Here is a 56,357-nt window from a genome sequence, read left to right as displayed (position 1 = left end):
TTCTTATCGCATCTTCACACTGCTGAAGAAATTGTTCTACAGATTGACGGGTAGCCATCATATACCCTCCTTATAAATCTCAGTGGAGAAGCTTTAAGCTTCCCTATTAGTGTGTTTCACGGGCACATTTCTATCACAGACTTAAGGCGGGAAATCATGGCAGCCCAATCCCCCCCAACCGGCTGACTGGCAAAAATTTATAAAACAATTGCTCTGGTAAACATTGCTGTTGATTTTGAGCTCATATATCCGGATAATCACAGCTGAAAGGCTTGTGAAACAAAGTTTCACAAGCATGGCCCATAATCAACAAAGTATATACCCTATGCCCCAGCAATTTAATTTATGGTAAAATCCATAATATAAAAGCGGATGCTCCGCGTTTATCAAAGGAGGTGTCTGACATGAATCAGGCCAATCCTTTTTCATTTGCCTCAGACAATAAAAGATACCACACGTGGAATTACCATCTCCGCCAGGTTTTTGGCCATAAAGTCTTCAAAGTGGCTCTTGATGGAGGTTTTGACTGCCCGAACCGGGACGGTACACGTGCCTTTGGCGGCTGTACTTTCTGCAGTGCTGCCGGCTCAGGAGACTTTGCCGGCAACCGGGCTGATGATCTGGAAAACCAATTTAATGAAATCAAGCAGAAGATGCATCATAAATGGAAAGATGGCAAGTATATGGCTTACTTCCAGGCCTTCACCAACACACATGCACCTGTCGAAGTATTGAGGGAGCGCTACGAAAAGGTGCTTGCCCAGGAAGATGTTGTCGGCCTGTCGATAGCGACACGCCCGGACTGCCTTCCAGATGATGTTATCGAATATCTGGCTGAACTGAACGAAAGAACTTATCTATGGGTAGAGCTTGGCCTGCAGACAGTGCATGAGGGTACTGCCCGGCTGATCAACAGGGCGCATGATTATCAGTGCTATACTGACGGTGTCAGCAAACTCCGCAGGCATGGCATCCGCGTCTGTTCGCATATCATCAATGGCCTTCCGCTTGAAACGCCGGACATGATGATGGAGACGGCCCGTGAGGTGTACAAGCTTGATGTTCAGGGAATAAAGATTCACCTTCTTCACCTCCTGAAAGGAACACCGATGGTCAAGCAGTATGAGAAAGGGATGCTTGAATTTCTCTCCCAGGAAGACTATGTCCGCCTCGTCTGCGATCAGCTTGAAATCCTTCCTCCAGAAATGATTATCCACCGGATAACGGGGGACGGACCGATCAATCTTATGATTGGCCCTATGTGGAGCGTCAATAAATGGGATGTCCTCAATTCCATTGATGCAGAGATGAAGCGCCGCGGCAGCTGGCAGGGAAAATATTATACACAGCCTTCTGAAACCGGTGCTTTACAGTAAGTCATGTCCGCATCAGCTGCACCGGAAACGATCGGTGCAGCCTGTTTTGTCTTAATAGCTTATACCTATAATACATACAGTTATGCAATTGGAGGTTTGTCATGAAACTTGAGAGAATTCTTCCCTATGCCCGGACCATCCTTGAGAAAGCGGTAAGTCCCGGGGATATTGTTGTAGACGCCACTCTTGGCAATGGCCATGATGCCCTTTACCTGGCCAATCTGGTCGGGCCGAATGGGCGGGTATATGGGTTTGACATCCAGGAACAGGCTATACATAATAGCAGAATCCGCTTATCCGGACATGGCATGGAAGAGCGCGCAACCCTTTTCCACAGCGGCCACGAACAGCTCCTGGAATGCATACCGCCTGTCCATCATAAGAAGATTGCTGCGGCAATCTTCAATCTGGGCTATCTGCCGGGAAGCGACAAAACTGTGGTTACCCGGCCGCGCACAACCATTTCTGCAATTGAACAGCTCCTGGAAGTCATGCCAGCAGAAGCTGTCATCGTCCTGGTGATCTACCATGGACATTTTGAAGGGGCGGTTGAAAGGGACTATCTCCTGCGATATGTTAAAACCATTGAGCAGGAGCGCGCCCATGTCCTGCAATACCAATTCATCAACCAGGCCAATAAACCGCCTTTTATTATTGCCATTGAAAAAAGATGAAAGCCTGCCGCTGTGCAGGCTTCTTTGTTATATCACTGCAATGTACGGGCGGGGAAACACTGTGGGGCAGCAAGACGGGGCCAGTTTTATCATTCTCCTTATCCAATGAAACAGCGCTGCCTAAAGACAGCGCTGTACAATGCCAATTTTAAAAAAGCAGCCTGGCCAATCCTGCAGGCACCCATTTCTGTACGGTCCGATAGGCCCTTCCATTTACATAAAAGAAATAGCTGACTGGACCGCCTGTTCTTATGATATGGCGGGCCAGGCGGCGCACATGCTTTTGCCTGCGCACTTTTTCATCGGAGAGGTAAATGCCGAGCAGCCCCCTGTTGATAAGCCGGTGGAAGCTCTTGTGCGGCAGTCCTTCAATATGCTTATCCGCTTCGGCAATAAAGTGCTGCAATCGTGCAAAAAGCTGCTGTTCATCCTGATAATAGAAGCAGAAATTCAAATCTCCTCCCTCCAGGTCTTCCTCCTGGTCGATCAGGTAATCGAGGAGGATATGAAGTCCCTGGATATAAGGAAAATAGCCGTGGCGGATCTTTGCTGCATCCTCATCGGCAAATTCATCAGACAGGGCGAAGGACACAAGACTGAAAATGCCGAGTGTAGAGCCGGAACAGGCTGAAAACTCATACCATTCCATTTCAGGTACAAGTCCCCTGTATTCTGCATGCCAATTTTGCAGCCTCGGGACACGTTCTTCGAGACAGACATGTTTATGGATCTGCAGATCGGAGTAATAGCGGCAAAGCTCCTTCAAATAAGAGCGGATGCTTTCATAATGCCTGCAGCCCCTCAGCATCCCCCGGCAGGCGCCGGCCAATTCTGCGAGATACCCGCCATCCTCTTTCTCCTGCCGCTCCCGGTAGTAATCACCTGATCCCGGCTCAAGGGAAAGGGCATCATCCATTGCCTCATGAAGGGCGGAGAAATCAGCAGGGTCCTGGGAAGTGCTTCGGTCACAAAGATTATCCAGATAATCGCTGACCGTCTGATAGGCGACAATGAACCGGACTGCCTCCTTGTACCGGTCCTTGGCCAAAAGGGCCATGATGGCCCCTCCCTCGCAGTGGAAGGCTTTATGGCCGATGCTTGCCAGCGCCTGCTTTCTAAGCTCCGGATCAGGGATATTCTCTGCTCTTTCCCTCCAGTACGCCAGCTCGCGGTGGACTTCAGGGATTATTTTTTTATATACCTTTGTCATTAAAGGAATCGGCATGGAAGGTACAGTCATTTCAACACCTCTTATACAAGGTAGCCGAGCGTTTTCAGCTGGCTGTCGACAAAGTCCTTGGCATATTCGAAAATTTCTTCCCGTTCCGGTTCATTGAAGATTTCATGATAGCATTTAGGCCATTCCTTGAACCTTTTTTCAGACAAGGGCGCCTGATTGAACCAGTTTTTGACCGTCGCTTTATTGACAATCTTGTCCTCCCCTCCCTGCATGACAAGCATGGGGATATCCTGTGTCTTTTCCTGATTCTCAAAAGCGAGCTTTATGGCATGGACCAGCTCCCTGTACCATCTGACAGACACCTTTGTCACATAAAGGCTGTCATTCAGGTCTGCCTCCTGCACATCCTTGTTTCTTGTAGCCATTTCAATCGACAGCCCGGAATTGAGCCTGAGGCCCGGCGCCACTTTATTAAGCCCGTAAGATAAAAGATTCAGCACACCGGATGGCTTTTGGATCAGCCCGAGGCATGGCGAGGACAAGATGATCCCCGCCAGCTTCATCCGTTCCTCCTGAAGCAGCCTGATTGAGGCAAGGCCCCCCATGCTGTGCCCGAGCAGAAATACCGGCAGTTCAAACTGATAGGCAGCCTGGATCCAGTCCTTAATTTCAAATATGTATTCATCAAAGGAGTCGATATGGCCTCTTCTTGATCTGGTTGTCATGCCCTGGCCGGGAAGATCGCCCATAATTACATGAAAACCGGATAAGCGCCACATTTCGATAAGCCAGCCGTAGCGGCGATGATGCTCCATGGCCCCATGGACCATAACAATAACCGCTTTAGCTTCACCTTCAGCTTCCCATTTCCACATAGTCTTCCTCCTGTTAGTACAAATTTTCTACTAGCATTATCCTATAACCTGAAGCTATTTGCCAAATGGCAGCTTCGCCTGTAAAAAACAATCTTCTGAAAAAAATGGCGGCCTGCTCTGACAAAAGATGATAAAATCTAACTATTACAACTAGGGAGTGTATAAAATGATATACCCATATAAAGGGAAAATGCCCCGCATTTCGCCGACAGCGTACATTGCTGATTATGCGACCATCACCGGGGATGTTGAAATAGGAGACGAATCCAGCATCTGGTTCAATACGGTCATCCGCGGCGATGTAGCCCCGACAATCATCGGCAAAAAAGTAAATGTGCAGGACAATTCCGTCCTTCACCAAAGCCCTGGCAACCCGCTTATCATTGAAGATGAAGCGACCATCGGCCACCAGGTCATCCTTCACAGCTGCACCATCCGCAAAAAAGCGCTGGTCGGCATGGGTTCCATCATCCTCGACAACGCCGAAATCGGGGATGGCGCCTTTATCGGGGCCGGCAGCCTTGTAGCTCAGGGCAAGAAGATCCCGCCCAATACGCTGGCATTCGGAAGGCCAGCCAAGGTAATCAGGGAACTGACAGAAGAGGATATTAAGGATATGGAGCGGATCAGCCGCGAGTATGCCGAAAAGGGCCAGTATTATAAGTCGCTCAAAGATTAGAAGGCGGCTGCAGAACGGACAGGCTAGTTACTTTATAGTTACCCTATTGGAAAAAACTTATGCTTATCAGCAAAACGCGGCTGAATGGGCTGGAACAAGATAACACAGGGTGGTGCAAATGAATTATCTCTTTATTGTTATTCTATTGCTGCTGATCTTTTTTCTTTCTCTTCTTTTTAAAGCGAAGAAAGGGAAACGGCTCTTCAGCCCTCTTATTCTATTTATCTTCATTGCTGTTCTCCTTGCAGGGGCCATGGCCATTGACCATAATCAGCCAGGTTCACCAGGGGGCATTGCGGACCGGATTAAGTCATGGATCAGGTCTCCTTTGACCTCAGCAAGTTCCTTTTTGGACAAGACGCTTGACCGGCCTATCATAAAAATCAAGGATGAGGTGCTGCTTGATGCCCCTGCCCAGCATCAGCTCCCGGAGCTTCCGCGGGGCTGCGAGGTCACAAGTCTCGGCATGCTGCTGCAGCATGCCGGGGTTCAGGCAGATAAAATGGCGCTTGCAAAGGAAATAAAAAAAGAACCGACTCCCTACAAAAAGGAGAATGGCAAAGTATATTACGGCCATCCGAACGACGGCTTCATCGGGGACATGTACTCCCTTGATGCACCCGGTCTCGGTGTGTACCACAAGCCTATCAAGGATCTGGCCGAAAAGTACCTTCCTGGCGATATAATCGATTTGACGGGTTCTGACTTTACAGAGCTGAAAACACATCTATCAGATGGACAGCCTGTCTGGGTGATTACGAATACGGCCTATCAGAAACTGTCTCCCGACTATTTCCAGACATGGGAGACGCCAAGCGGGCCGGTTGAGATCACTTATAAAGAACATTCAGTCCTGATCACCGGATATGATTCCGAATATGTATATTTCAACGATCCGCTCACAGGAGAGAAAAATAAAAAAGCACCCATTGATGGCTTTGAAGAAGCCTGGGTGCAGATGGGAAGACAGGCAATCACCTATCTATCCCGCTAGCCTTTCATTGGCTGAAAGGATGGTTCGCTGATCAGTTCCTTTTCAAATGAATACTTCTTTTCGACATACACATCATGCCAGAGCATAAACATGAGCACAGTCCAGATTTTCCGGCTGTTGTCTGCTTTATCCTGGCAGTGGTCTTCAAGAAGCTTCAGAACATAATCTTTGTTGAGCAAATGATCCGTGCTGCTTTCGCGGATTATTTTTTTTGCCCACCCGTTCATCTCGTCCTTCAGCCAGTGTCGGATCGGGACAGGGAAGCCAAGCTTCTTCCGGGTAAGGACATGGTCAGGCACAACGCCTTCCGCTGCTTTTCTCAGGATATATTTGGTCGTTCCATTGGCCGTCTTCAGGCTTGTAGGGATCCTTGATGCCACATTGAATACCTCTTTATCAAGGAATGGCACGCGAAGCTCAAGGGAATGGGCCATGGTCATTTTATCAGCCTTCAGTAAAATATCGCCGCGCATCCAGGTATGGATGTCGATATACTGCATGCGGTCCACCGGATCATAGCCGCGGCTCTCAGCATATAAAGGCCTCGTGATATCTTTATAATCGATTCCGTTCTGGTAGACGCCAAGGAGGCTGCGCTTTTCTTCTTCAGTGAACATTTTGGCATTTCCGATATATCTTTCTTCCATCGGCGTCACGCCGCGTTCAATGAAGCTTTTGCCTTTCATGCCCTCCGGCATCATCTTGGCAATCAGCCTCAGGAAGGCTTTCCCGACCTGCGGTATTTTATTGAACATTTCAAGCGACTGAGGCTCGCGGTAAATATTATATCCGCCGAACAGCTCATCCGCACCTTCTCCTGAAAGGACGACCGTTACATGCTTCCTTGCTTCACGGGCAACGAAGTATAAAGGCACACATGCCGGATCTGCGAGCGGATCGTCCATATGCCACATGATCCTGGGCAATTCATCCATATACTCCTGCGGTGTGATAACATAGCTGATGTTTTCAACACCAAGCTTATCCGCTGTTTCTTTGGCTACATCAATTTCGCTGAACCCGTTCCGCTCAAAACCGACAGAAAAAGTCTTGATATTCGGATGGTACTGTTTTGCAATGGATGCAATGATGGAAGAATCAATGCCTCCGGATAGGAAAGAACCGACCGGTACATCGCTTCGCATATGCATTTTAACTGAATCGAACAGGACGTCTTTGATTTCTTTCACAAATTCTGGCTCAGACTTTTGGACAGGCTGGAAAGATGCTTTCCAATAGCGTTTGATGTCCATCGGAGAACCGATTTTTTTTGTGAAATAATGGCCTGGTTCAAGCTTATGGATGCCCGCGGACATTGTTTCCGGCTCCGGGACAAACTGGTAGGTCAAATAATGCTGGAGGGACTCATAGTTCAGGACGTCGTTTTCCAGCGCCATCAGGATACTTTTCTTTTCAGAAGCAAAGAATGTTTTCCCGTCATTCTCGAGGTAGAAGAAAGGCTTGATCCCGAAATGGTCCCTTGCCCCGTACAAGGACTGCTCCTGCTTATCCCAGATGACAAATGAGAACATCCCGCGGAGCTTTTCGACCGCTTTTTCCTTCAGGTGGCTGTAAAGCGCAATAATTACTTCTGTATCTGAATTCGTCTCAAATGTAAGGCCTTCTTTTAAGAGTTCTTCCCGAAGCTCCACATAGTTGTAGACTTCGCCATTGAAAATGATCCAGTATCTTTCATTTTCATAGGTCAGCGGCTGATGGCCGCATTCGATGTCAATGATGCTCAGGCGGCGGAAGCCGAACTGAATATGCTCATCATTATAATAGCCTGCATCATCAGGCCCCCTGTGGGTAATAATATTATTCATATTTTCAAACTGCTGCTTTTGCGCATCGTTCAGGACTTGCGCATTTTCATGGACACAGCCGATAAAACCGCACATTATGTAGTTCACCTTCTTCAATTTAGTCAAAATCCCATTCCGTCTGAAAAAACAGCGGAAGGCATTCATGCCGGTGCAGCGCCTGCCCGGCCAGCCATAATCTGCAATATCACACATTGTTTCCCCAAAAACATACTCTCTAATACTACCACTAAACCTGAAAAAATGGCACTATCAACATGAAAAACGGGCAGGGGAAAAATTAGGCATTTACATGAATTATTCACAGATCAGCAGGCCGTTAAACACTCCTATCCTCTTAGACGAAATATAAAAGCGGGAGTTGCATATTTCAGCACTCCCGCTTTTTCTGTACATATGAGGATTACTCTCCAGCCTGCTGGCGCAGTGCATCTGCTTTGTCAGTGCGCTCCCAAGGAAGATCAACATCTGTACGGCCAAAATGTCCGTAAGCTGCAGTCTGCTTGTAGATAGGGCGGCGCAGGTTCAGCATATTGATGATGCCTGCCGGGCGAAGATCAAAGTTATCGCGGACAAGATCGACAAGCGTATCTTCGCTTACAGTTCCTGTTCCGAATGTATCCACTGAAATGGAAACCGGCTGCGCTACACCGATGGCATAGGCAAGCTGCACTTCAACCTTATCAGCAAGGCCTGCAGCGACGATATTCTTCGCTACATAGCGGGCTGCATAAGCTGCTGAACGGTCAACCTTTGTAGGATCCTTGCCGGAGAATGCGCCTCCGCCGTGGCGCGCATATCCGCCGTAGGTATCAACAATGATTTTGCGGCCAGTCAAACCTGCATCCCCTTGAGGTCCGCCAATAACAAAACGGCCAGTAGGGTTGATGAAGTATTTTGTATTTTCATCGATCAGTTCTTTTGGAACGACCGGATTGATGACATGTTCTTTCAGGTTGCGCTGGATTTGCTCCAGGCTGATTTCAGGATGATGCTGTGTGGAGATGACAATAGTATCGATTCGTACCGGTTTGTCGTTCTCATCATACTCAACAGTCACCTGTGTCTTGCCATCCGGACGCAGATACGGAAGAATCTCTTCTTTGCGCACTTCTGTCAGGCGGCGTGATAATTTGTGTGCCAGGGAAATCGGAAGAGGCATAAGCTCTTTCGTTTCATTGCAGGCAAAGCCGAACATAAGGCCCTGGTCCCCTGCGCCGATCGCTTCGATTTCTTCATCTGACATTTGGCCTTCACGCGCTTCAAGCGCCTGGTCGACACCCATTGCAATGTCAGCTGACTGCTCATCAATGGAAGTCAGTACGGCACATGTTTCGGAATCAAAGCCGTATTTAGCACGGGTATAGCCGATTTCCTTGATTGTTTCGCGGACAAGCTTTGGAATATCAACATATGTAGATGTTGTAATTTCACCTGCAACAAGGACTAACCCTGTTGTAACAGATGTTTCAGCAGCAACGCGGGCATTTGCGTCTTTTGCTAAGATAGCGTCTAAAATAGCATCAGAAATCTGGTCACAGATTTTATCCGGATGACCTTCAGTAACTGATTCAGAAGTAAACAAACGGCGTTTATTTGACATCTGATTTCCTCCTTATTTATAAGAATAGAGTGAGGTTCTTATCCGGCGCTACACCTTATTCTTCCCCTCGGATTGATACGGTACTCATTCCCTAAGTAGTATTGAATAAACATGGAGTTTTTATCCCGCTCTCGCGTATGCATTGCTTCACAATCTGCATAACCGGCTGGTTCCATTCCCCGGGACCTCCCGTCTCAGGCAAGTGCTGTACAGGCAGGTGCCCGCTGATGCAGATAACCGGTCAAAGGCATTATATATAAGCCAGGCTCAATAAGATTGTATGATTTTATCCTGTTAAATGCATAGCCATTGTAAATCAGCTTTATGCAAAAACTACCATAATATGCAATTAAAAGACTTCCCTCAAAATGCAAAATAAAAAACCTTCCCAAAGTGAAAAGGTTGAAAGCAAAATGATTCGCGCCTTTCACTCTTATCGTTCAAGGAATCTTCCTTGCATCAGGTTAGCACCTTTGCTAAAAACAGACCATTGCTGGCTGGTAATTTGAACCGTTATGCTCTTTTCAGCATATATCCGTTTTCAAAAGCTTCATTAGCAGGTTGCTGGGTTTCATCGGGCCTGTCCCTCCACCAGCTCGGGATAAGAGAGTATCCGTTCAAGGTAAAATCATAACGTAATGATGTAGTGGCGTCAATCATTTTCTCCGCTATAAAGAGAAGAAATTCACCCTGGATCAGCTTTATATCTGATATGGGAATTAATTACAGGGAACAGCTGCCATCCTTGCATTTCTTCCTAAGCAATTTATGTCTGTTCCGTGCAATCAGCCGGTATACCGGAACCCCGGCTGCAGAAGCAAAAGGAAGGTGCATAAAGAGCCCGGGAACGAAGGTAAGGGGAAACAGCAGCAGCAGCTTTCTTACCGCATAAAAACCCTTCAGGACCTTTTTTTCAGGAGTAATAATATGAAGCTCTTTCCTCAGCTCCCTGCTGAACTGTGGTTCACCATACTCCTGTTCATATTTCTGGAGTGAAACCCAGTCTACCCTGTGAAGCAGGTCAAGCTTTTGGAAAGATTTCTTTGTCATTTGGCAAAGCTGGCAAGTATTGTCGTAAAGGGCCATCGTTTTCACATTACCATCTCCCGCCTGTAATATCGTGCATTTTATTAAATTTTACCATACCTTTCAATCATTTTAGAAGCAGTGTAAACTTATATCTATATAATATATGTTTCATTAGATAAAGTGCCCCATCTGCTTAGCTGCAGAGGTTTTCCCCTCCTTTGGCAAGCCCCCCTAATTTATGTTGTGCAAATAATATGCCGCAAAGTTCGGAAAGAATTTCTATCTTCTTGAACAATTTGTGACACCTTTCACATTCTATTGAATTACCCTTTAAAATTGCTTATGATGATAACAGATTGTGAACTATGTAACATATACACTATTATTATGTTATTAAACTTTCAGCCATTGAGAAAGGGGCTTATCCATGAAAAAGAAATATTCTTTGCTATTAGGAATATTTACAATCATTACTATTCTATCAGGCTGTGAGCCGCTGATGGTTCTGGATCCTAAGGGGCCTCAGGCCGCCATTCAGGCAAAAGACATCATCCTGTCAACGGCAATCATGTCTGTCATCGTTCTTGTGGTTTTTGCCATGCTTGCTTACATGCTCTATAAATACCGCTCTTCGAAGCAAAGCAAGGATTATGAACCGCCGCATATTAAAGGAAACCTTCTCGTCGAAGCGGTCTGTGTCGGAATTCCTGTCCTGATCGTTATCTTCCTTTCGGTCGTATCCACACAAAGTAACTATAAAGTGGAATCAGCACCGACAGGATACGGCGACAAAGAGCCTTTAGTCGTCTATGCATCATCTTCTAACTGGAAATGGCATTTCAGCTACCCGGAAGAAGATATCGAAACAGTCAACTATCTATATGTCCCGACTGACCGCCCGCTTGAGTTTAAGCTGTATTCATACGGACCGATTACAAGCTTCTGGATCCCGCAGCTTGGCGGACAAAAGTATGCCATGGCTGACATGGTCAATACGCTGCATCTGGCCGCAGATGAACCTGGCGACTATATGGGGCGCAATGCCAACTTCAACGGAAAAGGCTTTGCTGAAAATACTTTCAATGTAACAGCCATGCCGCAGGAAGAATTTGACCAATGGGTTGATGACGTCAAAGAGACGGCTGAGCCTCTTACAGAAGAAAAATTCGATGAACTGCTTGAACCAGGGCATCTTGGACAGTCCACTTATACCGGGACACATCTTGATTTCATGCCTGCTCCTGAAGGCGAGCATGGCGGCCATAACCATGGTTCCAGCTCTGACAGTGATGACGCTGACTCAGATCATGAACATCATGAGAATATGGATATGGAAGAGGACGGATCTGGCGACAATGGCCACTCAGAACATGAAGGCCATTAATATGAACAGACCCGCTACCCTAGAAAGGAGTTTTAAATCCTATGGAATTCTTTGAACGTTTTGCCATTCCGCATCCAAGCCCTGTTATCTATGCGTCAATGGTTGCTATAGGTTTAACGGTTATTGCCATCATTGCAGGCTTGACCTATTTCAAAAAATGGGGCTATCTGTGGAGAGAATGGCTGACAACTGTCGACCATAAACGGATTGGGATCATGTATCTGATTTCCGCCCTGCTCATGCTTTTCCGAGGCGGCGCAGATGCCATCATGATGCGCGCCCAGCTGGCTGTGCCGGACAATACACTTCTTGACGCACAGCACTATAATGAAATCTTTACAACACACGGAACAGTAATGATCCTGTTCATGGCAATGCCATTCATCATGGCATTCATGAACTTTGTCGTGCCGCTTCAGATCGGAGCACGGGACGTTGCTTTCCCTAAGCTTAATGCACTCAGCTTCTGGCTCTTCTTTATGGGTGCCATGCTGCTGAACATCTCATTCGTTATCGGCGGTTCGCCTGATGCCGGCTGGACTTCATACTTCCCGCTTGCAGGCACTGAGTTCAGTGAATCAGTCGGAACGAACTATTATATGTTCTCACTGCAGATCGCAGGTTTGGGTACATTGATGACAGGTATCAATATGGTAACTACCATCCTCAGGATGCGTGCGCCTGGCATGACGCTCATGAAAATGCCAATGTTCACATGGTCTTCTCTTGTTGCCAGCATTATTATCGTATTTGCTTTCCCTGTACTGACTGTTGCTCTTGCAATGGGATCTCTTGACAGATTATTTGCCACTAACTTCTTTACAACCAGCAATGGCGGTATGGATATGCTGTGGGCAAACTTCTTCTGGGTATGGGGACACCCTGAGGTATACATTCTGATACTTCCTGCTTTCGGTATATACAGTGAGATCATCTCAACGTTTGCACGCAGGAATCTTTATGGCTATAAATCAATGGTAGGATCCATGGTGATCATTTCACTCTTGTCCTTCCTTGTCTGGACCCACCACTTCTTTACAATGGGCCAGGGAGCTTTGACAAACAGTATTTTCTCTATTACAACCATGGCGATTGCTGTGCCGACCGGAGTTAAGATCTTCAACTGGCTCCTTACGCTCTGGAAAGGGAAAATCACGATTACGACGCCAATGCTGTATTCCCTTCTTTTCATCCCGATTTTCACAATCGGCGGGGTAACAGGCGTTATGCTTGGAATGTCAGCGGCGGATTACCAGTATCATAATACAATGTTCCTGGTTGCCCACTTCCACATGGTTATCATCCCGGGTGTTGTATTCGCGATGCTAGCTGGATTCCATTTCTACTGGCCAAAAATGTTCGGCTATATCCTGAACGAAAAGATCGGGAAGCTGACTGCATGGATCATTTCCATGAGTACGCTCCTTGCTTTCATGCCGATGTTCTTCTCAGGCTTGGACGGACAGGCACGCCGTGCTTACACTTATTCTGAAGCTACAGGATACGGCATCTGGAATATGCTTTCCTTTATAGGAGCTGCAGGCCTTGCTGTCGGATTCGCCTTGATTGTTTACAATGTGTACTACAGCACACGCTATGCTTCAAGAGATATCGGTTCAGATCCATGGGATGCACGTTCTCTTGAGTGGGCGACAAACACACCGGTGCCGGTATATAACTTTGCCGTGTTGCCTGAGGTGAAGACTTCTGAAGGTCTCTGGGATGCGAAAAAGCACGGGCATAACCTGTTCCCTGGCAAATATGAAGAAATTCATATGCCGAACAACAGCGGTTTGCCGTTTATCTTAAGCTGCATCTTCTTTGTATGGGGCTTCTCCTTCATCTTCGCTATGTGGATTCCAGTCATCATTGCAACGATCGGCATCTTTGCCTGCATGGCAGTATGGTCGTTCCAAAAAGATTATGGCTACCATATACCGGTTAAGGAAATCGAAAAAACTGAAAATGAAACTAATATGCGGGGTGCTAACTAATGAAAATAGATCACTCGCTGCCGCTTGAATTCAGTACTGAAGAGAATAAAACGAAGATATTAGGATTCTGGATTTTCCTTGGTGCGGAAATCATGCTTTTTGCAACACTCTTTGCCGGATATTTTACCTTGGTGGACAGGACCGGAAACGGTCCGTCTGCCGGTGAAATCTTTGAGATCTCACCAGTATTGATTGAGACATTTGTTCTATTAACTAGCAGCTTTACGATCGGGCTGGCCATTCACGCCATGAGGCTCGGCAATAAAAAAGCAATGCTTGCATTCTTCGGGATCACTATTGCTCTTGGGGCAGGATTCTTAGGAGTAGAAATTTTTGAATTCACCACTTATGTGCACGAGGGTGCAGGACTTCAGACAAGCGCCTTTACAGCGATCCTGCTTACAACGCTGGGGACTCACGGACTCCACGTCACATTCGGCATTTTCTGGGGACTGTCAATCATGCTGCAGGTGAAAAAACGCGGATTGAATCCTCACACTGCCAATAAGTCATTCATCTTTTCACTGTATTGGCATTTCCTTGATGTTGTGTGGATCTTCATCTTCAGCTTCATTTACCTGAAAGGACTGATGTAAACATGAGCGAATTATTTCCTCGCAAACAAGTGATGGGCTTTGTATTCTCACTAATCCTGACAGCAGTGGCCCTCATGGTTTACTTCTTTGACATGTCCTATGCGGTCGGGCTGACGATTCTTGTCATTACGGCATTCATCCAGGCTGCACTGCAGCTGGTCGTATTCATGCACGCAGGCGAATCGGAGGATAAAGGAACGATTTTTACCAATATTTATTATTCGATCTTTATTGCCCTGGTGACTGTGTTTGGTACATTGCTCACTATGATTTGGGGTTATATGTAAAACTAAAAGCGGAAGCGCCTTGCTCAGCCCCGACAAGCTTAAGACGCATAAGAATAAAAGGCGTTCTTTGCCTTTAATTCTTATGTGGCTTAAGACCTCGAGGGGCTAGGCGCTGGAGCTGGATAAAAAGTAATAGGAGTGCCTTTTGTGGCGCTCCTATTTTTTTTGGCTTATAAATGAGGGCTGTTGATTTGCGTTCCAGGCACTTCGCTTTCCGCGGGGCGAAGTTGAGCCTCCCCGCGCTGCGCGCTGTGGGGTCTCAACATTTTCGCTGCAATCCCGCAGGACGTTGCATCCTGTTCCTCGATGTTTCATCGCACGAGAAAAATGCGCATGCATTTTATGAGGAGTCTTCGTGCCTTCCACTCCAATCAACAGGACTAATTAACTTTTTTGCAAGTTTTGTTCCGGCATTTTATTAATCATCACTGTACCTAAGAGAGATAAGAAAACATTAAACTAATTACTACACAATAATCTGAAGTCACATCCAGAAATCAAAAAGATACTAAAAAGCTATTTCAGTACCTTTTTTTCTGCAAATAAAAGGAGCGTCATCCGACGCTCCTATTTTTTATGTTGTACTGTCAGTCTGCAGCCTTCTGTTTTTTCAAGCATTTCTTCTGTTGCTTTAAAGAAGATGCCCATGAGGAAAATGAAAACTGCTCCGATGACCATCCCGATTCCGACAGGAGTCAGTAAGCTGGAACCGTTTGCAAAAAATCCAGCCAGAAAAGTGAGAATTCCTGCTGCCAGGATGGCTCCGCCGATATTTTTGGTGAAGATAATGATCTTTTGATTGCTGTTCATGCTTATCGCTCCCCTTTTTTCCTTATTATCCCTCTCCGTTCACCATTTTGTCAATATCTTTTCACATAATATCCCTTGACTTTATTATTTTTTACCCTTAAGAATGGGAAAGCATGCAGTTTTTCTTTGAAAATAGGTGAAATGTTACAATTTCTTGTTAACACAAGGAAAAAAGTTAAATAGTATAGATTAATAATTTAAATGTGTTATACTATTTTTGAGATGTAATCACTTTCAAAAACAAATTGGCAAAGGAAGGTATTCATCAGATGAATTCTGTAAGCATCCCAAACGAACTCAGCACCCTATTGCAAGGCCAGAATATTCAAATGCAATTGTCTGTACCCCAGCTTGTGGAAAAAGTACTGAATAAACAGGAAGGCATCCTGACGGCAACGGGTGCAGTCTGCGCCACAACCGGAAAGTATACCGGCCGGTCGCCAAAGGATAAATATATTGTTGAAGAAGCATCTGTGAAGGATAAAATCGACTGGGGCCCAGTGAACCAGCCTATTTCCGAAGAGATTTTCTCAAGCCTTTATTCTAAAGTAATCGATCATTTAAAAGATAAAGAAGAAGTTTATGTGTTTAAAGGTTTTGCAGGAGCGGACACAAAGCACAGGCTCCCTATTCAAGTAATCAATGAATATGCATGGCACAATCTTTTTGCCCATCAGCTTTTCATACGCCCTTCTGAGGAGGAGCTGCTCGACCATGAAGCTGCCTTCACAGTCATTTCAGCCCCTGATTTTAAAGCAGATCCGGCTATTGACGGGACACAGTCCGAAACGTTCATCATTGTCTCCTTCGAGCGCAGGACTATATTGATTGGCGGTACAGAATATGCCGGGGAAATCAAGAAGTCGATATTCTCTATCATGAATTATGTCCTTCCGGAAAATGGCATCCTGTCTATGCACTGTTCCGCGAATGTCGGCACAGAAGGAGATGTGGCCCTTTTCTTCGGTCTGTCCGGAACAGGAAAAACAACACTCTCTGCTGATCCAAACCGCCGCCTGATTGGAGATGATGAGCACGGCTGGTCATCAACAGGGGTTTTCAATGTCGAGGGAGGATGCTATGCAAAATGCATCGGCCTGACACGCGAGAAGGAGCCGCAGATTTTTGACGCCATCCGCTTCGGCTCTGTCCTGGAAAATGTCATCGTCAACCAGGAGTCACGCCTTCCGGATTATGACGATAATACATTGACTGAAAATACACGTGCGGCATATCCGCTCCAGGCTGTCGACAATATTGTCGATCCAAGCGTAGCCGGCCATCCGAACACGATCATATTCCTGACGGCGGATGCCTTTGGGGTGCTCCCTCCAATCTCCAAGCTTTCAAAGGAGCAGGCTATGTATCATTTCTTAAGCGGCTATACGTCAAAGCTTGCCGGAACCGAGCGCGGCATTACTTCCCCGCAGGCAACGTTCTCAACATGCTTCGGGTCACCGTTCCTGCCTTTGCCAGCAATGAGGTATGCCCAAATGCTCGGAGAGAAAATCAGCGAGCATAATGCAAATGTCTTCCTTGTCAATACAGGCTGGACAGGCGGGGAGTACGGAACAGGCAGCCGCATGAAGCTTGCCTACACACGCGCAATGGTTCAATCTGCCTTGATCGGCGAACTGAATTATGCTGAAACGGCAAAGGATGAAATCTTTGGCCTTGAAATTCCGCTTCACGTGCCTGGTGTTCCTGATGATGTCCTTCAGCCAGTGAAAACATGGGCAGACCCGGAAGCATATGCCGAAAAAGCAAAAGAGCTTGCCGCTCAATTCCGGGCCAATTTCAAGAAATTCACAGACGTACCGGCTGAGATCGAGGAAAAAGGCGGTCCTTCTGAGGCCTGACTACCATTTAAAGCTGAGATGCTTTTAACACTGAATAGATAGAAGCAAAAAGCCGTGCCCGGACATCCAGGCACGGCTTTCTATTTTATCCATATTTCTTCTGATGCTTCTTTTTTAGTTCCAGGTATTCCTGATCCTCTCTGATCAGGTTCCATTTTTCCTTAAAAATCCGGGCCGACTCCGCTTTCTCCTGATTAAGGGTCCTTTCCTTTACCTCCCCATCTTCATCATACTTGCGTCCGCCTTTATAATTCGCATACCGCCTTGCACGAGTATAGCCCATCTGAATGAATTTACGGCTCATATCCATGCCGGGAAAATCTCCTTGTTTCTTATACTCCAAATACAGCTCATAAATCTTTTCCGATGACTCCTTTGCAATCTCCGGCGTCCGGAACCGCCAGTGGGGAAGAATTTCACTTTTATACGGCTCGACCAGCAGCACCCCCTGCTCCCCTCTCCCAACCCTGTATTTCTCCGGATTTTTTCGGAAATCAATTTGCTCAAAGTCCAGTGTATAGTCAAATGCCACTGTTATCATCTCCCTGCTTATCCATTCCTTTTCAGGCAGGCTTCAAAACAACATGCAGCATTTTGCTCTCTTTTAGATTCTGTAATTGGATAGAAAGCTTAGAAATTCCCGCTGCTTTGAGTGGCCGTAACGCATGATTGCATAGGTAGCTGCTTCCGGCAGTTGTATATTCCTGCATTCTACCTCCAGAAGCCGTCCTTCCAGAAGCTCCCGCCTGACAGTCGACTCAGGCAGGAAAGATACGCCAAGGCCTTCGGCTATAAAGCGCTTGGTTATATGCGTCTGCGACACCCGCATCATTTTCACACGGGGACAACGGATCTTTACCGCCCTGCAAAGCTCGTCCCAATAGCCTGGGTGGTTATGTGTCAGAAGATACGCAGACAAGAGAACCTCTTCCTCATCCAGGGGCGGGGCACTTTCCGAATCTTTCCCATCATGTCCGGCGACCAGCATCACCCGGTCATTGTATAGAAGCTCTGATATCATTTGCGGACCAGCAGCCGGAAGACATGACAGGCCGATATCCACTTCCCCCTTGCTGACAGATCCTTCTATATCTGAAGAATCAGCGATCACGACTGAGATTTCGACCTCAGGATGCTTTTTTATATAACTTTTCAATACATATGGGAGGATGGTATCAGCAATCAGCGGGGAAATGGCAATTTTCAGCGATGAAGTGAACCCCTGTGAATAGGACTGCAAATCTTCAAGGCTTTCCTGGTGGACAGCCAGCAGCTTCCGGCAGTGTTCCAGATATCTTCTGCCTTCTTCGGTCAGTTCCACCTTTCTGCCTCCCCGTTCAAAAAGAGATGTCCCAGTCTCTTTTTCCAGCTGCCTTATATGAACTGTGACAGTAGGCTGCGAGATATAAAGCAGATCTGCCGCTCTCCGGAAGCTTCCAGTCTCTGCCGCTGCAATAAATGTTGTCACCCAGCTTAAGTCCATAACTCATCCTTTCTGATTAATTTCCTTAATCAATTTAATTAAAAATAATTAATTTTCTTAATAATTAATATCTTATACAATGAAAGCAGATAAGGAAAGGAGAATGATAATGATTGTAAAAGGATTAAAAGGAATCATTGCTGCCGAAACCTCCATTGGCCATGTGGATGGATTGAAGGGAAAGCTGATTTACCGGGGCTATGAAATCGGGGAGCTGACCAGGAAGTGCTCTTTTGAAGAAGCAGCTTTCCTGCTTTGGCATGGCCGCCTGCCTGCCCGCGGGGAACTGGACGACTTGAAGACAGAACTCCTCTCGTTCAGGGCGCTTCCTCCGCATGTAGCCAGTATCATAACAGCCATGCCCGTGTCTTTTGGCATGATGGATGTTTTAAGAACCGCTGTATCCTCTCTTGGAGGAACCCTGGAAAAGCCTGCGGTCAGGCAGGCTGTCCAGCTGACCTCACTCATTCCAGTGATGATCGCCTTCAGGAGCCGGCTGCTGGAAGGAAAGAAGCCAGTAGATCCTGACCCATCTTTGGGCCATGCCGCGAATTATCTTTATATGCTGAAGGGAAAAGAACCCGAAAAGGCTCATTCAGAGGCTTTGGAAACGTATCTGCTTCTTACGATGGAGCATGGAATGAATGCCTCGACTTTTTCAGCAAGAGTGACTGCATCCACGGAATCAGACCTTATTTCAGCCATTACTTCAGCAATCGGCACAATGAAAGGCCCGCTTCACGGAGGGGCTCCATCAGGGGTGATAGAGCTGCTGGATGAAATAATGGAGCGGGGAGATGCAGAAGCTGTCATCAGGGAGAAATTGGAGCGGGGAGAAAAGCTGATGGGGTTTGGCCATCGCATCTATAAAACGCTGGATCCGCGGGCAGCGGCATTAAAGGAGAAGCTTCAGCATTTTGCCGGCCATGATACATGGCTTGATATGGCGATGGAGACGGAAAAAACAGCATTGAGGCTGCTGGGTGAATATAAGCCTGGCCGATCATTATACACGAATGTGGAATATTACGCAGCAGCCATCATGAAAGCCCTCCAGATGGACCCTTCCCTCTTTACCCCCACATTCACTGCTGCACGGATAGCAGGCTGGACAGCCCACGTCATCGAACAGTCTGACAACAATGCGATTTTTCGTCCAGAGTCGCTGTATATCGGCCCGCATCACTAATAATGATGTGTTCTCTTCCTTGTTTACAAAAAATTAACAGGCCCCCTTCACAGGGACCTGCTTTTTTAGTTAGTTGAATTCAATGCTACCAGCTGATAGGTGATGCGTGTTTTTCCATCTTCCATTTCAAGCTTCCTGATCAGGGCGGTTCCGCTTAGATCAGCTTCTTTTGTTTTGCGGACCTCTACGGGGATGTCCAGCGGATAGATCCTGTAGCCTTCTTTTTCAAGTGTAAAATAATTGTCTTCAAGCCTGGTTTCCCTGCCTTTTGTCACAATCATCGTATTTAATTCCAAAGGCATGCCCATCGGATATCTCTCCTTCATTCTCTAATCTACTCTTATAGTACCGTATTCAGCCTGTTTTTTCATCCATGCTGTTAAATCGTAAACCACCCTGCGGTTGACTGCCGGCGGGAAGTAATGGGTATATTCGTTGAAATACCAGCTCTCGACCGGCTTCCCTAATGCCTTCAGCCGCTTTTCAAGCCTGAAGGCGTGCTCGACAGAAACATTATGGTCCTTAGCTCCATGAATGATCAGCACAGGTGGCCCCATATCCTCAAGCTGGTAAAGGGGGGTCCTGCTTTCATACCGTTCAGGATATTTAACCGGTGTTCCCCCGATGACCCGCTTCATCATTCTCCGCAAGTCATTCCTCTCCACATACGTCAATGCCATATCGCTGACTCCGCCCCATGTAACGACAGATGCCGCTTCAGGAAAATGGATGCCTGCAAGGAGCGCCATGACCCCTCCCCTGGAAAAGCCAAAAATATGGACTTTATCTACACTGGGATGCTTTTGAAGCAGGCGGAACCCTGAAAATGCATCTTCCCTGTCTTCACCTGCAAAGTCTTCATTCCCTTCTCCTCCCTGGTTTCCCCGGTAAAATGGCGCGAATACAATGAAGCCTTCTGAAGCAAATTGGACAATCCGCCCTGGCCTGACTTTTCCCACATTTTTGATCCCGCCACGCAGATAGAGAAATCCGTCATATATCTCCCCATTCTTCGGCTCTGCCAGCAGGCCTTTTACCTTCAGTCCACCGGCTGTATAAGTGATAAGGCTCAATTCAATGGCAGGGTTTGGGGAAGGATAGCGCTGCCTGTCTATAATCATATCTTCCATATTCTCATCTCCTTAACCCCTTCAGAATAATAGGCACAAAGCCTTCCTTCATTTTTCCGTTACTGGGCATTCACACATTTTTTGCCCAAATCATACGATAGCTTAGATAAGAACACACACCTTTACACACAGGAGGCAATAGCATGAAAAGAGCTTTAAAAATAAGTCTTTCTTTGCTGGCTGTATTTGTATTGCTGGTGCCGCTGGCGGCATGCGGCAAAGATGAAGTCCAGACCGTCCGGATTGCAGAAGTTACTCGTTCCATCTTCTATGCTCCCCAATATGTTGCCATTGAAAAGGGATTTTTTAAAGAAGAAGGCCTTGATGTCAAACTGACAACCACCCCTGGCGGAGATAAAACGATGACAGCCCTTCTTTCGGATGGAGCTGATGTGGCGCTTGTCGGATCTGAAACCTCCATCTATGTATACGGCCAGGGCACAAATGATCCTGTCATCAATTTTGCGCAGCTGACACAGACAGATGGAACCTTCCTCGTATCCCGAGAAAAGATCGACGACTTTTCCTGGGATCAGCTGAAGGGTAAAACCTTCCTTGGCCAGCGCAAAGGCGGAATGCCGCAGATGGTAGGGGAGTTTGTATTGAAGAAGCATGGAATTGATCCTCAGGAAGATTTAAACCTGATCCAAAATGTGGATTATGCCAATATTGCTCCAGCCTTTGCTTCAGGCACCGGTGAATTCGTGCAGCTTTTCGAACCGACTGCCAGCGTGTTTGAAAAAGAAGGCAAAGGACATATTGTTGCCTCCTTTGGCACAGAATCCGGTCATGTACCTTATACCACTTTTATGGCAAAAGAAAGCTATATGAAAGAAAACAGTGGAACGGTTGAGAAATTTGCCCGCGCAATCTATAAAGCCCAGCAGTGGGTTGACTCTCATGAACCGAAAGAAACAGCTGAAACAATCCAAAAATATTTCGAGGATACTGACCTTGATATCATTGAAATGGTAGTGGACCGCTACAGAAGCCAAGGCTCATTTGCAGCTGATCCAATATTGGATGAAGAGGAATGGAAAAACCTCCAGGATATTATGGATGAGGCCGGCGAGCTTCCAAAACGGATTGATCATAAAACATTAGTAAATACAGAGATTGCCGAAAACGTGATGAAGTAGGCAAGGCTCTGAGCTTAAAGAAACGGAGGGTGAAAAATGGACTTTCTCGAGATTGAACAGATCAATCATACTTATTTCACTAAAAATACTGCAAATACGGCCCTCTCTGATATTACCTTAAGCATCAGGGAAGGGGAGTTTGTCTCCTTCCTTGGCCCAAGCGGCTGCGGAAAGACTACGCTTTTGTCCATTATCGCCGGCCTTATAGAGCCCTCAGAGGGCAAGGTTTCCCTTGAGGGGCGTCCAGTCAATATTTCTGAACGGAAGATCGGTTATATGCTTCAGCAGGACTATCTATTCCCCTGGAAAACAATCGGGGAGAACATCTTGATCGGCTTAAAGCTTGCTGGAGAAGACACCGGCAGCAAAAGGGATTATGCCTTCAGCCTGCTTGCTGAGATGGGGCTCTCCGGCGTGGAAAAACAGTTTCCCAAAGAGCTTTCGGGAGGCATGCGCCAGCGGGTGGCCCTGGTGCGCACCCTTGCCGCTGAACCAAAGCTGCTGATGCTCGACGAGCCCTTTTCCGCCCTTGATTATCAGACTAAACTGAAGCTTGAAGACCTTGTTTCAGGCACGCTGAAAGCATTCGGAAAAACGGCCATCCTTGTGACGCATGATATCGGCGAGGCCATCGCCATGAGCGATAGGATATTCATGTTTTCCCCTCGCCCCGGAAGGCTGCACAAAACCTTCCACATCCCGGATGAGCTGCGGAATCTGAACCCTTTTCAGGCCAGAAGCCATTCATTATATTCTGCATTGTTCCAGTCTGTATGGAAGGAGATGGAGTCCCTTGAGTCAGAATAACAGGATTGATGCCCTGCATCTTAGTTACAAGAAGGGGCTGAGACGGGAGAAAAGGTGGGTCCGATTCTTCCAGCTTGTCATATTCGCTGTGTTTTTTGCCGGCTGGGAGATATTCAGCAGGAACGAATGGATCAATCCGCTGATTTTCAGCTCGCCCGCAAAAGTATGGGACCTGCTCCTGTCTAAGCTGAGCGATGGCTCGCTCCTGGCCAACCTGGGAATCACCCTTTCGGAAACTGTGTTCGGCTTTGTCCTGGGGACCTTTCTTGGTACATTGCTGGCAGCTATTCTCTGGTGGTCTCCTATCATTCAGAAAATACTGGATCCGTATCTTGTCATACTGAATGCCATGCCCAAGGTTGCTCTCGGGCCAATACTGATTGTTGCCCTCGGCCCGAGCTTTACATCCATCGTCGCCATGGGCGCCATCATATCAGTCATCATTACAACCATTGTCGTTTATACATCCTTTAAGGAAGTGGATCCCAACTATCTGAAGGTGCTGCAGACCTTCGGCGCCACCAGGGCCCAATGCTTTAAGGAAGCCATCCTTCCAGCCTCATTCCCTGTCATCATCTCAACATTGAAGGTCAATGTCGGCCTGTCCTGGGTCGGAGTGATTGTCGGAGAATTCCTGGTATCTTCAAAGGGTCTTGGCTATATGATCATTTACGGTTTCCAGGTGTTCAACTTTACTCTTGTCATGCTGTCTCTCCTGGTCATCGCTGTCTTTGCCACTATTATGTACCAGCTTGTGGATCTGCTGGAGAAAAAACTGATTAAAAGCTGAATGTTGCCAGCCTGGGCGTTTCAATTTTCCCCTGCCTTTTAATGGGGCTGTTGATTTGCGTTCCAGGCACTTCGCTTTCTGCGGGGTCTCAGCATTGCCGCTATCTCCCGCAGGACATTGAATAACCATCCTGGAATCTGCTCGCACGAGAAAAATGCGCATGCATTTTATGAGGAGTCTGCGTACCTTGCACTCCATTTTACAGGTTTATAAAATTTATTGGGCAAAGCTGCAGTCCGTCTATATTTTTCATTAAAACCTATGTATAAAAAAGGTTTGGGAATTCCCTCTGATCCTCTTTTTGATGCACTTGCCCCGGAATGGCTGTTGCTATTAGAGCTTTTCCTGCAGCATTTCAATGCTTCGTTTTACCACATCATCCTTCATGATGAAGCTGAAACGGCTGTCCATCCTTTCCTCTATTAAGTCCCCTTTAAAAAGAACCGGTCCATCTGTCTCCAAATAAGAATCCTTTTTCTCCAGCGCTGCTACATGCCCCCAGTAAATGGCCTTTACAAAGGACAGGCCATCCAGATTCACCTCATATTCTCCAATAAAATGCACGTCATCAAGCAGGGCTCCTGTCTCTTCCCAGACCTCTCTCCTTGCTGCCTCTTCGATCGTCTCTCCCGCTTCACATTTCCCCCCCGGGAACTCCCAGCCCCTTTCCCGGTGATCTGTAAGAAGCCAGCTATCTTCATAACGGCAGATGACAAGGACATGCTTTGCTTTTTCAAGGAAGGATCCCCTCCGGAAAGACAGCCTTACATCCCCCCCATTGTAATCTTTGAAAACTTCCATTCAAGTCCACTCCTGTTTTCTTTTTTCTCTATTATAGAAGAAGCTTCCGGAATGAAACCACTTTTGCAGCGCACTCAGGAAAATTTTTCATATAAAAACAGCTTAACCTCTTCATAAACGGGGAAAGGACCTGTGAATCCGTTCGATTTTCCTATGAAACTCGCAGAGGATACATAAAAAGCCCGGTATAGGGCGTGTCATAGAGGGAGGGAGCTTAATCAAGATTATTATATTTAGGCTTAAAGGACCATTTTAGACCATATTCGAAACTTTTCGGCAAACAGCCCGTAAAAAAGATAACAAATACTAACAGAGGAGTGTATATTTTGAAAAAATTTTTATCATTAGCAGCAAGCCTTATCCTTCTATTCATGCTGGCTGCATGCAACCAGACGGCTGACCCTGTCAGTGAGGACAATTCCAAAGGAGAAAATGGCGCAGCTGCGGAAAATGGCGAAGCGGCAGAGAATGAATCTGACCTGACTCTTGAGGAAGTTTTGAATAAAACGACAGAAGCCTCAGAGAACCTAAATAGCTTTTCGGTCGATATGACAATGGATCAGATGATCAGCGCCGGCCAGGAAGAGGAAAACATGAATATCAGCTCTGATATTCAGATGGATGTCGTTACAGAGCCAATGGCCTTTTACCAAAAAACGGCCATGTCCCAGGACCAGTCCGGAGAAACTTATGAAACTGAAAGCTATTTTACTGAAGAAGGCATGTTCATCTATGACCCTGCCGGAGAAACGTGGATGAAGTTCCCGAAAGAAAGGTCAGATCAGCTGATCCAAATGTCCGGACAGCAGACAAATCCGGCTGAAGAATTAAAAAAGCTGCAGGAATTCACAGATGACTTCACATTTGAACAGGACGACAATAATTTTATTCTCAAACTGAAAGCATCAGGGGAAAAATTCACGGAACTCATGAAAGAAACCATGGCTGACACACTGCCGCCAGAGATGGCTGCCGATGAAGAAGTATTCAACAACATGAACATTGAAAACGTCGAGTACACCATCCTGGTCGATAAGGAAACTTTCTATCCTTCAGCACTGAATATGGATATGACTATGGAAATGGCAGTTGAAGGGCAGACAGTCTCACTCAATCAAAAAATCGAGGGCAAATACTCAGACTACAACGAGGTAAAAGAAATCACAATCCCTCAAGAAGTTTTGGACACAGCAGTTGAAATGGAGATGTAAAATAGCAAACATAACTGGGGGCGGGGAAAGATTTCCTTGCCTCTTTTTTGTATTTTATTGTGAAAAGTCATTTTACCTGCATGGGCGTCGTGCGCTGAAGTTTAACTAAAAAAATTCCTGCCTTTAATGGGGCTGTTGATTTGCGTTCCAGGCACTTCGCTTTCCGCGGGGCGACGCTGAGCCTCCTCGGAGCAAGCTCCTGTGGGGTCTCAGCATTGCCGCTGCAATCCCGCAGGAGTCTACGTGCCTTGCACTCCAATCAACAGGGCTTTGAAATAAATTGGGCATTTGTACACTCCAGGCCAGACAGCAAAACAAATCCATTGAAAGACCCGACTGTTAAAAATATGTTCGTAAAGCACGGTAGGTAAAAGACTTCTTATACCTTCCTCATTCGCCTAAAACTGAAACGGGGTATAAAAGCTTTTTCAGCTTCACTCTCCAAGAATCCCCATCTCATCAATATGCTTCCTGGCTTCTTCATCCCCAAGCTCATAAATCATTTTGTATGCCCCGGCCAGGCCTTCATCATAGGCATCATTCTCCCGGTCATAATGATACTGGACATATGGAACATGGGCACGGAAGAAATTCTGCCAGTCAGTTGAATGGTTCTGGTCAAAGTACTCCCTAAGCCGGGTGATTTCTTCGTCATTGGCCTCTATTTTAAAATTCCAGGGCGAACTATCCGAACTCTGGGAGATTTCTCCGCTGGCAACGCTTATATAATACACTTTCCTATTTTCCATCCTGGTCATCCCCTTTTTGTTTCCTTCTTATCTTTGTTTCCCTCAAGGAAGGCAATTTTATTCTCGGGGAATACTTTTCATAATGGAGGGTATTTACTAAATATAATATAGAAAGACTGGCGGGCAGGATTTTTCCTGGCCGCCGCGAATATACATTAGCAATCCATCACGAGGAGGTGTACCATATGAAAATTGTTGACGAGCTCTATGAATTGTACCGAGGAAAACTGACAGGGGATGAGGAAGACATTGATATGCTGGCATTCGCTTTTCTTGAGGAAATGAGCTATGATGACCTTCTTTCCCTCCTGAAGGAAATGGATAAACAGGAGCTATACAGCCTGATGGGCCTTTATTTAATCGAAAGCCTGAAGGGCAAATTTGCCAATGAGGACTACGGTCAGGAAAGGCATCCAATTTTCCCTCAGCGGAATATTCATTAAATTGATACATAAATGGAGAAAGGAAAAGCCGGTATCACTTATCCAGGCTGCTCCTTTCTCTCCTTTTTTTTGCATACAAAAAAAGCATCCGGCAGCTGCCGGATGCTTTTTATACTTATCCTAAGAATGCTTTGAACATCCAAATATGCTTTTTCAAGCCCTGCTTCACAGACAGCAGCATATCCGCTGTGCCTTCATCATTTGCCTCTTCAGCAATTTCAATGGCACTTTGCAATTCATCTTCCATTTTGATGAAATCATTGCAGATGCTCCTGACCATATCTTCTTCTTTTTCAGAGCCTGACGCTTCTTCAACAGAAGCCATTTCAAGGCATTCCCTCATCGTAGCAACAGGGCTGCCTTCCAAGGCCAGTACCCTTTCAGCAAGAACATCGATATGCTCATTTGCCTCGTTGTACAGCTCCTCGAATTTTTCATGAAGGGTAAAGAAGTGGCGCCCCTTTATGTACCAGTGGTAATTATGGAGCTTTACATATAATACCGTCCAATTGGCCACCTGTTTATTAACTGCTTGTACTAATTGATTTGACATACTATCAACCTCCCTTCTTTATAGTACCCACCCTCGTTTTTTTAAAAACATGCTGCTGCTTTTTTTCTGATAACCCACCAATCCAATGTTTCATGATAAAATACGAATATTGGAAAACCCGCGATTACCAGGTAATTTAAAGGGAAAAATACAGAAACATGCCATGAAGGCAGCTGTTCTTTCCGCCTGTTTAAAAAGGAGGGAAATCATGTATATCATTTTAATAATCAGCATCATTATTGTTTTAGTCGTACTGCTCCTGAGCGTGGTCACAACCTCCAAGGCATATACGTATAAACATACCGTCGATCCAATCGAAAACAATCCCCATCTGAAAAATCAAGAAGGGGATAATGCAGAAGAAGAGCAAACAGAGACAGAAAACAAGGCTTAAAACACCTATACTGCAATCATGATTCGCAACGGTGCTTAAGCGGCCGGAACTATCCTATTCATCCGGATAGGGAGCTGGCCGTTAGACTGCTGGATACAAGCGGTTTTGCCTTAGCAGGGAGAGTAATTTTCATGGATGTTTATTCAATTTTCATCAGTTTGATTTTTGTATTGAATGTGATTTTTGCCGTCATTGTTATTTTCCTGGAGCGGAGGGACGCAGGAGGGACCTGGGCGTGGCTGATGGTTTTATTTTTCATACCAATCCTTGGTTTCATCATGTATTTCCTGTTTGGCCAGAACCTTGCGAGAAGGAAGATGTTTCAATGGGAGGATCGGGAAAAGGTCGGAATAGATGAAATGATCAGACAGCAGATCCATTCGATTAAAAATCAATTGTTTTCCTTCCGCAATGAAACCATCAGGGAGAACTATGATCTGATTTATATGCATTTGATCAATAATGAAGCCGTCCTTACCCAGGATAACGAGGTTGAGATATTTACCGACGGAAGGAAGAAATTCGATTCTTTAATCGGCGATATAAAATCGGCAAAAGATCATATCCATCTGCAGTATTATATTTTTAAAAAGGACAACCTCGGCAAAGGGCTTGTGTCCCTTTTAACCGAAAAAGCAAAAGAAGGGGTAAAGGTCAGGGTCCTGTATGATGAATTGGGCTCCAGAGGCGTGACAAAACGTTTCTTCAGGGAGCTGCGTGCAGCCGGAGGGGAAGTGGAGGCTTTCTTCCCGTCAAGGCTCCCTTTTATCAATATCAGGGTCAATTACCGCAACCACCGGAAGCTTGCCATCATAGACGGCAAGCTAGGCTATGTGGGAGGCTTTAATGTCGGAGATGAATATCTGGGACTGGATCCCTCCTTCGGATATTGGAGGGATACCCACCTGAGGATTTCCGGAGAGGCAGTCCACGCCATCCAGACAAGATTCATTCTTGACTGGAACCAGGCGTCACACCGCCACGATATCCATTATCATACCCGCTATTTTCCGGAAAGCACCGGCAGCGGGAATATCGGGATTCAGATTGTCAACAGCGGGCCTGACTCAGAATGGGAACAGATTAAAAATGGCTATATCAAGATGATCAGCTCGGCAAAAGAGAGCATTATGATCCAGACGCCGTACTTCATCCCTGATGCGAGCCTGCTTGATGCACTTCGGATTGCTTCGCTTTCAGGGGTAAAAGTGAAAATCATGATTCCGAACAAGCCGGACCATATGTTTGTCTATTGGGCTACTTATTCATATATCGGAGAAATGCTGAAAACCGGTGCAGAGATCTATATTTATGATAATGGTTTCATTCACGCCAAAACCATTGTCGTCGATGAAAAGATTGCCTCCGTCGGTACAGCCAACATAGATGTAAGAAGCTTCCGGCTGAATTTTGAGGTCAATGCCTTCATATATGATAAAGAGGTATCCCGCCAGCTTGCCGGCAAGTTCCGTGATGACATCGAATTGTCCAGCCTGATGGATGCAGAGCGCTACAGCAAAAGAAGTTTTTACATTCGCCTTAAAGAATCCATATCGCGGCTGCTGTCGCCCATTTTATAAAAAGCTGAAAGAACAAAAGCGCAAGCGCCTTGATCACCCTTAAGGAACGCAGACTAAGAACGCCACGTCCTGTGGCAACGTCTGCATGACCCCCATCCTGGGGGCCTCAAGCCAAACCTCCCGGAAAGGCGTTCTTTGACTTTTTGGGAGGTTTGGCTTGTGACCTCGGCGCAGCTGCTGGACGTTGATCAAGAATTGATATTTATCCACAAGACTTACAATTTATAAATTCCTTAACAATCAAAAAAACCGGCATTATGCCGGTTTTTTGCGTACTGCGTTCTATTAAGCAAATACTTGCTTTAGATCTTCCTTGCTTTGATCGAGCCAGAAGCGCATCAGACGCTTTGCTCCTTCAAGGTCATGAAGCTTGGCCTGGCCGCACTGTTTTTCGTTTGCAGCTGGAATCTCCGTGATCTCAATAGCATCCTTTAAAGTGTCTTCAAGCAAATCAATGATTTCTTCCACTGTCGGCTCGCCGCTGACAACAAGATAGTAGCCAGTCTGGCATCCCATTGGGGAAATATCAATAATATCGAAATGGTCATATTTCTCTGCATGCGTACGGATATTAAAAGCAAGCAGATGTTCAAGCGTATGGATGGTGTCCGGCTTCATCGCCTGCTTGTTCGGCTGGCAGAATCGGATATCGAATTTATTGACAACTCCGTCGCTCCCCACTTTGTGGACACCGCAATGTCTTACATATGGAGCTTTAACGGCATTATGATCTAATTCAAAGCTTTCTACTGAAGGCATATAATCACTCCTTATAAGTCTTAATTCCATTATAACGCAAAAGCCGAGTATTTTCATCAAATTAATATAGAATGAAATTCCCAGTCAGTTACCAGCATAACTATGCATGCAGATGGACTCTTATGACTCAAAAACAGTATAATCAATAATTATGCCAGTACATATTGAAAGGATGAGGCAGAACATGCTCCAAAAGATGATGATCGGACTGATCCGGTTTTATCAGATTGCCATTTCACCCCTTAAGCCGCCGTCCTGCCGTTTTTACCCGACCTGCTCCCATTATGGCCTGGAGGCCGTCAAAAGATTTGGTCCCTTTAAAGGAGGCTGGCTTGCGGTCCGCAGAATAACAAAGTGCCACCCATTCCATCCTGGAGGCTTTGATCCGGTTCCTGAGAAAAAAGAGAAATGACTACTGCCCGTACCCGTCAACCACCAGGTCCAGCTTTCCTGTTTCCGGATTGATGACAAGGCCATGGACCGGCACATCCTTCGGCATCAGCGGATGCTTTTTGATCATATCGGCACTGTGGGCGACACTCTCGCTTACACTGCTGAAGCCCTTGAGGAACTCCTCCACATTGATCCCTGAATATGCCAGTGTTTCGAATGCCTGCTCGTCCACGCCTCTCTTCTTCATTTCATCAATCACAAGCTCCGGCTTGATGGCGCTCATTCCGCAGTCATGATGGCCGATGACGAAAACTTCATCCGCCTGCAGCTGATAAACAGCCACCAGGATGCTTCGCATGATGCTTCCAAACGGATGGGCTACAAGCGCACCTGCATTCTTGATGATCTTAACATCCCCATTTGCAACATTGATGGCTTTTGGCAAGAGCTCAAGCAGCCTTGTGTCCATACATGTCAGGATCACCATCCGTTTATCGGGAAATTTTGTTGTTGTAAACTCCTCGTAACGCTTATTTTCAACGAAATCCTTGTTATGGTCTAGAATTTGCTGTAACAGTTTCATAATACCCTCCTGTAAACTTTAGAATGATTCACTACCTTCTAGCATACATAATCCCGTTCCCTTAGACAAAATTTTTCCCTTGCTTTTCAGATAAAAATTTTGTAAGATTACTTAGTAAAATCGTAACGATTACGTATTATATAATCAATATTATAAACATATGATAATGTATCTTAACCAAATCGGAATAAATACGGTTTAATAAGAAAGGCGGTTATTATGAGAAAGTTAATCATGCTCCTCACTCTATTGATGCCCGTGAGCCTTTTTCTTGCAGGCTGCGGGGACGGCAATGCAGACCAGGCGGAGGAAAAAACCAAAGACCAGCTGAATGTGTATACAACGGTATATCCGCTCCAATATTTTGCGGAAAGAATCGGCGGCAGCTATGTGGACGCCCATACCATCTATCCTCCGGGAGCTGACGAGCACACATTCGAACCCTCGCAAAAGGATATGATGACACTTGCCGATTCAGATCTGTTCATTTACATCGGCCTTGGCCTTGAAGGATTTGTCAGCAAAGCCGAAGGCACCCTGGAGAATGAGAATGTAACATTGCTGGCTGCAGGAGAAAATATTGATATGACCGGTACAGAAAATGGGCACTCCCATGAGGAAGGAACAGAAGAGGAAGGCCTTGAAGAAGATGGACACAGCCATGAGGAAGACGGGCACAGCCATGAGGAAGATGGACACAATCATGGTGATGTCGATCCTCACGTCTGGCTTGACCCTCTTTATGCTGCCGATTTGGCTGAAGCCGTTAAAGACGCGCTGGCAGAGAAAATGCCGCAGCACCAAAAGGAATTCGAAGAGAATTACCAAAAGCTTGCCGCTGAACTGGATTCCCTCCACCATGAATTTGAGGAAACTATAGCTTCTGGAAAACATAAAGAAATCATAGTCTCTCATGCGGCATACGGATACTGGGAGAAAAGATACGGTCTTGAGCAAATCAGTGTATCAGGCCTCTCAACATCCAATGAACCAACACAGAAGGAATTGGAGAACATTATCAAAACATCCAAGGAACACGGCTTGAACTATATCTTTTTTGAACAGAATGTAAGCTCCAAACTGACGGAAATCGTCCAGGATGAAGTCGGCGCCAAGCCGCTGCAGCTTCATAACTTATCTGTACTGACAGATGAAAATATCGATAATGAAGAAACCTACTTTACCCTGATGGAAAACAACCTGAAAGGGATTGAGAAAGCCTTGAATAATTAAGGAGTACAGCAGCAGGATATATTCCTGCTGCTTTTTTCATGGCTGTGCTGAAATGCGTGTGAAACAGAGTTTCACACGCATGAGCCCAAAATCAACAAGGTACACTAACACAGCCTTTTTCATTTATTTTTCTCTCTTTTTTCAAGGAAATGTTTACATATTCCAGATTGAATCGCAGACACTATGTAAATGGAAGAATTGGCGAAAGGAAGATAAATATGAATGACTTGGTAATTGCGCGCTCGCTGTTTGGCACAACAATGGGTTTCCATATTATTTTTGCGACCATCGGCGTTGGGCTTCCGCTGATGATGCTGACAGCAGAGCTTATTTATCAGAAAACAAAGGACCATGACTATGTAATCATGGCAAAGCGCTGGACAAAAGCCTTTGCTGTCCTCCTGGGAGTCGGCATTCCAACAGGAACCATTGCGGGCGTTCAGCTTTCCCTGCTTTGGCCGGGCTTTATGGAAGTGATTGGACGGGTTATGGCCCTCCCGTTCCAGATTGAAATTTATGCTTTTTTCATCGAAGCGCTATTTATGTCCATTTATGTCTATGCCGCGGAACGGATCCCACCGTGGATGAGGATCTCGAGCCTTGTCCTCGTTGCACTCGGCGCATTCGGTTCTGCTGTCCTGATTACAAATGTCCACGCCTTTGAAGGGACACCTCAGGGCTTCAGGATTGAAAACGGAGAAATTGTGGATATTGATCCCTGGGCAGCCTTCTTCAATCCCAGCTTTCTTGTGACAGCCGGCCATGTGGCTGTTTCTGCCTATACAACAGGCGCCTTTGTAGTCGCGTCTGTGGCTGCTTTTAAGATGCTGCGCAATAAATTCGGTACGAGGGTATATGATTTTCATAAAAAGGCACTTATGCTGAGCCTGATTGTCGGCGGCATTTTCTCATTGCTGACTGCCTTGAACGGGCATGCATCCGCCCAGTATCTCCATGAGTACCAGCCGGAAAAACTCGCTGCCGCGGAGGGGCTTTTTGAGACCCAGTCGCACGCCCCGCTTGCAGTCGGCGGCTTTACCGACCGGGAGACACAGGAGGTAAAATGGGGCATTGAGATACCATGGGCCCTCAGCTTTCTGGCAGGAAACAGCTTTGACACAGTGGTCATCGGCCTGAACGATTTTCCGGAAGAATTGTGGCCGCCGCTTTTCGTCCATACACTCTTCAATGGAATGGTAGCCATAGGCAGCCTGCTGATTCTCCTCTCCTTTGTAGCGTTTGTCTGGAATAAATTCTTAAAAAAGGACCAGTTCCCAAAAATATTTATGTGGGCATTCGTGCTGTCAGGCCCTGCCGCTGTGCTGGGCATTGAATTCGGCTGGATATTCGCCTGCACAGGCAGGCAGCCCTGGACAATTTACCGCGTCCTGTCAACTGAAGATTCGGTAACGACGGCCGGAAACCTTGGGATCTTGTTTGTCCTTTTTGCTGCCGTTTATGTCATTCTCGGACTGACGGTTGTTCTGGTGCTTCTGTATTATTTTAAAAGAAATACGGTACTCGACGATATCAACCGGACAAAGGAAAAGGGAGTCCCGCTGTATGGCTCCAATACATAAGGGGTGAGAAAGCATGTCAGATGCTCTATTAGCCATCACAATCCTGTGGGGATTTGTATTCATCTATGCTGTCATGGCAACGATGGATTTCGGCGCCGGCTTTTGGTCGATGGTCTATATGAAGAGGACCAAAACGAAGGCGACTAATATCGCCAACCGCTATCTTTCTCCGACATGGGAAGTGACGAACACTTTCATTGTGGCACTTGTCGTTGCAATCTACAGCCTGTTTCCAGGAGCGGCCTACACATTGGGCACCGTGCTGCTCGTACCCGGCAGCATGATTCTTTTATTGCTTGCCATACGGAGCGCGTTCCTTGTGTTCTCAAACATTGCGAGCGACTATAAAAAGCCGCTCACCATCATATCCGGCATATCTGGTATTCTGATCCCCGGCCTTTTGATCAGTGTGCTGCCGATCACACACGGCGACTATATAGACTTTTCAGATGGCGGCCAGTCACTCGACCTGGCCAAACTTTTCACCAGCCAGAACGAGTATGCCTTTTTCGGCTTTGCCGTCAGCAGCACTCTGTTCCTTTCTTCTCTTCTCCTGGCCGATTACTCCAAGGCAGCAGATGAAATGGATGCTTACTATGTTTACCGCCGGGATGCCCTGATGATCGGGCCAGTATCGCTTCTGATGGGTGTAGTCATTATGCATACCCTCAGCCTTGAAGCTGCCTGGCTGTATAATAAAATGATCAATGATATGCCGATTCTGATGCTGTCGGTAGGATTATTCCTCCTGGGAATCGTGGCGCTGCTCCTGCCCTCTTTTACAAAAAAAGGGACTAAAGGCATCCCAAGACTTGCTGTCATCGCCGTAACACTGCAGTATTTGGCAGCCAGCTTTGTTTACGGGAAAGCACATCTCCCCTACATGGTCTACCCTGAGGTCACCATTGAATCAGGGTTTACAGACCCCAATTCATTCAGGGCCGTGTTTGCCACCTATATTGCGGGCTTTGCCATTCTTTTCCCGGGTTTTGTCTACTTCTGGAGCCTGTTCATGAAAGACAAACGCTACCTGAGGCAAAAGGGCAGCAAACAGCCTAATTAAGGCTTCCCTTTTTCTGTCACGTATTCCCACTCACCGGGCAGCGAAAGCTAATGCTGTATCAAATACTTTAAGGAGTGGATACAGATGGCACAGGATGTACTATGTGAAGTAAACAACTGCACCTACTGGAAAAAAGGGAATAACTGCGGCGCCGACCGGATTTATGTTGTCAGCCATCATGGCGAGCAGGCCGAGAACAGCCATGAAACGGACTGCAAAACCTTCAAGCCGCATGAATAGGAAAATTAACAAGCCAGGCCGGGAACTTTGTCCTGGCCTGGCTTGTTAAATGGTCCATTCTCCTGTAACCAGCGCAGACAATTTCAGCTTGCCTTCTGCATCATGCTGGAATACCAAATACAGACTCCTCCAATCCATCCCTCCATATTTATCTGTACCATTCTGATAAAACTCTACAGTTTTTGAATCAGGGAAGACTTCTTTAATATTGTTCTTCGTGCTGCCTCTCTGCTGCACATCATCCAATAAAATCTGATCCGGCTCTGTAAATCCTTTATACCGGTCAAAATAATCTTGCGGCACCGACTGGATGGGCTTGCCGCTTCCATCATGGTAACCCCACAAATATTCTTTTTCAATGCTGCTTAAATTCCCAATCTCTTCCTTGGACAAAACCACTGCATCGCTTTCAATAAATTCGTACGGTGAAATCAACAGACCCTTCTCTTTAGAGACATATTCTGAAATTGCGCCGTAGTTCTCATTTTCCAGCGCCTTCACAATGCTCTTTGCCATTTCTTCTGCTGATTCTACACCTGCCTCTTCATTTTCACCAAGCTCTTCAACTTGATTTTCCTCTCCTCCTTCTGGCTGGCTCTGTCCATTTTCATTCTCAGGGCTTGCTGTTTCTTCCACTGTATCAGCTTCTTCCTTTGTACCAGTAGCGCCATCCCCGGACTGGCCATCTGAACATCCGGCTAAAAGGGCAGCAAGAAGAACAGCAGCAGCTAGTTTATGAACCATAGACACTTCTCCTTTCTGTTATCTATATTATTCTCATTCACCATGCCGGATTAAGGTAAACGTGAGTTGTTTGAGGATGGTATGAGGAGTAGAAGAGGAATTGGGGGAAGTATTAAGTGAATGTTGCTTTATATTTAAAACAGACACTGCTGTCCAGCCAGTGTCTGTTTTTGACCTTTAACCGAGTGACACAGCTTCTTTCATCAATGTCACTTCCGCCAGCCTTCGCCTGTTTATTTCATAGCCGATTCCCGGTCCATCAGGAACACTTATATAGCCTTCATTCACAGTGACCCCGGGAGAAATGATATCTTCTTCCCAATAGCGCTCAGAGCCTGATATGTCCCCAGGTATCTCAAACCCCGGCAGTGAAGCGAGAGCGATATTATGGGCCCTTGAAATGCCGAATTCAATCATGCCGCCGCACCATACCTGTATTCCATTCTGCAGGCAATAATCATGGATCTTTTTTGACTCTGATAATCCGCCGACCCGGCCGGCTTTAATATTGATCACTTTACAGCTGCCAAGCTCTGCTGCCTTCCTTGCATCACTGAAAGAGACAATGCTTTCATCCAGGCAGATCGGGGTGCTGATGCTTTTTTGGAGAACACTATGATCCACAATATCATCATGGGCAAGAGGCTGTTCAATCATCAGCAGCCTGAATTCATCAAGGGCCTTCAGCCTGTCTGTTTCCTTAAGGGTATAAGCGGAATTGGCATCTGCCATCAGGTCAATATCCGGATATTCTTTCCGGATCGCAGATAACAGCGGCAGATCATTTTCCGGGCTAATTTTCACCTTGATGCGCCTGTAGCCCTGCTGAAGGAATCCTTCGATCTGCAGAAGACTTTCCTTCACGGTTTTCGCACCGACAGCAACACCGGATCCTATCCTGCCTCTCGTCCCTCCAAGCAATGAATGGAGCGGCTTTCCGGCCTGTTTGGCCTGCAGGTCCCATAGCGCAGCTTCCAGGCCTGCCTTTGCCATCTGGTTTCGCCTGACAGAGCTGAACAGGGAGCGAGCATCTTCCGCCTTCAGGCCGGGACTCTCCTTCAACAATGGCAGGAGAAAGTCCTTGATGACATGATAGCATGTCCTGACAGTCTCTTCCGTGTACCAAGGGGAAGAAAAAGCAACTGCTTCTCCAAATCCGCTCAATCCGTCCCTGTCGATCAGCTCGACAATAATGGCTTCTCTGCTCCTGACGGTGCCAAGATGGGTGGAAAAAGGCTTCTTCAGCTGCATGCTGATCACATGCAATATAGCCTTTTTAACATTCATGATCCTTCTCCGCCTTTCCCCAGCATGGCACGCAGCTCTCTTCGCAATATTTTTCGTGATGCATTTCTCGGAATTTCTTCAACGAAATAGCAGGTTTTCGGTACTTTATACTTTGCCAGCTTACCGAGGCAGAATTCCTCAATTTCTTCAGATGACAGTTTTGCACCGTCAATGATCTGGATGAATGCAGCCGGCACTTCTCCCCACTTCGGGTCCTTCAGCCCGATGACACCCGCATCAGCAATTGCAGGATGTGAAGTGAGCACCCCCTCGATTTCTGCCGGGTATATATTTTCCCCTCCGGAAATGATCAAGTCAGATCTCCTGTCAAGTACATAAAGAAAACCTTCCTCATCAAGCATGCCGATATCTCCTGTGTAAAACCAGCCGTCCCTCATCGCCTTGGCTGTCTCCGCTTCCCTGTTCAAATATCCAGGTGTAACATTAGGTCCTTTAACGGCAATTTCACCAGCCTGCCCTTTATCTGCTTCCCTGTCTCCATCCATGATTCTCAGCTGGGAAGGAAATAGCGGCTTTCCGGCCGAACCGAGCTTTGAGAAGCTGTATTCAGGAGCAAGTGTCACGATTTGGGAGGAAGTTTCAGTCATGCCATAGCTTTGATAGACTGGCATCCCCTTTGCTGCGCATTTTTCGAGCAGATTGCGGGAAGCGGGCCCTCCGCCAAGAAGCATGCAGCGAAAGTGAGATGGCAGTCCGTTATCTTCAATTGCAGTGGCAAGCCTTGAAAGCATTGTGCTGACGACAGACATGATTGTCACCTTTTTCTCCCGGATGTCCCTGATCGCCTGCTCCTCGCTAAAAGATCCGTGCAGAACGATAGGGATGCCATAGATCAGGCTTCTCATCAGGATGGAGTACCCGCTTATATGGAACAAAGGGACAGCACATAGCCAGCAGTCATCTTCCCTGACGCCAAGATTGAAGGCCGATCCCGATGCGCTCCACCAGTGGTTACCGTATGTCTGAAGAACTCCTTTCGGATGTCCTGTTGTACCTGAGGTGTACATGATGGTGCATACCTCATCCAGCGAAACTTCCTCCTCTGCCATAAAGGCAGCTGAAGGCTGTTCAGCGAGAGCCTCCTTCGTCACCATGCTGCAGCCATCCAGTGACAGCTCCCGGGTTTTATCTGTAAATGCTGCCTCTGTAATCAGAATCGAAGCATTGGAATCCGCCAGCTGCCAGCCGATCTCCCCAGCAGTCAGCCGGTTATTCAGGATAACCGCTGTGGCTCCCAATAGCTGAAGGGCAAGCAGGACGAAGACAGAATCAGAATGGTTTTTCAGGAGCACCCCGGCATAGGAGCCCCTGCCTGCCCCTGCACCAGCCAGCTTACCGGCCATTTGGGAGGATTCTTCGTATAATTGTTTGAAAGTATAGGCACTTCCTTCAAAATAGAGGGCGTGCCTGTCCGGTGTTAAATCGGCTCTTTTCTTTAAAAATTGAGGGAGAAATTCACCCATTGACTCCACCTTCCTTGCATATCAAGCGTTTTAAAATACCATAGAAAAACAGCCTGATGGTTTGCCATCAAGCTGTTTTTATTTTCATATAAAATCAAGGGAAACGCGGGAATTGTCCAAAGTCCGGCTTGCGCTTTTCTTTGAACGCATCGCGGCCTTCCTTGGCTTCATCTGTTGTATAGTAAAGAAGCGTAGCATCCCCTGCGAACTGCTGGATTCCAGCCAGTCCGTCAGTGTCGGCATTGAACGCTGCTTTCAGGAAGCGGATGGCAGTCGGACTCTTCTCAAGGATTTCCTCGCACCACTGAATTGTTTCCTCTTCCACTTTTTCAAGCGGCACAACTGTGTTGACGAGCCCCATATCAAGAGCTTCCTGTGCGCCGTATTGACGGCATAGGAACCAGATTTCGCGGGCTTTCTTATGGCCGACGATCCTTGCCAGATAGCCTGATCCGTAACCTGCGTCAAAGCTTCCCACTTTAGGGCCTGTCTGTCCGAAGACAGCATTATCGGCAGCGATAGTCAGGTCACATACGATATGAAGGACATGGCCTCCACCGATGGCATAGCCTTTTACCATGGCAATGACCGGCTTTGGAATGACACGGATGAGGCGCTGCAGATCCAGGACATTCAAGCGGGGAATTTCGTCTTCGCCGACATATCCGCCGTGTCCGCGAACCTTTTGGTCGCCGCCGGAACAGAATGCTTTCTCTCCTGCCCCAGTCAGGATGATAACACCTACGCTTGCATCATCGCGCGCATAAGCAAAAGCATCAATCAGCTCCATTACCGTTTTCGGGCGGAAGGCATTATGTACTTCTGGCCTGTTAATTGTAATTTTAGCAATTCCGTTGTAAGTTTCGTATAAAATATCTTCATAATTGCGTCCAGCAATCCATTCTACAGTCATAACGGAATCCTCCTTTTTTATAGTTTCTGCAAAAACTCACTTACTATTGTACCAAACTTTTCTGGTTCTTCCACATGTATTGCATGCCCGGCTCCAAATACAGTCTCCCATTGGCATACTGGAATCAGCTTGGATATCCTTTCAGCCAGGGTGCAGAATTTTGCATCCTCAGAGCCTGTGATCAGAAGGGTGTCCGCCTTTATATCCGTGAGCTTCCCCCACCATGAAGGCTGGGCCCCGGTCCCCATCCCCCTGAGGCTAAATTCAAGGCCTTCCGGGCTGTTTTGAAGCCGCTGTTCCCTAATCTGCTTCTGGACATCAGCCGGCAGCATTTTCTGCGTTTTGAACAGCGGGATGTTTTCCCAGTAATCAACGAATGCTTTAATTCCGTTCTCTTTTATGTATTCCCCAAGCCGCTCATCCTGATTACGCCTATTCATTCTTTCTTCAGCAGTCTCTAATCCGGGCGATGCACTTTCAAGGATCAGCTTTCTGACATTGCCCGGATATAGGGCGGCAAAAGACAAAGCCAGACGCCCGCCCATTGAATAGCCCAATAGATCGGCCTTGGGAATCTGCAGCGATTCCATCAGCTCATGGATCATCCGGGCAGCTGCAGTGACAGTGTAGCTTTCTTCTGAAGCAGGCACATCAGTGTCTCCGTGTCCGGCAATATCGATGGATATGGCCATGGATCCTGATTTCCAGCGGGGAATGAAAGGGTCCCAGGTGGAACGGTCACCTGTAAACCCATGAAGCAGGATAAGGGGAAAACCGCTGCCCTCTATTTCGACATGGTAGGACCCTCCGCCGCTTACAAATTTCATTCTTATTCTCCTTTTAGGAACAGGGTTATTTCCCGGGAAACACGATTCCACAATTCTCGATGCTCAGCAAGGTTTTTGTCCCGGTTTGTCATTATTTCGGTTACCTTTAGGCCGTGTTCACCATAACCTTCTTTAATGGCAACCTCAAAGTCTTCCCAAGTTTCAGCGCGGACGAATTTTGCCCCATAAAGTCTGGCCGCATGTTCAAAATCCAAATCCAAAGGCGTTCCAAAAAGGAGCTCAAAGTTCTTTTTCTCGCCTGCCTGCGGCAGGAATGAAAATATACCGCCGCCATTGTTATTGATGAGCAGGATATGGACATTGATATTGTGGAGTTTTGAAGCAATCAGGCCATTAAGGTCATGGAAAAATGTCAAATCCCCCAGCACCAGATAAAGGGGCTGAGAATATAAGCCTGCTCCAAGTGCAGTGGAAACAATCCCATCAATTCCGTTTGCACCCCTGTTGCCCATCGCCCGAATGCTTTTGCCATTATTGTGGAAGAAGGTATCAAGATCACGGATTGGCATGCTGTTTCCGACAAACAGTGTACTCTCATCAGGCAGAAGTTCTGCAAGCTGGAGGAACAGCTTTCCCTCGCTCATCTCTACAGCCGAGCCGGCCTCTGCAAGCACCAGCTTCGTTTTTTCATTGACCGCTTTCCATAGTGCACTATACTCGCCGCCAGGCTCCCTGTGATCAGCAAAGCTTCGTATCTTCTCACAGAAGAGGGCTTCGCTGCAGTAGACCATCTCTGAGGAAAGCAGGGATGGGTCACGCCAGCCTGCTCCGCCATCGACAACAACTTGCCTGGTATCCTTGTTTTCCTTTAAGAAAATGGTGAGTGCCTTTGAAACAGGCATTGAACCAAAGCGGATTACCACATCGGGCTTCAGGGCTTCTTTTGCCGCATCCGTCCTCAGGAAGCTGTCATATCCGTCAATGACAAGCGCTTTTCCATGCTTTCCGCTTCTCAGCTGTGAAAGCGGATCTGCTAAAATTGGATAATCAAGCCTCTCTGCCAGCTTGACCACTTCAGATACAAACCGGTTGTCATCATTTGGCCCGCAAATGATGATGCCTTTTTGAACTGATGAAAGGGCGTCTGCCATCTCTCTAAAAACAGAATCTGAAAGAGCAAGCTCCCCCTGCTGGATGGAGACAAAACCTTCAGGCCTTTCCTGGCTTTCGAACAGATTTTCATCGAGCCTAGGTATAAGGGGCTCACGAAAAGGAAAGTTGAGGTGAACTGGACCGGCAGGGGCCTTAACTGACTCTGCACATGCCCTGGCACATACTGTCCTGGCATATCTGATCATTTCATCTGAATTCTCGGGCGGCGCCATTTCTGCAAACCATTTTACATGCCCGCCGTAAAGGTGGATCTGATCGATTGCCTGTGGAGCCCCTACATCCCTCAGCTCATGGGGCCGGTCTGCCGTCAGGACAACAAGCGGGACTCTTGAGATCTTTGCCTCCACAACGGCCGGAAAGTAATTGGCCGCAGCTGTCCCTGAGGTACAAAGCAGGGCAGCCGGCATGCCTGATGCTTTGGCAATCCCAAGGGCAAAAAAACCTGCTGAACGCTCATCCACATGAATATGCACATTGAGGTCCGGATGCTCCGCCATGACCATGGCCATCGGTGTAGAACGGGATCCCGGGCTGACAACAACGTCCCGGACACCGGTTTTGGCCAGCTCCGAGACAAATGCAGCGATATAAGTTGTTAATGCTTCTTGATGATTCATTCTGATAGTCCTCCCAGAGCTGACCGCATAGGACGGAATTTGATCTTGGTTTCCATGAATTCGCTCTCAGCGTTTGAATTCTCCACGATTCCGCATCCGGCAAACAAGGAAGCTTCATCTCCCTGAAGAAGGCCGGAACGGATCGATACAGCAAATTCTCCATTTCCGCTATAGTCAATCCAGCCCAGCGGCCCTGCATAATAGCCCCGGTCCAGTTCCTCAATCTCTCTGATCATAGCTACAGCTTCCTGCTTTGGCAGCCCGCCGAGCGCAGGGGTCGGATGAAGTTTTTCAACCAGCAGGAGCAATGAAGCTTCCTCCTTTGTCGTACCCTCCACTGGAGTGTACAAATGCTGGATATGCTTCATTTTCAGCAGCTGGGGCTTTGAAGGAATCTTAATCTCCTCGCAGGCTTCATCCATGGCTGTTTTTATCATATCAACCACATACTGATGCTCGATGAGATTTTTTTCGTCCGATAATAAGGCCTCGCCAAGTGCCTGGTCATCCTCAGGAGTCTTTCCCCTCGGGATGCTGCCGGCCAGGCAGGTCGAATAAAGACTTTTTCCTTTCTTTTTAACAAGCCGTTCGGGAGAGGCCCCGATAAAGCAGTCTCCTTGGGATTCAAAAGCAAAGATAAAGCTTTCATTCTGTTCATTGTGAAGATTGCCTAATACCTGCTCCGCTTCTATATTCCCGGAAAAAGAAAGCCGCAGTTCCCTTGCAAGGACCACTTTCTTAAGCTTTCCAGCCTTGAGCTCTTCGACCGCTGAAGTGACCGAATCCATCCACTCCTGCGGATGAATTTCCTCTTCAGAGATAAGCCTGCCTTCGTTCTCCTGAACAGGTGCCCCGATCCCCTCGAGCAGGAGGCGTCTTTCTTCCCTTACTTTTTCAGCAAGCGATACATCATCATGTTTCGTGCAGACAATATTGGTCGTCAGGAATGTTTGTCCTTCTGTCTGCGTCAGCAAATACCTAGGAACATGAAAAAGAGAATCCGGATATTTGGACCATAATGCGGTCTTTTCCTTTTCCGGATCAAAAGAGAATCCCCCGAACAGGGCAGGACCTGCAGCAGCGGCAGAGTATTCATTATATATGACTGCATTGCGGATAAAGCGCTTCCACTCTTTTTCTACATGAGAAAAACGGCCGGAAGCCTGATCCGACTGAATAAGTTTGCATATGCCCAAACCAGCTAGGATGGTTTCATTTGAAGGATCTTTCCAGTAAAAGCGTTCACCAAAAAACGCCTGTCTTCCTGAAGCAAAGAATGATAATGGGTCAATATGGTCCAGTTTATGGACTTCACTGACAAGGATAGGCTCCGAAAAAGCCCCGGCCCTTTTAATTGCTTCCAGGATTCCTTCCTTAAGTTCCGTATCCTGTATCGTAACCAAGAAAATCCCTCCAATAACAGCTTTACCGCTGTTATTCTTTCGTTTTTCAGCTTATTTTAAGATACACCTCATGATTATATGATGTCAACAACATCGGCCTGATGATGCATGTATCATCATTATTATAAAAGGCTGATCTTCACGTTTTCCTTCCATATTCTTTGTTTGGCTGCAGGCAGCAGAAAAAAGGCGGAAAGTCAGGGAATTACCGCCTCGGCAGTATACAAAAATCCATTGACACCCCATTGATCTTTGCTAAACTTAAATATGTCAGGATACTTTTGACCTGCAGCTTATTTTAAGCTAAAATATAAAGGTTTGTTATACAAAGATACAATAAGGGGAGAGTCATAAATGCAACCACAAACGCATCCCGATCCTTCGCCTGCCATGAAATCGGGCGGATGGAGAGTCTGGTGGCAATTAACCAGGCCGCACACCTTGACGGCAGCTTTTGTGCCCGTCCTGCTGGGCACTGCTTTAGCAATAGATAAAACAGATATCAGCTTCAGCCTTTTCCTGGCCATGCTTATGGCCAGCCTCCTGATTCAGGCGGCTACAAATATGTTCAATGAATATTTTGATTTCAAGCGGGGCCTTGATACAGCTGAATCAATCGGGATCGGCGGCGCCATCGTCCGTGAAGGGATAAAACCGAAGACAGTTATTCAGCTTGCCTTTACACTTTACTTCATTGCGCTGCTCCTTGGCGTCTATATATGCATGAACAGCAGCTGGTGGCTTGCAGCTGTAGGGCTTGTCTGTATGGCAGCCGGCTATTTGTATACTGGCGGCCCTTTCCCTATTGCCTATACGCCATTTGGGGAAATTGTAGCAGGATTTTTCATGGGGATGATGATTATCCTCATATCCTTCTTTATCCAGACAGGCACAGTTACAATGCTTAGTGTCATGATTTCAGTTCCGATTTTTATCCTCGTCGGACTGATCCTGATGGCCAACAATATCAGAGATCTGGATGGAGACAAGGAATTTGGAAGAAAGACCCTGGCTATTCTGCTCGGCAGGGACAAGGCGATATACTTCCTGGGAATCATGTTCACCATTTCCTATATTTGGATATTCGTGATGATAGCTGCAGGTTATATCTCTCCATGGCTGGCCATTGTAGCTCTGAGCATTCCAAAGGCTGTAAAGGCCACAAAGGGCTTCATCGGCAAAACAAAGCCGGCCCAAATGATGCCTGCCATGGTTGCTACTGCACAGACGAATACCATTTTCGGTTTTCTGCTGTCTGTCGGCCTGTTTCTGGGATATTTTTTGTAAAGTTTGATGCAAAAGCCCTCTGCTACTCTGCAGAGGGCTTTTTGGCGGTTGTCTTCACCATGTTTCATTGGCTGAATAAAGGGTAATTTCTAAGCAAGGCAAATGGGCCTGCATGAACTGTCAGCTTAGCCGGAAACGGCCTTTTATTCTAATAAATACTACTAATGGAACAGGATGTGGAACAATGATTACCAAGGATCAGATCAAAGAACTGAAATCTCAGCTGAAAGAAGATAAGAAGACCATTGAAGAGCAGCTGGACAGTGACACGAACAGCCGCTTTGATAATGAAAGCGCAAGGGACTCTGTCGGTGAGCTTTCCATGTACGATAACCATCCCGGCGATGCGGGCACTGAGCTTTTTGAAAGAGAGAAGGACCAGGCAATTGAAGAGCATCAGAACGAGGAATTGGATAAAGTGAACACAGCCCTCCAGGCAATTGAGGATGGCACTTATGGAAAATGCAAAGAGTGCGGAAAGGACCTGCCCTTTGAAAGACTCGAGGCAGTCCCAACGGCTTTATATTGTGTTGATCATGCTCCTTCACAGCATCCAGCAACAGACCGGCCTGCAGAAGAAGATGTGCTGAGTCCCAATCATGATAACCATTTTAATTTTGATGACTACAAAGACATTAATGATGAGCAGGACAGCTTTGTACAGGCTGCCAGCTATGGCACTTCCGAAACACCGTCCGATTTCAATGGCCAGCATGAGGATTATAACAGCCTCTATGATACAGATCATAATGATGAAGGATTCACTGAAGAATATGAGACCTTCAGTGCGACTGACATAGACGGGAAAAATCGAAGGGTTGTCCGCTCCGATACAGAAGAGCAATATCAGCAGGAATTAGAAGATGAAAACCTGGATGCGCCGTTCGGCAAAGTCCCTTATAAAAAAGGGGACAGCTATCTGGAGGATAAGGAAAACGAATGACAGCTGAACAAGCGGCAAACAAAAGGCCTGGGGGAAACCGGGCCTTTTGTTTTGCTTCTGCAAATTTATTTAGAAGAATGGCTCGCTGCCGGGTGGATATGCCAAATTTCTTCGGCATATTCACGGATGGTCCGGTCGCTGGAGAAATGTCCTGATGCGGCAATGTTCATCAGGCTTTTCCGCTGCCAGCCAAGCCGGTCTCCATAGGCAATAGCTGCCTGTTTCTGTATGGCTGCATAGGAATCGAAATCCCGGAGGACAAAATATTGATCATTATGCATCAGCAGCGAATCCGCAATGCTTTCAAACTCATCTCCGGCATAGGGAAAAAATCCATTGGTCAGCTGATTGATGATGGTGCTGATCCTTTTATCAAGATGATAATAGTCCATTGAACGGTATTCTCCATTCTGCTGATAGCGGAGAACCTCTTCAGCAGCCAGCCCGAAAATGAAAAGATTCTCTTCCCCCACCCTTTCCAGTATCTCTACATTGGCGCCGTCCAGAGTACCGACGGTAAGAGCCCCATTCATCATGAACTTCATATTGCCCGTTCCTGATGCCTCCTTGCTGGCAGTGGAAATCTGTTCACTGATATCTGCAGCAGGGAAAATTTCTTCGGCAAGGGATACCCGGTAATTTTCAAGAAATACGACTTTAATCAGCTTATTCGCAGCAGAGTCATTGTTCACTTTTTCAGCAACCGTATTGATAAGTTTGATGATCTTTTTCGCATAATAATAGCCGGGAGACGCCTTAGCACCAAATATGAAAGTCCGGGGCTGAATGTGGGAATCTCCCTCTTTGATCCTATTATACATATGCATGATATGAAGCACATTCAGCAGCTGCCTTTTATAGGCATGAAGCCTTTTTACCTGAATATCAAAAATAGATGACGCATCAATGGATAGGCCTGTCTGCTGCTTGATCCGGCGGGCAAGCCTTTGTTTATTTTCCCCTTTGATCAGCTCAAGCTCCAGCAGCATACTGCTGTCTTCCGCAAATTTGGCCATTCCCCCCAAGCGCTGGGGCTCCTTTATCCAGCCGGGACCGATTGCCTCTGAGATCAGTCCCGCAAGGCGGGGATTGGAATTCAGCAGCCACCGCCTGTGTGTAATGCCATTGGTTTTATTATTGAATTTTTCAGGGAATAATTCGTAAAACTGTTTCATTTCCCTATGTTTCAGTATTTCTGTGTGAAGAGCCGCCACACCGTTGACACTGTGGCTTCCGGCAAGGGCCAGATGCGCCATTCTCACTTCTCCATCGGAAATGATGGCCATAGACTGGATCCGCTCCCAATCACCGGGGTACTTTTCCGCCAGTTTCCGGCAGAATCGCTTGTTGATTTCTTCTGCAATCATATAAATCCTTGGAAGAAGAGGCTGAAACAGGCGGATCGGCCATTTTTCCAATGCTTCAGAAAGCGTCGTATGATTTGTATAGGAAATCGTTGAAACCGTAATACTCCATGCTTCCTCCCAGGCCATCCCTTCTTCATCTACAAGAATTCTCATCAATTCAGGAATCGCAAGGACCGGATGGGTATCATTTATATGGATGCTGATGAACTGATTGAAATCCTTCATATTGCCATGCTGCTTTTTAAAGGACTCTATAATCGACCGGATACTAGCTGACACAAGAAAATACTGCTGTTTTAGGCGAAGGATCTTTCCTTCATCATGTGTGTCATCCGGATACAGGAATTCAGAAATCAGCTCTGTTTCCCTTTTATATTGCATGATGTTTTTATGCTGGGGAAAAGGAGAAGGCTCTGCACTCCAGAGCCTTAATGTATTGACTGTCTCAGTTTGGTACCCTGCAACCGGCATATCATATGGAACAGCAGTAACCGTCTCGCCAGGCAGATGCCTGAAAACCAGCCTGCCTTCTTCCTCACTGCATTCCACTCTTCCCCAAAAAGGGATTTCCACTGCAGAATCAGCCTTTCTTATTTCCCAGACGTTTCCATGCCTCAGCCACTGTTCCGGCAGCTCGACCTGATATCCGTCGACAATCTTCTGCTCAAAAAGCCCATGCTTATACCGTATCCCGCACCCATGCCCTGGCAGATCGAGCGATGCAAGGGAATCAAGGAAACAGGCCGCAAGCCTGCCAAGCCCCCCGTTTCCCAGGCCTGCATCGGGCTCTGACTCTTCAAGACCGCCCAGTTCAATGCCAAGGTCCTGCAGCCCTTCCTCAACGACTTTATGAATGCCGAGATTGAGCAGATTATTGTGCAGCAGCCGCCCAAGAAGGAATTCAATGGATAAATAATAGACCTGTTTTTGCTTGATCATCCTGCTGCGCTCATTTGTGTAGATCCAGTTCATACTGACATATTCCCTCACCATATGTCCGAGGGTCTGGTACTGATCACGCTTCGTGCTGTCAGGAAAGCTTTTTCCACTGGTCATTTCAAGCCTTGTCAAAAAGACCTCCTTGAATTCTTCCTTATCCGAAAACATCCTCTCACTCCCCTGAAACAAGCCCTTCATAAAGCTTGCTGTACTTGAACGCAGACTGGGCCCAGCTGTAATCCAGGCTCATCGTCTTCTTTACCAGCTCTTTCCACTCTTCTTTCCGGCTATAAAAGTAAATGGCCCGATTAATGGTATAGAGCATATCGTGAGCATTAAAGTTAGTAAAAGAGAAGCCGTTTCCTTCTCCTGCCTCCCCATTATATGAATGGACTGTATCGTTTAATCCCCCCGTCTCCCTGACGATCGGAATCGTTCCGTACCTCATGGCGATCAGCTGTCCGAGGCCGCATGGCTCAAACTTCGAAGGCATCAGGAATAAATCAGCGCCTGCATATATTTTATGGGCCAGTTCCTCATTAAAGCGTATGTACGCTCTTACTTTTTCCGGATAAACCCGCTCCATCCCGGCAAAGAATTGTTCAAATTCCTCTTCTCCGGTGCCAAGGACAACGAATTGTACCTCCTCTGACATTATCTCCTGAAAGACACACTTTACAAGATCAAGGCCTTTTTGGCTCGTCAGCCTGGTAATCATCGCAATAATAGGCACTTCAGGCTGTTCCGGGAGGCCCGCCAGCTTTTGAAGGCTGCGCTTATTCTTGCCTTTATTTGTTAATAGATTCACATTGTATGGCGCAGCAATCATCTGATCATTTTCAGGATCATAAAAATCAGCATCAATTCCATTAAGGATGCCGGTCAGGTCCTCGTCCCGCAGCCTCAGCAGCCCATCAAGCTTCTCTCCGTAATATTCATTCTGAATTTCAGCTTTATAGGTAGGACTGACGGTTGTTATTTTATCGGCAGATGTAAGGGCAGCCTTCATAAAATTGATGCAGCCATAAAATTCAAGCTGCTCTGCATTAAAACAAAGCTCATCAAGGCCAAATAAGTCAGTAAGCGCCTCTTTTGGCATAATGCCCTGGAATTGAAGATTATGAATGGTAAAGACGCTTTTTATAGAAGCATATTCCTTTGCATGTCTGTATTGAACATTCAGCAAGAAGGGGACCATCCCTGTATGCCAGTCATGGCAATGGATAATATCAGGATAGAAATCCAGCTCTCTCATGCTTTCCAGGACCGCCCTGCTGAAGTAAGCAAATCTTTCTCCATCATCAAAATATCCGTATAGCTGATCCCGCAAAAAATAATACTCGTTATCGACAAAATAAAAAATGACACCGTCATGGACAAGCTCTTCGATTCCGCAATACTGATTCCGCCAGCCCACAGAAACGCTGAACTCACTGATCTTTTTCATTTTCTTTTTATAGGTGTCCGGTATGCTCCCATACTTAGGCAGCATAATTCTAACGTCCGTCCCCAGCTTTTTCAATTCTTTCGGCAGGGAGCCTGCCACATCGGCAAGCCCTCCTGATTTTACGAATGGTACACACTCAGATACAGCGAATAAGACTTTCATGAATTCATCAGCGCCCCTTGTATAGTTCCTTTCCGGATTACGATCGGCTGGACAGGGGATCCTTCCATGACAGTCCCTGGTTCAATTCTGACATCTTTGTCGATGATGACTGAATCCAATATACAATTTTCACCGATCTGGCATTTTTGCATAATGATGCAATTTCTCACAACTGACCCTTTCCCGATTCTGACTGCCCTGGAGATGATGCTGTTTTCGACCGATCCTTCTATAAGGCATCCGTTTGCCACCATGCTGTTCTTGACCCCTGCGCCTTTCAGATACCTTGCAGGCGGCTCATCCTTTACCTTAGTATAGACTGGCTGATCTTTGCGGAACAGCTTGTGGAATGTTTCGGGCTCAAGCATGCTCATGCTTGCCAGGTAGTAGTTTTCAATCGAGTCGATTCTTGCAACATGTCCGGTATATTCGTAAGTGCAGACTTTATACACATGATTCAGGTCGGCTGCAATATCACTCATGCAGGAGTAGCCCGTTTCATTTCTGTTTTCGATGAATTCGATTAGCTGGGAGGTTTTTACAAGGTACATTTCAAGAGATCTTCCGTTATGCCTGAGTTCCGTAATGTCACATCCGGACTGGATGTGCCTTTTAAGGGCCGGCCGAAAATCCATATTAAGAACCGTATAGCAATTTGCTATTAAAGAATATTCCTGATTGCTGCGGTAGAAATAATCAAGGTTAGCTGCAAAATGATTGAAGGAACCTACCCCCTGCCGAGGCCCATCAAGGAGCGGCGATGGAAAGAAAAAGAGGCCGTCTCTTTTCCTGTTCAGATCCCAGTTCTTTCCTGAACCAAGATGGTCCATCAGTGACCTGTATTGAAACTTCGGGAAAATGGCCACACTGGCAATCCCTGAGTTAACCATGCTCGAGAGAACAAAATCAATCAACCGGTAGCGGCCTGCAAAGGGCACTGCCGCAAGAGAGCGGTGGACTATCAGTTCCTCCAGTCCTTCATGATAGGTTGTTGCATCTATAACACCCAGCAATCTCTTATTCAACTATATCCCCTCCTGATTTATATTCTTATGAATGGATTTCCTTAATCATTTCTTCTGTCACCAGGATTATTTCACCCTCATTTTTATCATCGCTGATAACTGTTCCGTCCGGTATATACATTTCAGAAGGAACAATTGCTCTTTCAATAAAGACATTCTTCCCGATGACAGCATTCGGCATAATGACCGATTCTTTTATAATCGAGCCCGCTTTGACCTCAACTCCCTGAAACAGGACCGTTTTATAAATTTCCCCTTCTATTACACAGCCTTCATTGATCATCGACTCATCCACTTCCGCCATCGGCGCGATGTATTGTGGCGGATGGTTAGGATTCACAGAATAAATCCTCCAGGAATAATCATTCAGGTCCAGCTGGCAATCATCATCCAGCAAGTCCATATTGGCTTCCCAAAGGCTTTGAACAGTCCCCACATCCTTCCAGTAACCGCTGAAAGGATAGGCATAGAGCCTTTTGCGGTCATTCAGAAGCTTTGGGATGATATCCTTTCCGAAGTCATGCGAGGAATCCTTATCCAGATCATCCAGTTCCAGATATTCCTTAAGTACGTCCCATTTAAATATATAAATTCCCATCGAGGCCATATTATTTCTCGGATTCTCCGGCTTCTCATCAAATTCTGAAATACTCAGATCATCGTTCGTATTCATGATTCCGAAGCGGCTGGCTTCCTCCCAGGGAACTTCTTTGACGGAAATAGTGGCATCAGCATTCTTTTCAATATGATAATCAAGCATCAGGTCATAATTCATCTTGTAGATATGATCGCCTGACAGGATGAGCACATACTCGGGTTCATGCTGCTTAAGATAGTTGATATTTTGAAAGATCGCACTAGCCGTGCCTGTATACCACTTGACTTCTGAAGATTCGGTATATGGCGGCAAAACGGTTACCCCGCCATTCATTCTGTCCAGATCCCAGGCGCTCCCTATCCCGATATAGGAGTTAAGTACAAGAGGCTGATATTGGGTCAGTACACCGACTGTATCAATCCCTGAATTAGTACAATTGCTCAAGGTGAAATCAATGATCCTGTATTTGCCTCCAAATGGTACAGCTGGCTTTGCAAGGTTTTCAGTCAAAGCGTTAAGCCTTGACCCTTTTCCCCCTGCCAGCAGCATTGCCACACATTTTGTCTTTGCCATTTCCTTTCCTCTCCTTTCGGTGTTTAACAGGACGCAAGATAGTAATGCCAAACGGCGGGACAGCCATTTGAATTGAATAAGGCCGGCCATGGTATTCCAGTTCCTCTGTTTTGACGACCTTTTTGTTGATCCAGCCGGATCCACCATATTCCTCCTTATCGCTGTTGAAGATTTCCCTGTAGCTTCCGGCATGCGGGACTCCGATTCTGAAATCTCGATAAGGGTCTGCTGTAAAGTTGCATACTGCAATAAGGTGTTCACCCTCGGCAGCACTGAAGCGGACAAAAGAGAAAATAGATTGTTCCCGGTTATCTGCATCAATCCACTCAAAGCCTTCATGGAGATGATCCAGTTCAAACAAGGGCTTGGATCTCCTGTAAAGCCGTATCAAATCCTTGGTATACCTGTTTGCTTTCTGATGCATCTCATAATCCAGCAGATTCCAGTCAAGCTCTTCCGAATCTTTCCATTCAGAAAATTGGGCGATTTCAAAACCCATGAACAGCAGTTTCTTTCCGGGATGTGCCATCATATAGCCCAGGAGCAGCCGGAACTGGGCAAACTTTCTCCAATAATCCCCCGGCATTTTATTAAGGAGAGACTTCTTTCCATGTACAACTTCATCATGAGAGAGAGGTAATATATAGTTCTCCTTGAACGCGTATAAGAGTGAAAATGTAATATTGCTATGCTTTCCGGATCTCGCCTCTGGACTGGTTTCCATATATGCCAGTACATCATTCATCCAGCCCATATTCCATTTGTAATGAAAGCCAAGGCCCCCATAATGGGCAGGAGAGGTCACCTGGGGAAGATTTGATGAATCTTCAGCTGCTAAAAAAATGGAGGGATCATATTGCCTGATTGTGCTGTTGAGATTGCGGAGGAACTCAATTCCAAACGGGTTCTGATGCTGCTCATGGGAGTTGGGCCAATAAATGATATTAGATACAGCATCCATCCTGAACCCATCTATATGATAGGTTTCAAGCCAGAATAAAGCATTGGAGATTAAAAAGCTTTGCACTTCATTGCGGCCCAGGTCAAAGTTTGAAGTGCCCCATACATAATTCTCCCTATCCTTCTCGTTCTTATATTCAAAAAGATGGGTTCCGTCAAAATTATAGAGTCCATGGGCATCTTTGCAGAAATGGCCGGGAACCCAATCGAGGATGACACCAATGTTATGCTGATGGCATTGATCAACAAAATACATTAAATCCTGTGGTTCTCCATACCTGCTGGTCGGAGAAAAATACCCTGTTCCCTGATAGCCCCAGGAGGCGTCGAGCGGATGCTCGACAAGAGGGAGCAATTCCACATGTGTGAAACCATGTTCAAGGGCATAAGGCACAATTTCATCCGCCAGCTCCCTGTAATTCATCAGCGTGTTATCATTTTTCCGTCTCCACGTTCCGGCATGCATTTCATAGATGACTGCAGGTTCTGCGAAGGTATTTTTCTTCATCCTGCCTTTTAGCCATGACTGATCATTCCATTTATAGCCTTCAAGGGGCCATACAACTGAAGCAGTGCCTGGCCTCTTCTCAGAATAGAAGGCATATGGATCAGCTTTGTGCAGCCTTGTTCCTCCATGTGTCAATATTTCATACTTATAAAGGCAGCCTGCCAAATCATTCTCAATTACTATGTGCCATACCCCTTCATTATTCATTCTATGTAATTTAAAATTTTCCCCATTCCAGCTGTTAAAGTCCCCAACAACCCTGACCTCCTTAGCATTAGGAGCCCATACAGCAAACCTTGTGAGGGTTTTGCCATCTTCATATATCAAGTGGGCACCAAAAAGGCGGTGGCTGTCAAAAAGGGTGCCTTCATGAAATAAATGCATTTGATAGTCGGTGGGAAACATCGTTTTCACAGCCATCCTTCTCTCCAACAGATTTAAATTCATTAACTTTCTTTTTTATATTCGTCCTCTATAGGAAAATACCTTGTAATATTTTTTTAATTTTTTCGATATTTTCTCTTATAATTCGATTATTTTTGTAAAACTTGAGATGATTTTAACGGAAAATGCCTATAATAAGCATATGAATGTATGAAGGGAGGATTGAAGATGGCAAATCAAGAAGAAGAATTTCTCCTCCGGGAAAAACAGGGTACCGGAGGAAAGCTGCCGCTGTTCGGTCCTGCAGATGGAAAAATCCTGGCGACGGGGGATATGTTCCGGGGCCCTTATACAGGGATCACATCGGATATAGATTTACACAATCCGGGAAACCGGCTGCAAAATAAAGAAGATCTTCCAGATTAAGCATCAAGCTGGTGGAAGAATAAAAGCGCAAGCGCCTTGATCAACCTTAAGGAACTCAGACTAAGGAAGCCACGTCCTGTGGCAACATCTGCATGACCCCATCCGGGGAGGACTCGGCACAGCTGCTTATATATTCCTTAACAAGAAAAATCCATACAAAAAAGCTGCCAGCATACTGCTGACAGCTTTTTTGTATGACCCCTACGGGATTCGAACCCGTGTTACCGCCGTGAAAGGGCGGTGTCTTAACCGCTTGACCAAGGGGCCTTATGGCGGAGAAGGAGGGATTTGAACCCTCGCGCCGGTTGCCCGACCTACACCCTTAGCAGGGGCGCCTCTTCAGCCACTTGAGTACTTCCCCATATTGGCTCCGCAGGCAGGACTCGAACCTGCGACCGTTCGGTTAACAGCCGAATGCTCTACCACTGAGCTACTGCGGAATGGTGGGCCTAAATGGACTCGAACCATCGACCTCACGCTTATCAGGCGTGCGCTCTAACCAGCTGAGCTATAGGCCCACTTTGGAGCGGGTGATGGGAATCGAACCCACGACATCAGCTTGGAAGGCTGAGGTTTTACCATTAAACTACACCCGCAATTTTATGGGGCGACTGATGGGAATCGAACCCACGAATGTCGGAACCACAATCCGATGCGTTAACCACTTCGCCACAATCGCCACTATTCAATGCTATTTGATAAAATAATAAATGGTGGCTCAGGACGGAATCGAACCGCCGACACAAGGATTTTCAGTCCTTTGCTCTACCGACTGAGCTACTGAGCCATAATGGATATTGATTTTTCGAGTTAAAAATGGCGGTCCCGACGGGAATCGAACCCGCGATCTCCTGCGTGACAGGCAGGCATGTTAACCGCTACACCACGGGACCAGTTTAATAAGTAAGGCCTGAATTATGCCCGAGCAGTCTGCAGGACTGTCTCTTCCTCTTCCAGATGACTCAAGGAAGAAAATCTTTCGAGACAACTCGCAGCATATTCATCGGTGTGTTGCTTGTCGAAACGCCACCGGACCAGGTATTGCGGGGGCAGGATTTGAACCTGCGACCTTCGGGTTATGAGCCCGACGAGCTACCGGACTGCTCCACCCCGCGACGATAAAAGTATAATTTTGCTTTGTTCCTGAATATTTTTTGCATAAGACTGTCCCGGTCTCAGGAAGTGAACCAAGCAGCGGCTCAACCGGTACAACTCGCAGTTTTTTCAGTGAAGTATTGCTCGTTGCTCCACCCCGCGACGATAAAAGTAATTCAAAATATAATGGAGGAGGTAGAGGGATTCGAACCCCCGCGCGGTGTTACCCGCCTGTCGGTTTTCAAGACCGATCCCTTCAGCCAGACTTGGGTATACCTCCATAATTCAAGTAAATGGTGGACCTTGTAGGACTCGAACCTACGACCGGACGGTTATGAGCCGTCTGCTCTAACCAGCTGAGCTAAAGGTCCTTAATTTGGTAGCGGCGGAGGGGATCGAACCCCCGACCTCACGGGTATGAACCGTACGCTCTAGCCAGCTGAGCTACACCGCCAAATCAAGTATTCTCATAAGGTTATATGGTGGAGCCTAGCGGGATCGAACCGCTGACCTCCTGCGTGCAAAGCAGGCGCTCTCCCAGCTGAGCTAAGGCCCCATATCTATAAAATGGTCGGGAAGACAGGATTCGAACCTGCGACCCCTTGGTCCCAAACCAAGTGCTCTACCAAGCTGAGCTACTCCCCGTCATGTAAATGATAAGCGTAGAATTGCTTCAGTGCTTCCTTATTCACATCATCCTGCACATGGCAGTCAGGTGTTCACTCGTTGGCTTATATTCTTGCTTTCATTACATTAATAGTATGGCGCGCCCGAAAGGAGTCGAACCCATAACCTTCTGATCCGTAGTCAGACGCTCTATCCAATTGAGCTACGGGCGCATATTTAAAATAAATTGAATGGTGCCGAGGACCGGAATCGAACCGGTACGGTAGTCACCTACCGCAGGATTTTAAGTCCTGTGCGTCTGCCAGTTCCGCCACCCCGGCAATC

At 46.6% G+C, this 56,357-nt stretch carries 53 protein-coding genes, 16 tRNA genes and 1 riboswitch (1 of these 70 running past the window's edge); of the genes, 25 read left to right on the top strand and 44 right to left on the bottom strand.

Translation table 11 applies throughout. The features are described from left to right. A protein-coding gene (locus tag Q9R36_RS14490) for a YtzC family protein (RefSeq protein WP_257992114.1) crosses the window boundary here: on the bottom strand, window positions 1-58 show its beginning. 206 nt of this gene lie to the left of the window's left edge; only the first 58 of its 264 coding nucleotides appear in the window; it begins with the start codon at window positions 56-58; the stop codon falls past the left edge of the window. 346 nt (window positions 59-404) lie between these two features. On the opposite strand from Q9R36_RS14490, the gene mnmL reads away from it, so the two are divergent. Together mnmL and mnmM are read left to right on the top strand one after the other, a co-directional pair. Then, the gene (mnmL, locus tag Q9R36_RS14485; protein ID WP_311225432.1) at window positions 405-1,376 is read left to right on the top strand and encodes a tRNA modification radical SAM protein MnmL/YtqA; all 972 of its coding nucleotides are present in this window, start codon (window positions 405-407) and stop codon (window positions 1,374-1,376) included. Window positions 1,377-1,477: 101 nt separating this feature from the next. After that, window positions 1,478-2,050 (top strand): tRNA 5-(aminomethyl)-2-thiouridylate-methyltransferase MnmM, encoded by a 573-nt coding sequence (mnmM, locus tag Q9R36_RS14480; RefSeq protein WP_009795266.1) that lies wholly within the window; start codon window positions 1,478-1,480, stop codon window positions 2,048-2,050. Window positions 2,051-2,198: 148 nt separating this feature from the next. Here the strand turns inward: mnmM and Q9R36_RS14475 are convergent, their stop codons facing one another. After that, the gene (locus Q9R36_RS14475) at window positions 2,199-3,290 is read right to left on the bottom strand and encodes a tetraprenyl-beta-curcumene synthase family protein (RefSeq protein ID WP_311225431.1); all 1,092 of its coding nucleotides are present in this window, start codon (window positions 3,288-3,290) and stop codon (window positions 2,199-2,201) included. An 11-nt stretch (window positions 3,291-3,301) separates the two neighbouring features. Continuing rightward, window positions 3,302-4,105 carry an alpha/beta hydrolase gene (locus Q9R36_RS14470; protein WP_257992117.1) on the bottom strand — a complete coding sequence of 268 codons (804 nt, stop codon included), beginning with the start codon at window positions 4,103-4,105 and terminating at the stop codon, window positions 3,302-3,304. A gap of 166 nt (window positions 4,106-4,271) precedes the next feature. Between Q9R36_RS14470 and Q9R36_RS14465 the strand changes: the two genes are divergently transcribed. Further along, window positions 4,272-4,784: a gamma carbonic anhydrase gene (locus Q9R36_RS14465; RefSeq protein ID WP_257992118.1), complete on the top strand. Its 513-nt coding sequence runs from the start codon at window positions 4,272-4,274 to the stop codon at window positions 4,782-4,784. 118 nt (window positions 4,785-4,902) lie between these two features. Beyond that, complete coding sequence (locus tag Q9R36_RS14460; RefSeq protein WP_311225430.1) at window positions 4,903-5,778, top strand: C39 family peptidase; 876 nt, start codon at window positions 4,903-4,905, stop codon at window positions 5,776-5,778. Here the strand turns inward: Q9R36_RS14460 and asnB are convergent. The 3 genes from asnB to Q9R36_RS14445 all read right to left on the bottom strand — a co-directional run bounded on the left by asnB (window position 5,775) and on the right by Q9R36_RS14445 (window position 10,290). Continuing rightward, the gene (gene asnB, locus Q9R36_RS14455; protein WP_257992216.1) at window positions 5,775-7,679 is read right to left on the bottom strand and encodes an asparagine synthase (glutamine-hydrolyzing); all 1,905 of its coding nucleotides are present in this window, start codon (window positions 7,677-7,679) and stop codon (window positions 5,775-5,777) included. The genes Q9R36_RS14460 and asnB overlap by 4 nt on opposite strands. A 325-nt stretch (window positions 7,680-8,004) precedes the next feature. Beyond that, a complete protein-coding gene (gene metK, locus Q9R36_RS14450) occupies window positions 8,005-9,204 on the bottom strand; it encodes a methionine adenosyltransferase (RefSeq protein WP_257992120.1) in 1,200 nt (399 codons plus the stop codon). Between the two features lie 430 nt (window positions 9,205-9,634). Next, window positions 9,635-9,812: riboswitch (SAM riboswitch) on the bottom strand. A 115-nt stretch (window positions 9,813-9,927) separates the two neighbouring features. After that, window positions 9,928-10,290 (bottom strand): thiol-disulfide oxidoreductase DCC family protein, encoded by a 363-nt coding sequence (locus Q9R36_RS14445; RefSeq protein WP_311225528.1) that lies wholly within the window; start codon window positions 10,288-10,290, stop codon window positions 9,928-9,930. Between the two features lie 370 nt (window positions 10,291-10,660). Here Q9R36_RS14445 and qoxA point away from each other — a divergent pair, with 370 nt between their 5' ends. Genes qoxA through qoxD form a run of 4 tightly spaced genes read left to right on the top strand, consistent with a single transcriptional unit; the run spans window position 10,661 to window position 14,494 of the window. Then, the gene (gene qoxA, locus Q9R36_RS14440) at window positions 10,661-11,617 is read left to right on the top strand and encodes a cytochrome aa3 quinol oxidase subunit II (RefSeq protein ID WP_257992121.1); all 957 of its coding nucleotides are present in this window, start codon (window positions 10,661-10,663) and stop codon (window positions 11,615-11,617) included. 41 nt (window positions 11,618-11,658) lie between these two features. Continuing rightward, the gene (gene qoxB / locus Q9R36_RS14435; protein ID WP_224898249.1) at window positions 11,659-13,611 is read left to right on the top strand and encodes a cytochrome aa3 quinol oxidase subunit I; all 1,953 of its coding nucleotides are present in this window, start codon (window positions 11,659-11,661) and stop codon (window positions 13,609-13,611) included. After that, window positions 13,611-14,207: a cytochrome aa3 quinol oxidase subunit III gene (gene qoxC, locus Q9R36_RS14430; RefSeq protein ID WP_224898247.1), complete on the top strand. Its 597-nt coding sequence runs from the start codon at window positions 13,611-13,613 to the stop codon at window positions 14,205-14,207. The genes qoxB and qoxC overlap by 1 nt, the downstream gene beginning before the upstream one ends. Window positions 14,208-14,209: 2 nt before the next feature. Further along, window positions 14,210-14,494 carry a cytochrome aa3 quinol oxidase subunit IV gene (qoxD, locus tag Q9R36_RS14425; RefSeq protein ID WP_257992122.1) on the top strand — a complete coding sequence of 95 codons (285 nt, stop codon included), beginning with the start codon at window positions 14,210-14,212 and terminating at the stop codon, window positions 14,492-14,494. A gap of 567 nt (window positions 14,495-15,061) precedes the next feature. Here the strand turns inward: qoxD and Q9R36_RS14420 are convergent. Continuing rightward, on the bottom strand, window positions 15,062-15,304 hold the full coding sequence (locus Q9R36_RS14420) for a hypothetical protein (protein WP_224898243.1): 243 nt from the start codon (window positions 15,302-15,304) through the stop codon (window positions 15,062-15,064). A 269-nt stretch (window positions 15,305-15,573) separates the two neighbouring features. On the opposite strand from Q9R36_RS14420, the gene pckA reads away from it, so the two are divergent. Further along, a complete protein-coding gene (gene pckA, locus Q9R36_RS14415) occupies window positions 15,574-17,163 on the top strand; it encodes a phosphoenolpyruvate carboxykinase (ATP) (protein WP_257992123.1) in 1,590 nt (529 codons plus the stop codon). Between the two features lie 85 nt (window positions 17,164-17,248). Here pckA and Q9R36_RS14410 read toward each other — a convergent pair whose 3' ends face one another. Both Q9R36_RS14410 and Q9R36_RS14405 read right to left on the bottom strand, forming a co-directional pair. Then, window positions 17,249-17,695, bottom strand: a complete 447-nt coding sequence (locus tag Q9R36_RS14410) for a DUF4385 domain-containing protein (RefSeq protein ID WP_257992124.1) — start codon at window positions 17,693-17,695, stop codon at window positions 17,249-17,251. Window positions 17,696-17,767: 72 nt separating this feature from the next. Then, complete coding sequence (locus tag Q9R36_RS14405; RefSeq protein WP_311225429.1) at window positions 17,768-18,646, bottom strand: LysR family transcriptional regulator; 879 nt, start codon at window positions 18,644-18,646, stop codon at window positions 17,768-17,770. 109 nt (window positions 18,647-18,755) lie between these two features. On the opposite strand from Q9R36_RS14405, the gene Q9R36_RS14400 reads away from it, so the two are divergent. Then, window positions 18,756-19,835, top strand: a complete 1,080-nt coding sequence (locus Q9R36_RS14400) for a citrate synthase/methylcitrate synthase (RefSeq protein WP_311225428.1) — start codon at window positions 18,756-18,758, stop codon at window positions 19,833-19,835. A 65-nt stretch (window positions 19,836-19,900) separates the two neighbouring features. Here Q9R36_RS14400 and Q9R36_RS14395 read toward each other — a convergent pair whose 3' ends face one another. Both Q9R36_RS14395 and Q9R36_RS14390 read right to left on the bottom strand, forming a co-directional pair. Beyond that, a complete protein-coding gene (locus tag Q9R36_RS14395; protein WP_257992218.1) occupies window positions 19,901-20,143 on the bottom strand; it encodes a DUF2584 domain-containing protein in 243 nt (80 codons plus the stop codon). Window positions 20,144-20,164: 21 nt separating this feature from the next. Beyond that, window positions 20,165-20,965 (bottom strand): alpha/beta hydrolase family protein, encoded by an 801-nt coding sequence (locus Q9R36_RS14390; RefSeq protein WP_311225427.1) that lies wholly within the window; start codon window positions 20,963-20,965, stop codon window positions 20,165-20,167. Window positions 20,966-21,108: 143 nt separating this feature from the next. On the opposite strand from Q9R36_RS14390, the gene Q9R36_RS14385 reads away from it, so the two are divergent. Genes Q9R36_RS14385 through Q9R36_RS14375 form a run of 3 tightly spaced genes read left to right on the top strand, consistent with a single transcriptional unit; the run spans window position 21,109 to window position 23,701 of the window. After that, entirely contained in the window at window positions 21,109-22,104 is a 996-nt protein-coding gene (locus Q9R36_RS14385; RefSeq protein WP_311225426.1) for an ABC transporter substrate-binding protein, read from the top strand. Between the two features lie 36 nt (window positions 22,105-22,140). Beyond that, the gene (locus tag Q9R36_RS14380; protein ID WP_311225425.1) at window positions 22,141-22,911 is read left to right on the top strand and encodes an ABC transporter ATP-binding protein; all 771 of its coding nucleotides are present in this window, start codon (window positions 22,141-22,143) and stop codon (window positions 22,909-22,911) included. Continuing rightward, complete coding sequence (locus Q9R36_RS14375; protein WP_224898223.1) at window positions 22,898-23,701, top strand: ABC transporter permease; 804 nt, start codon at window positions 22,898-22,900, stop codon at window positions 23,699-23,701. The genes Q9R36_RS14380 and Q9R36_RS14375 overlap by 14 nt, the downstream gene beginning before the upstream one ends. A gap of 333 nt (window positions 23,702-24,034) precedes the next feature. On the opposite strand, the gene ytkD is transcribed toward Q9R36_RS14375, so the two are convergent. Beyond that, window positions 24,035-24,502, bottom strand: coding sequence for an RNA deprotection pyrophosphohydrolase (ytkD, locus tag Q9R36_RS14370; protein WP_311225424.1), 468 nt, complete (start codon window positions 24,500-24,502; stop codon window positions 24,035-24,037). A 326-nt stretch (window positions 24,503-24,828) separates the two neighbouring features. Here ytkD and Q9R36_RS14365 point away from each other — a divergent pair, with 326 nt between their 5' ends. Continuing rightward, window positions 24,829-25,713 carry a DUF6612 family protein gene (locus Q9R36_RS14365; protein ID WP_311225423.1) on the top strand — a complete coding sequence of 295 codons (885 nt, stop codon included), beginning with the start codon at window positions 24,829-24,831 and terminating at the stop codon, window positions 25,711-25,713. 434 nt (window positions 25,714-26,147) lie between these two features. Here Q9R36_RS14365 and Q9R36_RS14360 read toward each other — a convergent pair whose 3' ends face one another. Continuing rightward, the gene (locus tag Q9R36_RS14360; protein ID WP_257992131.1) at window positions 26,148-26,471 is read right to left on the bottom strand and encodes a hydrolase; all 324 of its coding nucleotides are present in this window, start codon (window positions 26,469-26,471) and stop codon (window positions 26,148-26,150) included. Between the two features lie 176 nt (window positions 26,472-26,647). Between Q9R36_RS14360 and Q9R36_RS14355 the strand changes: the two genes are divergently transcribed. Beyond that, the gene (locus tag Q9R36_RS14355) at window positions 26,648-26,905 is read left to right on the top strand and encodes a DUF6154 family protein (protein WP_009795296.1); all 258 of its coding nucleotides are present in this window, start codon (window positions 26,648-26,650) and stop codon (window positions 26,903-26,905) included. 115 nt (window positions 26,906-27,020) lie between these two features. Here Q9R36_RS14355 and Q9R36_RS14350 read toward each other — a convergent pair whose 3' ends face one another. After that, a complete protein-coding gene (locus Q9R36_RS14350; protein WP_224898215.1) occupies window positions 27,021-27,458 on the bottom strand; it encodes a Dps family protein in 438 nt (145 codons plus the stop codon). Between the two features lie 208 nt (window positions 27,459-27,666). Here Q9R36_RS14350 and ytzI point away from each other — a divergent pair, with 208 nt between their 5' ends. Together ytzI and cls are read left to right on the top strand one after the other, a co-directional pair. Then, window positions 27,667-27,852: a YtzI protein gene (gene ytzI / locus Q9R36_RS14345; protein WP_257992132.1), complete on the top strand. Its 186-nt coding sequence runs from the start codon at window positions 27,667-27,669 to the stop codon at window positions 27,850-27,852. 131 nt (window positions 27,853-27,983) lie between these two features. Then, window positions 27,984-29,432 carry a cardiolipin synthase gene (cls, locus tag Q9R36_RS14340; protein ID WP_311225422.1) on the top strand — a complete coding sequence of 483 codons (1,449 nt, stop codon included), beginning with the start codon at window positions 27,984-27,986 and terminating at the stop codon, window positions 29,430-29,432. Between the two features lie 285 nt (window positions 29,433-29,717). On the opposite strand, the gene Q9R36_RS14335 is transcribed toward cls, so the two are convergent. Next, the gene (locus Q9R36_RS14335) at window positions 29,718-30,191 is read right to left on the bottom strand and encodes an S-ribosylhomocysteine lyase (RefSeq protein ID WP_257992134.1); all 474 of its coding nucleotides are present in this window, start codon (window positions 30,189-30,191) and stop codon (window positions 29,718-29,720) included. A gap of 184 nt (window positions 30,192-30,375) precedes the next feature. Here Q9R36_RS14335 and yidD point away from each other — a divergent pair, with 184 nt between their 5' ends. Further along, the gene (yidD, locus tag Q9R36_RS14330) at window positions 30,376-30,603 is read left to right on the top strand and encodes a membrane protein insertion efficiency factor YidD (protein WP_224899286.1); all 228 of its coding nucleotides are present in this window, start codon (window positions 30,376-30,378) and stop codon (window positions 30,601-30,603) included. Here yidD and Q9R36_RS14325 read toward each other — a convergent pair whose 3' ends face one another. Further along, window positions 30,604-31,167: a beta-class carbonic anhydrase gene (locus tag Q9R36_RS14325; RefSeq protein ID WP_224898209.1), complete on the bottom strand. Its 564-nt coding sequence runs from the start codon at window positions 31,165-31,167 to the stop codon at window positions 30,604-30,606. A 219-nt stretch (window positions 31,168-31,386) separates the two neighbouring features. On the opposite strand from Q9R36_RS14325, the gene Q9R36_RS14320 reads away from it, so the two are divergent. From Q9R36_RS14320 to Q9R36_RS14305, 4 genes are all read left to right on the top strand, one after another. Continuing rightward, complete coding sequence (locus tag Q9R36_RS14320) at window positions 31,387-32,400, top strand: metal ABC transporter solute-binding protein, Zn/Mn family (protein WP_311225421.1); 1,014 nt, start codon at window positions 31,387-31,389, stop codon at window positions 32,398-32,400. 218 nt (window positions 32,401-32,618) lie between these two features. Further along, complete coding sequence (locus tag Q9R36_RS14315) at window positions 32,619-33,980, top strand: cytochrome ubiquinol oxidase subunit I (protein WP_257992220.1); 1,362 nt, start codon at window positions 32,619-32,621, stop codon at window positions 33,978-33,980. Between the two features lie 13 nt (window positions 33,981-33,993). Then, window positions 33,994-35,043 (top strand): cytochrome d ubiquinol oxidase subunit II, encoded by a 1,050-nt coding sequence (locus Q9R36_RS14310; RefSeq protein ID WP_311225420.1) that lies wholly within the window; start codon window positions 33,994-33,996, stop codon window positions 35,041-35,043. Between the two features lie 84 nt (window positions 35,044-35,127). Continuing rightward, window positions 35,128-35,283 (top strand): DUF1540 domain-containing protein, encoded by a 156-nt coding sequence (locus Q9R36_RS14305; RefSeq protein ID WP_224898201.1) that lies wholly within the window; start codon window positions 35,128-35,130, stop codon window positions 35,281-35,283. A 45-nt stretch (window positions 35,284-35,328) separates the two neighbouring features. Here Q9R36_RS14305 and Q9R36_RS14300 read toward each other — a convergent pair whose 3' ends face one another. The 7 genes from Q9R36_RS14300 to Q9R36_RS14270 form a co-directional block, all read right to left on the bottom strand. Further along, complete coding sequence (locus tag Q9R36_RS14300; protein WP_311225419.1) at window positions 35,329-36,027, bottom strand: hypothetical protein; 699 nt, start codon at window positions 36,025-36,027, stop codon at window positions 35,329-35,331. Between the two features lie 177 nt (window positions 36,028-36,204). Beyond that, the gene (gene menC / locus Q9R36_RS14295; protein WP_311225418.1) at window positions 36,205-37,314 is read right to left on the bottom strand and encodes an o-succinylbenzoate synthase; all 1,110 of its coding nucleotides are present in this window, start codon (window positions 37,312-37,314) and stop codon (window positions 36,205-36,207) included. Further along, a complete protein-coding gene (locus Q9R36_RS14290) occupies window positions 37,311-38,798 on the bottom strand; it encodes an o-succinylbenzoate--CoA ligase (RefSeq protein WP_311225417.1) in 1,488 nt (495 codons plus the stop codon). Before Q9R36_RS14290 ends, menC begins: the two co-directional genes overlap by 4 nt. A gap of 94 nt (window positions 38,799-38,892) precedes the next feature. Next, entirely contained in the window at window positions 38,893-39,711 is an 819-nt protein-coding gene (gene menB, locus Q9R36_RS14285) for a 1,4-dihydroxy-2-naphthoyl-CoA synthase (protein WP_009795312.1), read from the bottom strand. A 17-nt stretch (window positions 39,712-39,728) separates the two neighbouring features. Then, the gene (menH, locus tag Q9R36_RS14280; protein WP_311225416.1) at window positions 39,729-40,538 is read right to left on the bottom strand and encodes a 2-succinyl-6-hydroxy-2,4-cyclohexadiene-1-carboxylate synthase; all 810 of its coding nucleotides are present in this window, start codon (window positions 40,536-40,538) and stop codon (window positions 39,729-39,731) included. 2 nt (window positions 40,539-40,540) lie between these two features. Further along, window positions 40,541-42,289 (bottom strand): 2-succinyl-5-enolpyruvyl-6-hydroxy-3-cyclohexene-1-carboxylic-acid synthase, encoded by a 1,749-nt coding sequence (gene menD, locus Q9R36_RS14275; protein WP_311225415.1) that lies wholly within the window; start codon window positions 42,287-42,289, stop codon window positions 40,541-40,543. Further along, window positions 42,286-43,692, bottom strand: coding sequence for an isochorismate synthase (locus Q9R36_RS14270; protein ID WP_311225414.1), 1,407 nt, complete (start codon window positions 43,690-43,692; stop codon window positions 42,286-42,288). Before Q9R36_RS14270 ends, menD begins: the two co-directional genes overlap by 4 nt. A gap of 354 nt (window positions 43,693-44,046) precedes the next feature. Between Q9R36_RS14270 and Q9R36_RS14265 the strand changes: the two genes are divergently transcribed. Further along, window positions 44,047-44,979 (top strand): 1,4-dihydroxy-2-naphthoate polyprenyltransferase, encoded by a 933-nt coding sequence (locus tag Q9R36_RS14265; protein ID WP_311225413.1) that lies wholly within the window; start codon window positions 44,047-44,049, stop codon window positions 44,977-44,979. Between the two features lie 184 nt (window positions 44,980-45,163). Then, window positions 45,164-45,922 carry a TraR/DksA C4-type zinc finger protein gene (locus Q9R36_RS14260; RefSeq protein WP_311225412.1) on the top strand — a complete coding sequence of 253 codons (759 nt, stop codon included), beginning with the start codon at window positions 45,164-45,166 and terminating at the stop codon, window positions 45,920-45,922. Between the two features lie 65 nt (window positions 45,923-45,987). Here the strand turns inward: Q9R36_RS14260 and Q9R36_RS14255 are convergent, their stop codons facing one another. The 5 genes from Q9R36_RS14255 to glgB are packed head-to-tail and all read right to left on the bottom strand — an operon-like array spanning window position 45,988 to window position 53,921. Further along, window positions 45,988-48,396, bottom strand: coding sequence for a glycogen/starch/alpha-glucan phosphorylase (locus Q9R36_RS14255; RefSeq protein WP_311225411.1), 2,409 nt, complete (start codon window positions 48,394-48,396; stop codon window positions 45,988-45,990). Window positions 48,397-48,400: 4 nt separating this feature from the next. Next, window positions 48,401-49,837 carry a glycogen synthase GlgA gene (glgA, locus tag Q9R36_RS14250; RefSeq protein WP_311225410.1) on the bottom strand — a complete coding sequence of 479 codons (1,437 nt, stop codon included), beginning with the start codon at window positions 49,835-49,837 and terminating at the stop codon, window positions 48,401-48,403. Then, window positions 49,834-50,862 (bottom strand): GlgC family sugar phosphate nucleotidyltransferase, encoded by a 1,029-nt coding sequence (locus Q9R36_RS14245; RefSeq protein ID WP_311225409.1) that lies wholly within the window; start codon window positions 50,860-50,862, stop codon window positions 49,834-49,836. The genes glgA and Q9R36_RS14245 overlap by 4 nt, the downstream gene beginning before the upstream one ends. A gap of 25 nt (window positions 50,863-50,887) precedes the next feature. Further along, window positions 50,888-52,033 carry a glucose-1-phosphate adenylyltransferase gene (locus Q9R36_RS14240; protein WP_311225408.1) on the bottom strand — a complete coding sequence of 382 codons (1,146 nt, stop codon included), beginning with the start codon at window positions 52,031-52,033 and terminating at the stop codon, window positions 50,888-50,890. Then, entirely contained in the window at window positions 51,975-53,921 is a 1,947-nt protein-coding gene (gene glgB, locus Q9R36_RS14235; protein ID WP_311225407.1) for a 1,4-alpha-glucan branching protein GlgB, read from the bottom strand. The genes Q9R36_RS14240 and glgB overlap by 59 nt, the downstream gene beginning before the upstream one ends. 192 nt (window positions 53,922-54,113) lie before the next feature. Between glgB and Q9R36_RS14230 the strand changes: the two genes are divergently transcribed. After that, window positions 54,114-54,311, top strand: a complete 198-nt coding sequence (locus Q9R36_RS14230; RefSeq protein WP_311225406.1) for a hypothetical protein — start codon at window positions 54,114-54,116, stop codon at window positions 54,309-54,311. A gap of 195 nt (window positions 54,312-54,506) precedes the next feature. Here the strand turns inward: Q9R36_RS14230 and Q9R36_RS14225 are convergent. The 16 genes from Q9R36_RS14225 to Q9R36_RS14150 all read right to left on the bottom strand — a co-directional run bounded on the left by Q9R36_RS14225 (window position 54,507) and on the right by Q9R36_RS14150 (window position 56,353). Next, a tRNA-Glu gene (locus tag Q9R36_RS14225) sits at window positions 54,507-54,578 on the bottom strand. 3 nt (window positions 54,579-54,581) lie between these two features. Then, window positions 54,582-54,672 (bottom strand) — tRNA-Ser (locus Q9R36_RS14220). 4 nt (window positions 54,673-54,676) lie between these two features. Beyond that, window positions 54,677-54,751 (bottom strand) — tRNA-Asn (locus tag Q9R36_RS14215). A gap of 1 nt (window position 54,752) precedes the next feature. After that, window positions 54,753-54,829 (bottom strand) — tRNA-Ile (locus Q9R36_RS14210). Window positions 54,830-54,833: 4 nt separating this feature from the next. Then, window positions 54,834-54,907 (bottom strand) — tRNA-Gly (locus Q9R36_RS14205). Between the two features lie 7 nt (window positions 54,908-54,914). Further along, window positions 54,915-54,990: transfer RNA gene (locus Q9R36_RS14200), tRNA-His, on the bottom strand. Between the two features lie 32 nt (window positions 54,991-55,022). Further along, window positions 55,023-55,098, bottom strand: a tRNA-Phe gene (locus tag Q9R36_RS14195). Between the two features lie 30 nt (window positions 55,099-55,128). Further along, window positions 55,129-55,204 (bottom strand) — tRNA-Asp (locus tag Q9R36_RS14190). 148 nt (window positions 55,205-55,352) lie between these two features. Then, window positions 55,353-55,426, bottom strand: a tRNA-Met gene (locus Q9R36_RS14185). A 167-nt stretch (window positions 55,427-55,593) separates the two neighbouring features. Next, window positions 55,594-55,686: transfer RNA gene (locus Q9R36_RS14180), tRNA-Ser, on the bottom strand. 14 nt (window positions 55,687-55,700) lie between these two features. Further along, window positions 55,701-55,777, bottom strand: a tRNA-Ile gene (locus Q9R36_RS14175). 6 nt (window positions 55,778-55,783) lie between these two features. Next, a tRNA-Met gene (locus tag Q9R36_RS14170) sits at window positions 55,784-55,860 on the bottom strand. A gap of 26 nt (window positions 55,861-55,886) precedes the next feature. After that, window positions 55,887-55,962: transfer RNA gene (locus Q9R36_RS14165), tRNA-Ala, on the bottom strand. A 12-nt stretch (window positions 55,963-55,974) separates the two neighbouring features. After that, window positions 55,975-56,051, bottom strand: a tRNA-Pro gene (locus tag Q9R36_RS14160). Window positions 56,052-56,168: 117 nt separating this feature from the next. Further along, window positions 56,169-56,245, bottom strand: a tRNA-Arg gene (locus Q9R36_RS14155). A 19-nt stretch (window positions 56,246-56,264) separates the two neighbouring features. Continuing rightward, window positions 56,265-56,353, bottom strand: a tRNA-Leu gene (locus Q9R36_RS14150). Window positions 56,354-56,357: the final 4 nt, after the last annotated feature.

The organism is Bacillus sp. AG4(2022), assembly GCF_031844465.1.
GTDB classification, from domain to species: domain Bacteria; phylum Bacillota; class Bacilli; order Bacillales; family Cytobacillaceae; genus Bacillus_AB; species Bacillus_AB infantis.
The sequence above is the reverse complement of the archived record's forward strand: the minus strand, read 5'-3'. Positions and strand labels throughout refer to the sequence as shown.

Bases quoted from the DNA above. Each gene is read 5' to 3' on its own strand.
- Q9R36_RS14460 (WP_311225430.1), top strand. From the start codon at position 4,903: ATGAATTATCTCTTTATTGTTATTCTATTGCTGCTGATCTTTTTTCTT.
- menH (WP_311225416.1), bottom strand. From the start codon at position 40,538: ATGAAATTTGTAAGCGGCGGAGGGTCCTACCATGTCGAAATAGAGGGC.
- Q9R36_RS14230 (WP_311225406.1), top strand. From the start codon at position 54,114: ATGGCAAATCAAGAAGAAGAATTTCTCCTCCGGGAAAAACAGGGTACC.
- cls (WP_311225422.1), top strand. From the start codon at position 27,984: ATGGATGTTTATTCAATTTTCATCAGTTTGATTTTTGTATTGAATGTG.
- qoxD (WP_257992122.1), top strand. From the start codon at position 14,210: ATGAGCGAATTATTTCCTCGCAAACAAGTGATGGGCTTTGTATTCTCA.
- qoxB (WP_224898249.1), top strand. From the start codon at position 11,659: ATGGAATTCTTTGAACGTTTTGCCATTCCGCATCCAAGCCCTGTTATC.
- Q9R36_RS14260 (WP_311225412.1), top strand. From the start codon at position 45,164: ATGATTACCAAGGATCAGATCAAAGAACTGAAATCTCAGCTGAAAGAA.
- menD (WP_311225415.1), bottom strand. From the start codon at position 42,289: ATGAATCATCAAGAAGCATTAACAACTTATATCGCTGCATTTGTCTCG.
- glgB (WP_311225407.1), bottom strand. From the start codon at position 53,921: ATGGCTGTGAAAACGATGTTTCCCACCGACTATCAAATGCATTTATTT.
- Q9R36_RS14315 (WP_257992220.1), top strand. From the start codon at position 32,619: ATGAATGACTTGGTAATTGCGCGCTCGCTGTTTGGCACAACAATGGGT.
- Q9R36_RS14380 (WP_311225425.1), top strand. From the start codon at position 22,141: ATGGACTTTCTCGAGATTGAACAGATCAATCATACTTATTTCACTAAA.
- metK (WP_257992120.1), bottom strand. From the start codon at position 9,204: ATGTCAAATAAACGCCGTTTGTTTACTTCTGAATCAGTTACTGAAGGT.
- pckA (WP_257992123.1), top strand. From the start codon at position 15,574: ATGAATTCTGTAAGCATCCCAAACGAACTCAGCACCCTATTGCAAGGC.
- Q9R36_RS14350 (WP_224898215.1), bottom strand. From the start codon at position 27,458: ATGTCAAATCAATTAGTACAAGCAGTTAATAAACAGGTGGCCAATTGG.
- Q9R36_RS14360 (WP_257992131.1), bottom strand. From the start codon at position 26,471: ATGACCAGGATGGAAAATAGGAAAGTGTATTATATAAGCGTTGCCAGC.
- yidD (WP_224899286.1), top strand. From the start codon at position 30,376: ATGCTCCAAAAGATGATGATCGGACTGATCCGGTTTTATCAGATTGCC.
- Q9R36_RS14470 (WP_257992117.1), bottom strand. From the start codon at position 4,105: ATGTGGAAATGGGAAGCTGAAGGTGAAGCTAAAGCGGTTATTGTTATG.
- Q9R36_RS14465 (WP_257992118.1), top strand. From the start codon at position 4,272: ATGATATACCCATATAAAGGGAAAATGCCCCGCATTTCGCCGACAGCG.
- Q9R36_RS14320 (WP_311225421.1), top strand. From the start codon at position 31,387: ATGAGAAAGTTAATCATGCTCCTCACTCTATTGATGCCCGTGAGCCTT.
- menB (WP_009795312.1), bottom strand. From the start codon at position 39,711: ATGACTGTAGAATGGATTGCTGGACGCAATTATGAAGATATTTTATAC.
- qoxC (WP_224898247.1), top strand. From the start codon at position 13,611: ATGAAAATAGATCACTCGCTGCCGCTTGAATTCAGTACTGAAGAGAAT.
- Q9R36_RS14420 (WP_224898243.1), bottom strand. From the start codon at position 15,304: ATGAACAGCAATCAAAAGATCATTATCTTCACCAAAAATATCGGCGGA.
- Q9R36_RS14385 (WP_311225426.1), top strand. From the start codon at position 21,109: ATGAAAAGAGCTTTAAAAATAAGTCTTTCTTTGCTGGCTGTATTTGTA.
- Q9R36_RS14475 (WP_311225431.1), bottom strand. From the start codon at position 3,290: ATGACTGTACCTTCCATGCCGATTCCTTTAATGACAAAGGTATATAAA.
- Q9R36_RS14400 (WP_311225428.1), top strand. From the start codon at position 18,756: ATGATTGTAAAAGGATTAAAAGGAATCATTGCTGCCGAAACCTCCATT.
- Q9R36_RS14395 (WP_257992218.1), bottom strand. From the start codon at position 20,143: ATGGGCATGCCTTTGGAATTAAATACGATGATTGTGACAAAAGGCAGG.
- Q9R36_RS14405 (WP_311225429.1), bottom strand. From the start codon at position 18,646: ATGGACTTAAGCTGGGTGACAACATTTATTGCAGCGGCAGAGACTGGA.
- mnmM (WP_009795266.1), top strand. From the start codon at position 1,478: ATGAAACTTGAGAGAATTCTTCCCTATGCCCGGACCATCCTTGAGAAA.
- glgA (WP_311225410.1), bottom strand. From the start codon at position 49,837: ATGAAAGTCTTATTCGCTGTATCTGAGTGTGTACCATTCGTAAAATCA.
- Q9R36_RS14265 (WP_311225413.1), top strand. From the start codon at position 44,047: ATGCAACCACAAACGCATCCCGATCCTTCGCCTGCCATGAAATCGGGC.
- ytkD (WP_311225424.1), bottom strand. From the start codon at position 24,502: ATGGAAGTTTTCAAAGATTACAATGGGGGGGATGTAAGGCTGTCTTTC.
- Q9R36_RS14335 (WP_257992134.1), bottom strand. From the start codon at position 30,191: ATGCCTTCAGTAGAAAGCTTTGAATTAGATCATAATGCCGTTAAAGCT.
- Q9R36_RS14355 (WP_009795296.1), top strand. From the start codon at position 26,648: ATGAAAATTGTTGACGAGCTCTATGAATTGTACCGAGGAAAACTGACA.
- Q9R36_RS14300 (WP_311225419.1), bottom strand. From the start codon at position 36,027: ATGGTTCATAAACTAGCTGCTGCTGTTCTTCTTGCTGCCCTTTTAGCC.
- Q9R36_RS14445 (WP_311225528.1), bottom strand. From the start codon at position 10,290: ATGGCCCTTTACGACAATACTTGCCAGCTTTGCCAAATGACAAAGAAA.
- ytzI (WP_257992132.1), top strand. From the start codon at position 27,667: ATGTATATCATTTTAATAATCAGCATCATTATTGTTTTAGTCGTACTG.
- Q9R36_RS14255 (WP_311225411.1), bottom strand. From the start codon at position 48,396: ATGTTTTCGGATAAGGAAGAATTCAAGGAGGTCTTTTTGACAAGGCTT.
- Q9R36_RS14305 (WP_224898201.1), top strand. From the start codon at position 35,128: ATGGCACAGGATGTACTATGTGAAGTAAACAACTGCACCTACTGGAAA.
- qoxA (WP_257992121.1), top strand. From the start codon at position 10,661: ATGAAAAAGAAATATTCTTTGCTATTAGGAATATTTACAATCATTACT.
- Q9R36_RS14390 (WP_311225427.1), bottom strand. From the start codon at position 20,965: ATGGAAGATATGATTATAGACAGGCAGCGCTATCCTTCCCCAAACCCT.
- Q9R36_RS14310 (WP_311225420.1), top strand. From the start codon at position 33,994: ATGTCAGATGCTCTATTAGCCATCACAATCCTGTGGGGATTTGTATTC.
- mnmL (WP_311225432.1), top strand. From the start codon at position 405: ATGAATCAGGCCAATCCTTTTTCATTTGCCTCAGACAATAAAAGATAC.
- Q9R36_RS14290 (WP_311225417.1), bottom strand. From the start codon at position 38,798: ATGGGTGAATTTCTCCCTCAATTTTTAAAGAAAAGAGCCGATTTAACA.
- Q9R36_RS14325 (WP_224898209.1), bottom strand. From the start codon at position 31,167: ATGAAACTGTTACAGCAAATTCTAGACCATAACAAGGATTTCGTTGAA.
- Q9R36_RS14240 (WP_311225408.1), bottom strand. From the start codon at position 52,033: ATGGCAAAGACAAAATGTGTGGCAATGCTGCTGGCAGGGGGAAAAGGG.
- menC (WP_311225418.1), bottom strand. From the start codon at position 37,314: ATGAATGTTAAAAAGGCTATATTGCATGTGATCAGCATGCAGCTGAAG.
- asnB (WP_257992216.1), bottom strand. From the start codon at position 7,679: ATGTGCGGTTTTATCGGCTGTGTCCATGAAAATGCGCAAGTCCTGAAC.